The following is a 56075-nucleotide window of genomic DNA, read 5'->3' on the forward strand; positions in this document are numbered from 1 at the left end:
CGCTCCACCGCGGCATCCCGGAATGGGTGATTCTCCGGATGCCGCGGCGACGGCACCTTCGTACCGTCGGGTGCATGGACCTCGCCGTACTCGCCGGCATCCTCTCGACCGGCCTCTTCGCCATGAGCTACCTGCCCATGCTGATGAAGGCCGTGCGCACGCGGGACCTCTCGTCGTACAGCTTCGGCAACCTCGCGATCACGAACATCGGCAACGCCGTGCACTCCCTGTACGTCTTCAGCCTGCCGCTCGGCCCGATCTGGTTCCTGCACACCTTCTACCTGCTGGCTTCGGCGCTCATGCTGGCGTGGTTCCTGCGATATCGCGCCACGGGGCGGCACCCCGCTGCGACCACGGTCACTCCGCCTCCCGCCGTCATCGGATCGTAAGGAAAAGCCGCGCTGGCACGAACGGCACGGGGCAGGCTTGAAGGATGACGGACCTCATCGGCGTGATCGGCGGCACCGGGCTCTACGAACTCGTCGAAGGGGGCGTGCCGCGCGACATCGCGACGCCCTACGGGGCCGCGGCCGTGACCGTCGGAGAGCTCGACGGCCGCGGCGTCGCCTTCCTCGCCCGGCACGCTGCGGGTCACACGGTCGCGCCGCACCGCATCAACGCTCGGGCGAACGCGTGGGCCCTGGCGAGCCTCGGCGCTCGAGCGGTCGTCTCGACGGCGGCGGTCGGCTCGCTTCGCGCCGAGTATCCGCCGGGCACCCTCGCCATCGCCGACCAGCTCATCGACCGCACGGTCGCGCGGCGTGACACGTTCTTCGACGGGGACGGCGGCGTCGTTCGCCACCTGCCGTTCACGCAGCCGTTCTGCCCCGTGCTGCGCGCACTCGCCATCGGCGAACTGCCCGATGCCGTGCCGGCGGCGACCGTTGCCGTCATCCAGGGCCCACGATTCTCGACGGCCGCGGAGTCGGTGCTGCTGCGCCAGTCGGGTGCCGATCTCGTCAACATGACACTCTGCCCCGAGGTCGCCCTCGCCGCGGAGATCGGCATCGGCACGGTGTCGCTGTGCGTCGTGACCGACACCGACAGCGGCATCTCCGACGACGACCCCGATGCCGTCACCGCCGAACTCGTGTTCCGGCGCCTCGCCGAGGCGCGGCCCCGGCTCGTCGAGGCGATCTCCCGCGTCGTCGACGCCGTGCCGGCGGAGTACGCCCCACGTCAGCTCATCGACCAGGCCGCGATCGACGCACTCCTCGCACAGGCGCCGGTGACGTCGTGACACTGCTCGTCACCGGCGGCGCCGGATTCATCGGCGGTGAGGTCGTTCGACTGGCCGTCGCGGCGGGCCGCACGGTGCGGGTGCTCGACTCGCTGCGCGCCGACGTGCACGAGCGGCCACCGGCTCGGGTCGAGGGGGTCGAACTCGTGCGCGGAGACATCCGTGATCGCGATCTTCTCGATCGTGCGCTCGTCGGCGTCGACGTCGTCTGCCACCAGGCCGCGAAGGTGGGCCTCGGCGTCGACCTCGCGGACGCCCCCGACTACGCCTCGAGCAACGTCGCCGGCACGGCCGAGCTGATCGCCGCGATGGCGAGGGCGGGAACGGGCGGGCTCGTGCTCGCCTCGTCGATGGTCGTCTACGGCGAGGGCGCCTACCGGGATGCCTCGGGAGCGCGCCGCCGGCCGGCGCCGCGCGACGCAGCCGACCTGGACGCCGGCCGGTTCGACCCCCGCGACGACGTCACCGGCGAGCCGCTCGCGCCCGACCTCGTCGACGAGGACGACGCCCTCGACCCGCGCAACGCCTACGCCCTCACGAAGCTCGCGCAGGAGCACCTCGCCGCGACGTGGGCCCGAGCGACCGGTGGTACCGCAGCGATGCTGAGGTACCACAACGTGTACGGGCCACGGATGCCGCGGAACACCCCCTACGCGGGCGTCGCCGCGCTCTTCCGCTCGGCGCTCGAGCGCGGCGAGGCGCCTCGGGTGTTCGAAGACGGCGCCCAGCGACGCGACTTCGTGCACGTGTCGGATGTCGCCGCCGCGAACCTCGCCGCGATCGAGCGGCTGCCCGCGCTCGCCGCAGGCACGGCACGAGCGTTCAACGTGGGATCGGGCAGCGTCACCACGGTCGGCGAAGTGGCGATCGGCCTCGCGCACGTGATGGGCGGGCCGTCGCCGGTCGTCACCGGTGAGTACCGGCTCGGCGACGTGCGGCACATCACGGCGTCCTCCGCTCGCGCCGGGTCCGAGCTCGGCTGGGCGGCCGGCGTGACGCTCGATCAGGGGCTGCGCGACTTCGTCGCGGTCACGTGACGGCCGGCGTCTCCCTCGGCAACAGCAGGTCGAAGCGGCATCCGCCGGGCACGTTTCGTACCTCCACCTCGCCGCGGTGCGCCCGCATGATGCCCCGAACGATGGCGAGGCCGAGACCGGCGCCGCTCGAACGGCTGTCTTCGAGCGACGGCGTGCGCGCCGGCGATCCGCGCCACGCGGGCTCGAACACCCGGTCGAGGTCCTCCTCGGCGATGCCGCCGCCCGAGTCGATGACCGAGACGATCGCGTGTTCGTCGACGACGTCGACCGCGACCGTGATCGCCGAGCCCTCGGGCGTGTGCTGAATGGCGTTCATGAGCAGGTTGCCGATCGCGCGCGACAGCTCGCGGGGGTCGGCCATCACGACGAGACCCTGTGCGAGCGGCGCCTCCACGCGGATCTCGCGCCCTCGCGACACCGGGCGAAGGTCGGCGACGGTGTCGCTCACGACGTCGTAGAGCGAAACCTCCTTCAGCGACAGGCGGAGGGTGTCGGAATCGATCTTCGACAGCTCGAAGAGGTCGTCGACCATCGACGAGAGCTGTTCGACCTGAATGCGGATCTGCCGGTGGTACCGATCGACGTCGGGTGCCATGCCGTCTTCGAGGGCCTCGGCCATGGCCCGCATGCCGGCGAGCGGCGTACGGAGGTCGTGCGAGATCCAGGCCACGAGTTCGCGCCGGGACGCCTCGATGCGCTGTTCGCGCTCGTGCGCCTCGGTGAGCTTCGCGCTCGTCGCGACGAGTTCGGCGGCGAGCGCGTTGAGCTCGCTGTTCGTCGACCGTCCGGCCGTGTCGAGGCGTTCGCCGGCCCCGATGCGTCGCGCAGCGGCCGAGAGGGCGCGTGAATTGCGCGCGACGAGAAGACCGAGCACGGTGACCAGCACGAGCGAGACGACGCCCGAGACCGCGGCCACCGCGACGGCGACCGTCAAGTCGTGCTCGGAGAGGTACATCTCGTTGGCGACGCCGATCATGCTCGCCACGACAGCGCCGACCGCGGCGAGCACGAGCACGCACACCTGCAGGACGAGCGATGACCGCCGCAGTGCGAGCAGCACGAGGACACCCGCCCCGCCGACGATGGCACTCGCGGTCAGCGCGACCGTGGCGATCGCGACGAGATCAGACCATGGCATCGGATGCACCGCCCATCGTGAATCGGTAGCCGACGCCCCACACCGTGGTGAGCAGTGTCGGTGTGCGCGGGTCGCGCTCGATCTTCTCGCGAAGCCGCCGCACGTGCACGGTCACGGTCGAGAGATCGCCGTAGGTCCATCCCCACACCGTACGCAGCAGGTCTTCGCGGCTGAAGACCTGGTTGGGGTGCTTTGCCAGGAATTCGAAGAGGTCGAACTCGCGTGAGGTCAGCGGGATCTCGGTGCCGGCTCGAGTGGCGACCCTGGCCGAGGGATCGAGCCGGAACTCGCCGAATTCGAGCACCGATTCGGGCGTGAACTCGTCGATCGACCGCCGCAGCACCGATTGCACGCGCAGCACGAGCTCACGCGGTGAGAACGGCTTGGCGAGGTAGTCGTCGGCGCCGGCCTCGAGCCCGGCGATGCGGTCGTCCTCCGACCCGAGCGCGGTGAGCAGGATCACGGGCACCGCGCTGCGTTCGCGCAACCGGCGGCACACCTCGATGCCGTCGATTCCCGGCAGCATGCGATCGAGCACCACGAGGTCTGGGTCGATCCGCTCGGCGAGCTGCAGCGCCGCGAACCCGTCGCGGGCCTCGTCGATGATGAACCCTGCGGCGCGCAGGTAGCTCGACGCGACCTCGGCGACCGTGGGGTCGTCGTCGACGACGACCACCCGGCGACCCACGAGGTCCTCGTTGCCGACGGAGGAAGGTGCAGCGGGAGACACGTTGACAGCGTACGTCGCCGCCCCAGGGCACCAGGGAGGGATCGGGACATCCGTTCGCGTTCCGTAAGACTTGGACGGTGCCGCCAGGGTGACCCGTGGTTAGCGTCGAAGCATGGGTATGGTCCGGGTCGATGTCGTGCTCCCGTGCCTCGACGAGGAGCTGGCGCTCCCGTGGGTGCTCGAGCGCCTGCCCGAGGGGTACCGGGCGATCGTCGTCGACAACGGCTCGACCGACCGTTCGTCCGACGTGGCACGTCGCGCAGGGGCGACGGTCGTCGAGGAACCCCGACGCGGGTTCGGAGCAGCCGTGCACGCCGGCATCATGGCTGCGGATGCCCCGGTGCTCGCGATCTGCGACGCCGACGCCTCACTCGACCCGGCGCATTTGCCGCGGCTCGTCGAGCTGCTCACCCGGCACGAGGCCGACCTCGTGCTCGGGCGTCGCCGCCCGGTGACGTTCAGTGCCTGGCCGTTGCATGCCCGGCTCGCGAACGCGGTGCTCGCGCGCCGGCTCACCCGCCGGACCGGCGCCCTCCTGCACGACCTCGGACCGATGCGGGTCGCCCGCACCGCCGAGCTGCGTTCGCTCGATCTTCGTGATCGTCGCAGCGGCTTCCCGCTCGAGATGGTGCTGCGCGCCTCGGAGGCGGGCTGGCGCATTCGCGAACTCGATGTGCCGTACACCCCGCGCGAAGGCCGATCGAAGGTCACGGGCACGGTGCGCGGAACGCTGACGGCCATCTCCGACATGTCGCGTGTGTTCGCCGAGGTTCCCGGATGACCACCCTGGTGGTGATCGCGAAGGAATGCCGCCCGGGGCGAGTGAAGACGCGGCTCAGCCCGCCGTTCACCCTCGAGGAGGCTGCGGCCCTCGCCGCGGCCAGCCTCGACGACACGCTCGCCGGTGTCGCGATGCTGCCGGTGGCCCGGCGAGTGCTCTACTTCGACGGCGCGACCCCGCCGGCGGCGGCCCGGGGATTCGACCTGGTGCAGCAGGTCGACGGCGGCCTCGACACGCGGCTCGGCCACGCGTTCGACCTGTTCGACGGGCCGGTGCTGCTGCTCGGCATGGACACGCCCCAGTTCGAGGTGCGGCACGTCGCCGCCGCACTCGAGGACTTCGATCGCGACGACGGGTTCGACTGCTGGTTCGGTCCTGCAGCCGACGGCGGTTTCTGGGCGCTCGGCATGCGCGCACCGAGCGGCGAGCTCATCAGGGGCGTGCCGATGTCGCTCCCCGACACGGGCGATCTCCAGCTGCGCCGCCTGATCGCCGCAGGTCGTTCGGTGGGCCGACTCCCGACGTTGGTCGATGTCGACACTGCGATCGAGGCCGAGCTGGTTGCCGCTGCGGCACCCGGGACCCGGTTCGCGGCCGAGTATCGCAGGCTCGGACGCCGGGTATTCGCATGACGGTCTCGATGCCGAGTCGCGGTGTCTTCGGCGCCGGCAGGGGAGAACCGTACCGACGCCTGTTCGTCGACGGACGGCACGGTGTCCTCTCGTTGCGCAGCGTCGACGGAGCATCCACGGTGCATCGCCTCGACGCCGGTGGATGGGTGCGATCGGCGACGCCGGCGGATCTCACCGCGCTCGCCGGCGCCTCCGGGCCGGTGCTCGACGTCGGCTGCGGCCCCGGACGGATGGTTCGCGCTGCCGCCGCACGGTCGCTGCCGGTGCTCGGCATCGACATCGCACCGCATGCGGTGGCGCACACCCGGCTCGACGGAAGCCTGGCGCTCACCCGTTCGATCTTCGAGCGGCTGCCGCTCGAAGGACGGTGGCAGACCGTGCTGCTCATGGACGGCAACGTCGGAATCGGCGGCGATCCCCGTGCGCTGCTCGAACGATGCCGTTCGCTCCTCGGCGACGGCGGGTCGATCGTGATCGAGGCGGAGCCCGAGCCGGAACTGGTCGCGGTCGCGATGTTCACCGTCGTCGACGACGACGGCAACGAGAGCGAACCCTTCCCGTGGGCGAGAGTCGGCTGGGCGGCACTGCGGCCGTTCGCCGAGGGCGCCGGACTCACGCTCATCGAACACTGGGTGGCCGACGGCCGTCACTTCGTGCGTGCGGAGTCCGAGGGTTCGCGCGCGGCCTGAGCGAGACGCGAGCTCCCGAGCGCCGCGACGGCGATGGTGAGCAGCACAGCCCAGGCGATGATGAGGGACGGCACGTACGCACCCACGAGGATCGTCGGGTTCGGGTTGCCGAGGGTCGAGGCCACGATCGCCGGCACGGCCACCACCGTGAGCACGGCGCCGACCAGCAACGCGCCCTGTGCGACGGCGATGCCTCGCCCTCCGAACCGTGCCCCAGCATGGTGCGCGCCGAGCCCGATCGCGACGGCGACCGGTGCCACGATCCCGTCGTGCACGACGATCGCGGCCCCGAGCCAGACGCCGACGCCGAGCCACTGCGTCGGCGTCGACATCAGCAGCAGCGAGCCGCCCCAGCCGGCAGCGGCGAGACCCGCCGCGATCAGCAGCACCCGGGCGAGTCTCACGAGCGCACCTCGATCGAGTGCAGCCACTTGGTCTGCAGCACGCCCGGTCGTCCCGGGGCGATGATCCGGGCCGGATAGCCGTGGTCGAGGTGCAGCGCGCTGCCGTTCAACTCGAGCGCGACGAGGGTCAGGGGGTCGAGCGCGAACTCGGGCGGCATCTCGGTGACCCGGAACGCGCCGCGTTGCTGCAGGCTCGTGATGACGAGCGGATGCCGCGGCCGCACGCCGAGTTCGTCGAGCAGGTCGGCCAGACGCACGCCGCGCCAGGACGCCGACTGGCTCCAGCCCTCGACGCACGCGATCGGCAGCACCGCCTCGGTCTGCGGCATCCCGAGCAGTTGCTCCCGGGTGAAGGAACGGATGCCCGACGGACCGATGAGCTGCAGCGACCAGTCGGGCGCGGTCGTCTTCGCCATCACGCCGGCCTGCACGGCGGTGCGATTGACCGGCAGCCCCTGCGGGCCGACGCCCATGCGCCGGGGTGCGAAGACGTTCAGCGGGGCCAGCACTTCGACCGACTGCCCCGCCGTGAGCACGACCGTCGATGCGGTGGCCGCACCCACGGCGCCGAGGAACCCTCGTCGCGAGACGAACCGCCCGCCCGTCGGGCGCTCGCCGCGAACCCGCCGCCAGTGCCGCACGATCACGGGCAGCTTCACGCCGACGTGGATCGCGAGGGTGCCGATGAGCACCCAGGCGAGCGCGAAATGGGTGGAGCGGAACGAGAACGGGAACGGATACCACTGCACGATGTTGAGCAGTCCGATCGTGACCTCCGCCAGCGCGACTCCGACGAGCAGTGCGATCGCCGCGCGTTCGAGCAGGTGTCCCATCGAGCGCACCGGCGGCCAGCTGAACAGCCGCGGGTACACCGTCCAGAGCTTGGCGAGTAGCAGCGGCACCGTGGCGATGCCCGAGATCACGTGCAACCCCTGGGTCCAACGGTAGAGCTCGACGGGCCGGGTCGGAGGGGTGAACCACGGCAGCGGGCTCTGCAGCACGTGGCTGTAGAGCCCGGTCGCGAAGCAGAGGAGGAAGGCGATCGCGAGGACACGGCCGACGACGACCGCCGTGCGGGGTGACTTCACCGGGTCGGCGGCAGCGTCACCGGCGCGAGCGGCGAGTCCCTCCACCGCTGCGCTGACACGGGCGGCGGCGCGGGTCGTGAGATCGGCCATGGCGCCAGTCGAACACGCACGGGTTCCCACCGCTGCCGACAAGTCTTACGGTTCGCGGACGCCGGTGTCCGGCTTCGTCTCGCGAGGCCGTTCGCGTTCCGTAATGATTGCGTCATGCCCCGTGGCATCCGTTCTGCCTAGGGTCGAGACGTGCCCGATCGTCGACGTGACACCGCTCGCCCGCTCGGTCTCGATACGCCGCGCCCGGCGTCGTCGAGCGGCTGGGTGCCGTGGGTCGGCATCGGCGTCGCGGTCGCGCTGATCGTGCTCGCGATGCTCGTGCCGGTGATCCTCGGCCAGAGCGTGCACGTGCGCTCCTTCCCGCCCCTGCACGCCGAGTGGCTGCCGCGCTTCGGGCCGGGCACCGTGCCCGCGGTCGTGCTCGCCGTCTTCGCCGCGGTGTACGGCGTCGGGATGGCGGAACGCCTGCGGTGGCGGTGGCTCCTCGTCGTCGCCGTCGTCGCCGGCGCGGCCTGGATGGCGGCGCTCGCGACGGTCGATGGTCTCGACGGCATCGGGCACATCCTCGAGACGCCCTACGAGTACCTCGAGACGGCCCGATCGGTGACCGACTTCCCGGCCACCCTGCGCGAGTACGTCTCCCGCATCCCGCTCGATGCGCCCGACAACTGGCCGGTCCACCTCGCCGGGCACCCGCCGGGGGCACTGCTCTTCTTCGTGGTGCTCGTGCAGCTCGGGCTCGGCAGCGGTCTCGCTGCGGGCACCGTCGTACTGCTCGCCGCGGCGACCGCCCCCGTCGCCGTGCTGATCGCCCTGCGACGTCTCGGCGCCGAAGCGGGTGCCCGCCGGGCCGCCCCGTTCCTCGTGATGGGATCGGCGGCGATCTGGATGGCCGTCTCGGCCGACGGCATGTTCACCGCCGTCGCCGCGTGGGGGCTCTGCCTGCTCGCCTTCGGCGTCACGGCGGAGTCGCGGCGCGCACTCGCCGGGTGGTCGGTCGCCGCCGGCCTCGTGCTCGGATACTGCGTCATGCTCTCGTACGGGTTTCCCCTCCTCGGCATCCTCGCCGTCGCGGTGCTGCTCATCGGTCGCGACTGGCGCCCCCTGCCGTGGGCTGCCGGCGCCGCGCTCGCCGTGGTGCTCGCGTTCGCGGCGTTCGGCTTCGAGTGGTGGGACGCGTACCCGGTGCTCGTCGAGCGGTACTGGGACGGCGTCGCGAGCCGTCGCCAACCGACGTACTGGATGTGGGGAAACCTCGCGGCGCTCGCCGTGAGTGCGGGCCCGATGGTCGGCGCCGCCGTCGCGGTCACGGTGCAGCGGGGCATCCGACTGCGTGCGCTGGCGACCTCCGAACGCGTGCTCGCCGCACTCGCCATCGCCGCGTTGCTCAGCGTGGCCGCGGCCGACCTCTCGCAGATGAGCCGAGCGGAGGTGGAGCGGATCTGGCTTCCGTTCGTGCCCTGGTTGCTGCTCGGCACCGCATTGCTGAGCGAACGGTGGCGGCGCGCGGGATTCGCCGGGCAACTCGCCTTCGCCCTCGTCGTGCAGCACCTGCTCTTCACGGGCTGGTGATCGACGGCGTCACCGGCTCGTAAGGTCTTGCGACGTGCGCTGCCCGACGACACGGTTACGGTGGAACCGGTCGCGCCATCGGGCGAGTCCGACGCGTGCGAACGAAAGGCCTGAGATGCGGGTTGCGGTCACCCTCCTCGCGTTCGCCGCCGCGCTCGCGCTCGCGGGCTGCGCCGCAGCCGGGCCGACGCCGGTCGACGAATCGGCACGGGCGTCCGTGTCGGCGACGCCGTCAGCGACCGCCTCTGCGTCTGCGCCGGCATCGAATGCACCGCAGACCGGGTCGGATGTCGCACCCGGCGCGTACCTCGACTACGCCGACGGTCTCATCGAGGCCACCGCCGGTGCGAAGGTGCTCTTCTTCCACGCGAGCTGGTGCCCGAACTGCCGCGCGCTCGACGAGGAGTTGCGCGCGGACGGCGCGCCCGACGGCCTCACCGTCTTCAAGGTCGACTACGACGGCCGAACCGATCTGCGCCAGAAGTACGAGGTGACCCTGCAGACGACCGTCGTGTTCGTCGACGACGCGGGGGAGAAGATCTCGAGCTCGGTGCTCTACGAAGACCCCTCGATCGCGGCCCTCGTCGCCGCGATGCCCTGAGCGATGACCGCTTCGCTGCTGCTCAGCCTCGCCGCGGGCGTGCTCACCGTGGCGGCGCCGTGCGTGCTGCCGCTGCTGCCCGTCATCGTCGGTGGTTCGGTGATACGCGGCGGCGATGCCGACCCCCGTGCCCGCTGGCGGCCGTATGTCATCGCCGTGTCGCTCGCGGTGAGCGTCGTCGCCTTCACGCTGCTGCTCAAGGCCACGACGACGCTGCTCGGCGTGCCGCCGCAGGTCTGGCAGATCGTCTCGGGGGTGATCGTCATCGCGCTCGGCATCGACCTGCTCGTGCCCGCGGTGTGGACCCGGGTCTCGATGCTGCTCGGCCTGCAGGCCCGCAGCGGCGCGATGCTCGACCGCTCGGTGTCTCGGCGCAGTTTCGCCGGCGACATCCTGACCGGTGCGGCACTCGGGCCGGTGTTCTCGAGTTGCAGCCCCACCTATGCGCTGATCGTCGCCGCGGTGCTGCCGGTCTCCTTCGCCGAGGGCCTCGGGTACGTGCTCGCCTACGCCGCGGGGCTCGCCGGCATGCTGCTGCTGATCGCGTTGCTCGGCCGGGGACTCGTGCGGCGTCTCGGGTGGCTCGCGAACCCCGACGGATGGTTCCGACGCACGATCGGCGTCGTCTTCATCCTCGTCGGCCTCGCGGTGCTGACCGGTTTCGACAAGACCGTGCAGACGGCGATCCTCGATCTCGGCTGGTACGACCCGATCGCTCGTCTCGAGGAGCTGATCGGCGCCGGGTGAGGGGTGTCCGAAGCGCGTGCCACACTCGAACCCAAACGACATCGGGAGGTTCGACATGCACGCAGCCGCGGCATCCGCTGCTGTTCCGTCCACCGCAGCCATCGCCGATGCCGCGCTACGGCTCGGCATCGATGCGCGACTCGGCCCGGTCGCGCTGCGCCCCGTCGTGCCCGGCCCGCTGGTGGCGGGCCGGGCGAGACCCGTCACGCATCTCGGCAGCGTCGATGTGCTGCTCGAGACGATCGACGACGCCTCGCCGGGCGACGTCATGGTCATCGACAACGGCGGGCGCCTCGACGAGGCCTGCGTCGGCGACCTGATGGTGCTCGAAGCCGAGCGCGCCGGCCTGGCCGCACTGGTCGTCTGGGGACTGCATCGCGACAGCTCCCAGCTGCGCGAGATCGGCCTGCCCGTGTTCAGCCTCGGCGCCTGTCCGTACGGTCCCCGCCGCGTGCCGCCCGCCGGCCGCCGCATGCCGAGTGCCGTGCTCGACGGCGTCACCGTCAGCGAGGCCGATCACGTCCTCGCCGACGATGACGGCGTGCTCGTGGTTCCGGCCGATCGGGCCGACGAGCTCGCCGAGCTGGCACGTGCCATCCAGCTCACCGAGACGGCACAGGCCGATCGCATGCGCGGCGGCGAAAGCCTGCGCGAGCAACTCGACTTCACGCGCTACCGCGAGCGCCAGGCGTCCGACCCCGACCTCACGCTCCGGCGCTACCTGCAGGAGCGCGGCGGCGCCATCGAGGTGTAGCCGAGAGGCGGAGTCGGCGGTGGGGTCGTTGACTGCCGCCGTCGACGACAGTTCGTGCGGGTTGTGCGACCGGCACACCCGCATGAACTGCCGTCATCGCGGGCTCGTGCGCTACTTCTTGATGGCGGTGCGCGCGGATGCGGCCGTCTTCGTCACTGAGGCAGACGTCTTCGCGGTCGCAGTCTTCGTGGCTGACGTCGTCTTCGCGGTCGAACCCGCCGCACGCGGAGCCCGAACCGTCTTCGGCTTCGCCTCGACCGCCTGCGCTGCGGCATCCGTCACCGGCTTCGGCAGCGCCGTGAAGCGCGAGAGCTGCGTGACGTGCTGCGGACCGAGCTCGTCGAGCGTCGCGACCTCGAGCAGTTTCATCGTGCGCTCGATCTCGCCGCGGAGGATCGAGATGGTCTTGTCGACGCCGCGACGCCCGCCGGCCATGAGGCCGTAGAGGTACGCGCGACCGATCAGCGTGAATCGGGCCCCGAGTGCGACAGAGGCGACGATATCGGCGCCGTTCATGATGCCCGTGTCGACATGCACCTCGAGGTCGGAGCCGACCTCGCGCACGACGTGCGGCAGCAGGTGGAACGGGATCGGCGCCCGGTCGAGCTGTCGACCGCCGTGATTCGAGAGCACGATGCCGTCGACGCCGCGGTCGGCGAGGAGCTTCGCATCGGCGACGGTCTGTACGCCCTTGACGACGATCTTGCCGGGCCACATGCCGCGGATGATGTCGAGGTCGTCGAACGAGATCGTCGGGTCCATCGCGTGATCGAGCAGTTCAGCGACCGTGCCGCCGGTCGTCGAGAGTGACGCGAACTCGAGCGAGGGCGTCGTGAGGAAGTTGATCCACCACGCCGGGCGGGGCAGCGCGTTGATCACCGTCGCGGGCGTGAGTTGGGGCGGGATCGAGAAGCCGTTGCGCTTGTCGCGCAGGCGCGCGCCGGCGACCGGAGTGTCGACGGTGAAGAACAGGGTGTCGTAGCCGGCAGCGGCGGCACGGCGCACGAGCGCGTACGAGATCTCGCGGTCGCGCATGACGTAGAGCTGGAACCAGTTTCGGCCGTTCGGGTTCTCGGCCTTCACGTTCTCGATCGAGGTCGTGCCGAGCGTCGAGAGCGTGAACGGGATGCCCGCGGCGGCGGCGGCGCCGGCGCCGGCGATCTCGCCCTCGGTCTGCATGAGCCGGGTGAAACCGGTGGGGGCGATGCCGAACGGCAGGGCACTCGGGCCGCCGAGCACGTCGCGGGTCATGTCGACCACCGGCACGCTGCGCAGGATCGACGGGTGGAACTCGATGTCCTGGAACGCCTGTCGCGCACGCGCCAGCGAGATCTCGCCCTCGGCGGCGCCCTCGGTGTAGTCGAACGGCGCCTTCGGCGTACGCCGCTTCGCGATGTCGCGGAGATCGGCGATGGTCACCGCCCGATCGAGTCGGCGGTCGGTCGGGTTGAGCGTCGGCTTCTTGAACTTCATGAGCTCGGCGAGCTCCTTGGGGTTCGGGAACTGGCGCTGGACCATGGTGCGACTCTGCTTTCTCATCGGGGTGCTCATCGTGCGGGCGACTGGACGGTGGACACCGGCGGTCGGGTGGACTGGGCGGGCGCGGCGGGTGGGAACGTCTCGGCGTAGTAGCCCGAGATGTGGGCGTGGGTGCGGGCGCGTGCGGCCGGGGCATCCGCCGCCCTGATCGCCTCGACGATGCTGCGGTGCTCGGTGCGCAGGCGGGTCGAGGTGGCCGACCAGTCGGCGATGGCGGCGACGCCCTCGAGCGCGTACCCCTCGATGCCGCTGCGGAGGCCCGCCATCGTGGCGGTGATGACCTGGTTGCCGGAGGCCTCGGCGAGGGAGAGGTGGAAGGCCGCATCGAGTGCGAGGAACTCGGTCGGGGCGAGGCCGGGGGAGTCCATCGCGTCGAGCAGCACCTCGGCCGCCGAGAGGTCGGGAGCGGCGGTGGCTGCGGAAGGGGAGACGGCGGAGGCCGAGGCGTCGGCGAGATCGCCCGCGACGGAGGTCTCGAGGATGAGCCTCGTGCGCACGATGTCGGCGACCGGGAACCCGCTCGCGGCGACCTGCAGCCGCATGAGTGCGCTCATGCCGCCGCCGGGAGTGGCGATGATGATCGCGCCCGAACTCGGGCCGGAGCCGGCGGCGGTGCGGATGAGCCCGAGCACCTCGAGCACGCGCAGGGCCTCGCGCACGCTCGAGCGGCCGACGCCGAGCTCGGCCGAGAGAGCTCGCTCGCCGGGCAGTCGGTCGCCCGGGCGCAGCGCGCCGTCGAGCAGCTGTCGCTCGATGTGCTCGAGCACGTTGCGCCAGGCGCGCGGGGTGTCGGATGTCTCAGCGCCCATGCCGATCGCCCCTCCTTGTGTGGTCAGACCACAATAGCAGATGTGGTCAGACCACAGTCGGTGCGATCAAGCGCCCGCCCGCACGCCCGCCCGTGACGACCTTTTGCGCGCTCACGACCCCTGCAACACCGCCCGGATGGCGCAAACGGTCGTGGGAGGGAGGCGCAACGGCGCAGAGAAGTGGAGAGAGGGCGGCGCGGAGCGTGCTCGGAGGGGCGGGAGGGGAAGCGCCGCGGGGCGCGGCTCAGTCCTTCTTCGGGCGGATGCGCACGCGGCCCCGGCCGGCCTCATCGAGCTCGACGACTCCGCCGCGAGACTTGAGGAAGTCGGTGAACGACGCGAAGCCGAGTCTGCGCTCCTGGAACGTCGGATCCATGCGCATCATCTGGTTCTTGACCGCGCTCGACGACTGCCACTCCTCGTCGTTCTTCGCGCGCATCAGCTCGAGCGCCTTCAGCAGCAGTCGGCCCGGGTTGCGCGGGCTGCCGGCCGAGACGTCGTCGTCGATCGGGCCCGGGTCCGTCGGCGCGACGAACTGCAGTGCCCGTGCCGACGGACGCTGCACTTCGGCCTCGGGCACGGCCGACTCGATCGCGGCCTCCGTGCCGGCCTCGGTCGCCTTCTTCGTCGACGCACGACGACGGCGGGCGGGAGCCTTGGCCGTCTCGGCCGTGGGTTCGGCGGCAGCCGTTGCAGCCTCTTCAGCAGGTTCGGTCTCGGTCACCGCTGCACCCCCGCGGCCGCGTGAGCCGCCTCGAGTGGCTGGCGCAGGGACCTCCGTCACCTCGTCGTCGCTCACGGCGACGTCGGTGGCGAGCAGCGTGTCGTAGTCGGCGTACTCGTCGCACGATGCCGTGAGCGCTCGGCTCGTGCCGCCCGCGACGCCGATGCCGACGACGTAGCGGCCGAGCCGCTTGGCCTTCTGCGCGAGCGCGACGTAATCGGAGTCGCCGGCGACGATGACGATGTGCGAGAGGTCGTCGATGCGGAACATGTCTTCGACCGCGTCGACCGCGAGTCGGATGTCGGCGCCGTTCTTCGTCGCCGACAGCGGGAAGAGCTGCACGAGGTCGACGGCCCGGTCGATGAGCTGCCCGCGGTAGCTCGCGTTGATGGGCGTCGACCAGTCGGCGTAGGCCCGCGCGATCGCGATCGTGCCGAAGGTGGCGGCGAAGTCGAGCACGGCGTCGATGTCGACGGTCGCCTCGGCGAGCTTCTTCGCCGTCTGCGTTCCCGCGGCGGGCGCCTTGCCGCGCGAGGTGTCCTTGCGGTACGCGCTGTCACCGTGCAGCTGGTCGTATCGCGAGATCACGATGTTGTCGAAATCGAAGTACAGGGCGACGCGAGGTTCTGCCGAAATGGCCATGCCTCGACCCTATGCCTCTCGGGTCGGCGGTGCCTGAGTGCCGGTGGGAATGCCGTTGCTACGCACCCGCGACCACCGCGTTGTGCAGCTCGTCGCCGTCGACGCCGAGCCGGCCGAAGCCGCCGGCGATGTTCGTGAGCAGCACGAAGCAGACATCCTGCGACGGCGTGATCCAGAACTCGCACCCGGCCCAGCCGCCGTGGCCGTAGCTGTCGCGCGCGAGCAGGCCTGGAGCGTTGTTGCGCAGGTTCCACGTGAAGCCCCACTCCTGACCGCGCTCGGCCCGGTAGGGCTCGAGCTTCGTCATGTCCGTGGTCAGTGGGCGCAGCATCGCCTCGACGGTGATGGGTGCGACGAGCGAGCCGTCGTTGCGCAGCAGGGCGCTGCCGACGGCGAGCAGGTCGGCGGCCCGCGCGAACAGTCCGGCCCCGGGGTGGCCGAGCGCCGCGAATCGCGGGTAGTCGAGACCCTGAGCGGATGCCTCGATGACTTCGTGCGGCGTCGAGTCGACGTCGAGCGTGAAGCCGTCGGCGCCGGCTCGTGCCGCGACGGCGGCGACCGCGTCGAACCACGGCTCGTCGCCGGCATGCTCGATCAGGGCGGCGACCCCCTCGAAGCCGATGGTCGAGTATCGCGTGACCGTGCCGGCCGTGAAGTCGCGCCCGGGTGCGAGCAGCAACGAGCGCAATCCGGGAGTGTCCATCGGGGGTTCGACGATGCCCGAACTGTGGCTGACGAGGTGTCGAAGCCGCACGACGTCGTCGCGGTCGGCACCGAACTCGGGTACGGCGTCGGCGAGGGGCGTGTCGGGTGTGAGCCGCCCCTGCTCGACGAGTCGCAGGGCGGCGAGACCGACGAGCGGCTTCGTCACCGAGAAGAGGGGATAGTGATCGTCGACGGATGTCTCGCGCCCGCGCTCGGTGCCGAACGCGTCGAGTGCGACGATGCCGGCGCTCGTTGCGATGCCGAGCACGGCCGTCGGCAGCGCGCCGCTGGCGGTGTTCCGTCGTGCCCAATCGAAGGCGTGGTCGAAGTGGGGCATGGGGTCCTCTCGAAGATGTGCCGGTCGAGCCTGTCGAAGCCCAGGTCCGTCAGCTGCGGTACACGACGTTCAGGGGTTCGTCGCCGCGGAGCATCCGCTCGATCTGCTCACGCAGCAGCCGTGCCATGCGCGGCATCATCGCGGTCGACGCGCCGCCCACGTGCGGGCTCACGAGCACGTTCGGCAGAGCGAACAGCGGATGCCCCGTCGGCAGCGGTTCGGGATCGGTGACGTCGAGCGCGAACCGCAGGCGACCGCGCTCGGCCTCGGCGAGGATCGCCGCGGTGTCGGCGACCTTGCCGCGGGCGATGTTCACGACGAGGGCACCGTCGGGCAGCGCGGCGAGGAACGCTGCGTCGACGAGCCCGGTCGTCGACTCGGTGAGCGGAACGCCGACGATGACGATGTCGGCGTTCGGCAGCAGCGCCGGCAGCTCGTCGATGCCCCGGATGAACCCCTGCTCGTCGGAGCGTGCGCGGCTGGCGACGCGGGTGACCTCGACCTCGAACGGGGCGAGTCGGGCCTCGATCGCACGGCCGACGCCGCCGTACCCGATGAGCAGCACGCGTCGGTCGGCGAGGCTCTCATGCCGGGCCGGCGCCCATCGGCCCTCGCCCGCGGCGCGCACGAAGTCGGGGATGCCGCGCTGCGACGCAAGGATGAGTGCGAGCGTGAGCTCGGCGGTGGAGGTCTCGTGCACGCTCGCTGCATTGGCGTACACGTGGCCCGGCGGCAGTGCGGCCGGGACGCCGTCGAAGCCGATCGACTGCGACTGCACGAGCCGCGTGCTGACGCCGTCGAGCGCACCGAGCACGGCCGTCGTCCCCATGTACGGCGGCACGACGAGGTCGATGCGGTCCGCCGGCGCGGGGGCTTCGAGATCCCAGATGACGACGTCGACGCGCGGCGGCGGTGTGCCCAGGGCATCGAGCAGTGTGGTTCCGGGCACGCTCACGAGCAGTTCGGCTTGCGTCATGCGTCAATCCTTCCAGAGGGGGCGCGCACGATGTCCGACGACGGCGCCTCCTCGCCCGCGTGGCCCTGCTGTCACAACACCTTCGACAGGAACTGGCGTGTGCGCTCGTGCTGCGGCGCGGTGAAGACCTGGTGCGGGTCGCCCGACTCGATGATCCTGCCCCCGTCCATGACGACGACGCGATCGGCCACTTCTCGAGTGAACCCCATCTCGTGGCTGACGACGATCATCGTCATGCCGGCGGCGGCCAGGTCGCGCATCACCGCGAGGACCTCACCGACCATCTCAGGGTCGAGGGCGCTCGTCGGTTCGTCGAAGAGCATCAACGCGGGGCGCATGGCGAGCGCCCGCGCGATCGCCACGCGCTGCTGCTGTCCTCCCGACAGGGAGCGGGGGCGCACGTCCGCCTTCTCCGCGAGGCCGACACGACCGAGCAGTTCGTTGGCGTAGGCGACGGCGGCGGCCTTCCCCTCGCGCTTCACGTGGACCGGCGCATGCCAGATGTTCTCGAGCACGGTCATGTTCGGGAACAGGTTGAAGTGCTGGAACACGAACCCGATCTCGGCTCGCTGCTGCGCCAGTTCGCGGACGGATCGCTCGACGAGCCGCCCGCGCGGGTTCGTGCGCTGGCCGATGCGTTCGCCGCGCACGGCGATCTCGCCCGCATCGATCGCCTCGAGTCGATTGAGGGTTCGCAGGAACGTCGTCTTGCCTGCGCCGGATGGGCCGACGAGCACGACCACTTCGCCGCGAGCGACCTCGAGGTCGACGCCGGTCAGGATGTGCTTGTCACCGAAGGACTTGTGCACGCCGACGGCACGCACGATTGGCTCGACGTCGATCGTGTTCGGGGCGGTGTACAGGGTCATTGCTCGCTCCTCACGCGGCATCGACGGGCTGGAGGGCCGGCGCGGCCACGGCGGTGGCCTTCCGGCTGCGGAGACCGAAGAGCCGCTTGAGCACGGGCTCGGCTCGCGGAAGACCGGCTTGGGCGTTGAGCATGTTCTCGATCCCGGTCTGGATCAATGTCCAGACGGTCGTGAGGAGCAGGTAGTAGAGCGCGACCACGATGTAGATCTCGAACACCTTGAACGTCGAAGCGCTCATGGTGCTCCCGATCTGGAACATCTCGGCGACGCCGATGATCGACAGGATCGAGGTGCTCTTCATGAGGCCGTTGAAGGAGTTGCCGAGCGGCGGCACCATCACCCGAATCGCCTGCGGCACGATGATGCGGCGCATCGCACCCAGCGGGGTCATTCCGAGTGAGAGCGCTGCTTCGTTCTGTCCGCGGTCGACCGATTCGAGGCCCGAGCGGACGATCTCGGAGATGTACGCGCTCTCGTTCAGCATGAGGCCGACGATCGCCGCCTGCACGGCGCCCTTGATGAGAGCGCCGAACAGGTCGACATCCTCGAAGCGGAACAGCCCTGCGGCGGCGAATCCGGTGTAGATGATCACGAGCTGCACGAGCAACGGAGTGCCGCGGACCACCCAGATGTAGAGGCTCGCGAAGATGCGCAACGGCAGGAATCGACTGCGGCCCATCAGCGCGATGAGGAGTCCGAGCACGAGGGCGAGCGCCATCGCCACCACGGAGATGATGACGGTCAGCGCGAGTCCATTGAGGAACTGCGGGCTCGGCGTGAGCAGGCTCTGCCAGAAGTAGGTCCAGTCGAACGCCATGGGGGGCTCCTTCGGAGGTCGGTATGCGGGGGTGCCCGACAGCGGCTACGCGCTCGCGGTGATGTCGGCGCTCTGCACGCCCCACTGCTCGAGGATCTCGTGGTAACGACCGTCGTCGAGCAGTGTCTGGAATGCCTCGTCGAGAGCCTCGTTGAGGGCGGCGTTGTTCTTGAGGGTCGCCGCGCCGATCTCGATCTTGCCGAACGGCTCCCCGGTCATCACGAAGTCTCCGTCGGACTCTCGATGGTAGAAGTCGACGATCTCCGAGGTGTCGATGAAGGCGTCGGCTTGGCCGGCGAGCACCTGTTGGATCGCGTTCGTGCCTTCGTCCACGAGCGTGAGCTCGATCGGCGCCTCGCCGGAGTCGGCGCACTCCTTCGACCGGTTCTCGGCCTCGACGGCGCCCGTGGCCCCGGTGATGGCGACGACCTTCGTGCCGCAGAGGGATTCGTCGAACCCGCTGACGTCCTTCGGGTTGGCCTTCGCCACGCCGACGGCCGTTCCGGAGTAGAGGTAGGGGACGAAGTTCGCGATCTCCTCGCGTTCCGGCTTGATGTAGAGCGAGCCCATGATCACGTCGCACTGCTGCGCCTGGAGCGCCGGGATGAGGCCGGCGAATGCGTACTCGGAGAGCTTCAGCTCCAGGTCCAGCTCGGTTGCGAGGGCGCCGGCGATGTCGATCTCGACGCCCGTCAGCTCGTTGTTCTCGTCGTAGAAGATGTTCGGCGGGGAATCACCGGTGCAGATCGTCAGGGCGCTGGGGGAGACCAGCTTGATCGAATCTCCCGCCGAATCGGGCGACCCTGTGTCCGAAGCGCCGGTTCCCGCGCACGCGGCGAGGGAAAAGGCGACGGCAAGGGTCGCGGTCATGCCGGCGGATCGGCGGAGAAAGAACGAATCGGCCACGATCACTCCTAGATTTTCGGGGGGTCACTACGCTGTGTTCGGAGAGTTTGACAGCTGGTAGGACCAACTGTCAATCTGTTCAGTGGGAGGATGTCGTTCGCTCGACACTTCCCGCTCGGCATCCAACGAAGGAGCGCGATATGGAATGGACATCGCTGCGGAGATCGGAATCGCTCTCTCTGCCCGATCGACTCTCCGTCGACCTCGAACGACTCATCATCGACGGGCAACTGAAGCCCGGCGATCGACTGCCTCCCGAGCGGGAGCTCGGTGAGCTCCTCGGCGTCTCCCGGGTGTCGATCCGACAGGCGCTCCACGAACTCGAGAGCAGGGGCCTCATCGACCGTCGACCGGGACGGGGCACGATCGTCGTCTCCGCTGCGTCCCGCGGTGGTCACGCCGGTGACGCGCTCTCAGTCCTCCTCGACGCCACGGCCGCCGGGAACACCGAGCTCTCCCGCATCATGGAACTGCGTGCAGTGATCGAGCCGCCGATCGCGGCGCTGGCCGCGACCCGGGTCACGTCCCGCGACATCGCGCAGCTCCGCGCGCTCGTCGAGGAGATGGAGGTCGAGACCGACCTCGAGCACTATGCCGTGCTCGATCGCGCGTTCCACCAATCGATCTCCCAGTACACGCACAACCCGCTGCTCGCCCAGCTCACCGAACTCATCGCGTCAGAGATCGCTCCGAGCCGGCGGCGCGCGCTGCAGACGCCCGAGCGCCGGATCGCGTCGAGCGCGGCGCACCGCCGCATCTTCGAAGCGATCGCAGCGCACGATGGGCCCCAGGCGGAGTCGGAGGCACGAGCGCACGTCGAGTCCGTGCTCTTGTCGGCTCTGCGCGCCTCCTCGGCAGATTCCGACGCGGCCGACGCGGCCGTCTCGTCCGCGGCGACCGAGTCGACACCCGCATGACGCCGGTGAATGCCACGCCTGGTGCGGTGGCCACGTCTCACTACCTCGCCACCGAGGCCGGCGCCGACGCATTGCACAGCGGCGGCAACGCGATCGATGCAGCGATCGCCGCCGCCGCCATGCTCTGCGTCGTCTACCCGAACAACGTGGCCCTCGGCGGTGACCTCGTCGCGCTCGTGCGCAGCCCCGACGGGGTCGTGCGCTTCGTGAACGCGACCGGCCGTGCGCCTTCGGCGATGGGTCTCGCCGAGCTCCGCGAGCGTCACGGTTCCGCGCTGCCTGCACGTGGCATCGACACGGTCACGGTGCCGGGTGGCGTCCGTGGCTGGCACGCGCTCGCCGATCTCGGTGGTCGACTCACCTGGGAACAGCGCCTCGGTCGAGCCGCAGCCGCCGCGCACGATGGTGTGCCGGTCGCGCGATCGGTGGCGCGAGCGGCGCGCATCGACCGTCGCGACCTGGCGGCGGACGCCGGCTGCCGCGACCTCTTCCTCCCCGACGGGTCGCCGATCGAGGAGGGGGCTGCGTTGCTCCAGCCCGCCCTCGGCGACACGATCGGACGGCTCGCCGAGCACGGACCCGACGAGTTCTACATCGGACGCATCGCGTCGCGTTGGATCGCCGGCCTCTGTGCGCTCGGCAGCCGAATCAGCGAGACGGATGTCGCCGGATATCGTGCAGGTATCGAACGGCCCATCTCGATCGAGACGCTCGGCATCGAGGTGCTCACCAGCCCTCCGAACACCCAGGGGTTCTCGCTGCTCCGCACATTGCGGGCGCTCGAACAGGATGGAATCACCGACCCTCTCGGTGCCGACGCCGGCCGGCTCGCGGCCGTCTTCGCCGGCAACAACCGGGTGCGCGCACGCTGGCTCGCCGACCCCGATACCTCGGAGGTCGGCGCGGACGAACTCGTCGGCATGGACGCCCCGGAACTCATCAGCGCCGACGCGCGAGCGGCATCCGGGGACACCGTCGGCCTCACCGCCGTGAGCGCCGACGGATGGGCGGTCTCGCTCGTGCAGTCGGTGTACTGGGCGTTCGGAGCCTGCGTGCTCGAGCCCGATACCGGCATTCTCTTCCAGAATCGCGGGACCTCGTTCTCACTCGACGCCGCGCATCCCGCCGCCTACGCGCCCGGCCGTCGCCCGCCCCACACGCTCATGCCCGTGCTCGCCCAACGCGACGGCGAGCTCGCGTTCGCGGCGGCGACCATGGGCGGACAGGCACAGCCGCAGATCCACGCCCACCTGCTGCTCAACTCCCTCGCGGGGGCGTCCGCGATCGAGGCGACGAGCGCAGCCCGCTGGGTCGTCGGCGTGCAGGACGACGGCGACACCGCTCGCACGGTCACGGTCGAAGCGGATGTGCCCGGCCGAGCGCAGGAGGCGCTCCGGGCGAGCGGGCTCCAGGTGAAGACCGTGCAGCCCCGTGACGAGGGGCTCGGTCACTCCAACCTGATCCGCATCCTGCCGTCGGGCTACGACGCCGCCAGCGATCCGCGCTCCGACGGGTCTGCGGCCATCGTCGGCGAGTGACCGCGCCCGTACCGAACACACCTGAAACGACGAACCGAGATCTGAAGATGACGCGCCACCTCGAATCCAACGCCACCCCCGCCGACGCCACCCGGTATTCGGCGGTGGCGCTGATCGCGCTCGGCCTGGCAGCGGGCTACCTCTCCGGCCTGTTCGGCGTCGGCGGCGGTATCGTCGTCGTCCCCGCGCTCATGCTGCTCGGCTTCTCTCAACGCCTCGCCGCCGGCACCTCGGTCGCGGCCATCCTGCCGACGGCAGTGGTCGGTGCGATCAGCTATGCCCTGTCGGGAAATGTCGACTGGATCGCCGGCGCGTTGCTCGCCGTCGGAGTCGTCGGCGGGGCGCAGATCGGAACCTACCTGCTCGCCAGGATCCCGAAGGCGCCGCTTTTCTGGTCGTTCATCGGGTTCCTGGCCATCACGGTCGTGAGCCTGTGGATCGTGGTGCCGCAACGCGACGACGTGATCGCGCTCGACCCCTTGACCGCCATCGCGCTCTGCGTCGTCGGCGTGATCACCGGTGTGCTCTCCGGCCTCCTCGGTGTCGGCGGCGGCATCGTGGTCGTCCCGGTGCTGATGTTCTTCTTCGGTGCGAGCGACCTCGTCGCGAAGGGCACCTCCTTGCTCATGATGGTGCCGGGCTCGGTGTCGGCGACGTTCGGAAACGCCCGACGTCGCAACATCGACGTGCGCGCCGCGGCGTTCGTCGGGATCACGGCGTGCGCGGCATCCCCGCTCGGACTGCTGACCGCGACCGCCATCACGCCGTTCTGGTCGAACGTCGCGTTCTCGGTGCTCATCACGGGCGTGGCCGTTCAGCTGCTCCTGAAGCACCGCAAGAACCGTCGGGCGTCGGCCTGAGCGGAAACGTCCTTCAGCGCCCGACGGGCTGGTACCGCCGTGGCGGAAAGGCGGCACCGACGAGCACGCGCAGCGACTCGAGGTCGCCGCTCGCGAACCCCTGCGTCCGCGCCTGCACGAGCACGTTGCCGATGGCCGTCGCCTCGACCGGACCGGCGAGCACGAGGATGCCCGAGCGGTCGGCCGTGCGCTGGCAGAGCAACTCGTTCAGTGCACCGCCGCCCACGACGTGGATCGTCTCGACGTCGACGCCCGAGAGGATCGACGCCGTGCGCACGGCGCCGGCGAACGCCTCGGCGAGACTCTCGATGATCGATCGCGCGAACTCTGCGCGCGTCGCCGGTGCGGCGACCCCCCGCTCGCCGCACCACTCGGCGATGCGTCCCGGCATGTCACCCGGGGCCAGGAACCGCGGGTCGTTCGCGTCGAACACCGCAACGGGCGAGGTGACGGATGCCGCAGCTCCGAGCAGCGCCGCAAGGTCGATGCTCGCCCCGTCGCGCTCCCACCAGCGCACCGACTCGGAGAGCAGCCAGAGTCCCATGACGTTGTGCAGGAAGCGCACACGCCCGTCGACGCCGCCCTCGTTCGTGAAGTTCGCCTCGCGCGCGGCATCCGTCAGTACGGGGCGCTCGAGCTCGACGCCGACGAGGCCCCAGGTGCCGCACGAGATGTAGGCGGCCGACTCGGCTCGCATGGGCACCGCGACCACCGCGGAGGCGGTGTCGTGCGACCCCACCGCAACGACCTCGACGCGCGTCGGGGCGCCGAGGTCGGCTGAGACTCCGGCCCGCAGACCGCCGAGCGAGTCGCCGGGCGCGACGAGCGGTGCGAAGACGGATGCCGGAAACCCGAGCTGTTCGATGAGCTCGTCGTCCCATTCGCCCGACTCCACGCCGACGAGCCCGGTCGTCGACGCGTTCGTGCGCTCGGCCACCCTCGCGCCCGTGAGCTGGAATCCGATGAAGTCGGGCACGAGCAGGAGCGAATCGGCGAGGTCGAGCCATCCGCTCGTCCCGTCGCGCTCGGCGGCGAGCTGGTACACCGTGTTGAACGGCAGGAACTGCAGCCCGTTGCGGCGGTAGAGCTCGTCGAAGGGCACGGTCGCGTGCACGGCGTCGACGCCGGCCGCGGTGCGCTCGTCGCGGTAGTGGAACGGCTCGCCCAGCACCCGGCCGCCGCGCAGCAGTGCGTAGTCGACCGCCCACGAGTCGACGCCGATCGAGGCGACCGCCGGGTCGCGCCGGAACGCATCGGCGAGCCCGCGGGAGAGCGCGCCGTAGAGGCCGGTGAGATCCCAGTGCAGGCCCGATGCGAGGTGCACCGGGCCGTTCGTGAATCGCGCGACGTGATCGAGCTCGAGCGTGCCGGCGCGCTGGTCGATCCGGCCGAGGATGACTCGCCCGCTCGTCGCCCCGAGGTCGACCGCCGCGACGGTGCCCGCGGTCATCGCGCGACCTCGTCGGTCGAGTAGGCGCGCAGCGCCGTATCGAGACCCGAAGCGCGAGCGCTCCTGATCTCGATACGCTCGCCGGCGCTCGCCATTCGATCGACGGGTGTGGCGATCATCGCAGGAACGCCGCGGCGACGCCCGCGTCGACCGGGATGTGCAGGCCGGTCGTGTGCGAGAGTTCGGGGCCGGTGAGCACGATCACGGCGTTCGCGACGTGCTCGGGGAGCACCTCGCGCTTCAGAATCGTGCGCTGGGCGTAGAACTTGCCGAGGTCCTCCTCCTCGATGCCGTAGGTCTTGGCACGGTTCGCGCCCCAGCCCGAGGCGAAGATGCCCGAGCCGCGCACGACGCCGTCGGGGTTGATGCCGTTGACCTTGATGCCGTACTCGCCGAGCTCGACCGCGAGCAGCCGCACCTGGTGGGCCTGGTCGGCCTTCGTCGCCGAGTAGGCGATGTTGTTCGGCCCCGCGAACACCGAGTTCTTCGACGAGATGTAGATGATGTCTCCGCCGAGGCCCTGGTCGATGAGCACGCGGGCGGCGGCCTTCGACACGAGGAAGGAGCCCTTCGCCATGACGTCGTGCTGCAGGTCCCAGTCGGCTTCGGTCGTTTCGAGCAGTGGCTTCGAGAGTGAGAGCCCCGCGTTGTTCACGACGAGGTCCAGGCCCCCGAAGGCGAGCACGGCGTCGTCGATCGCATGCTGCACCGCCGCGGCATCCGTCACGTTCGCCTGCACGCCGATCGCGACGTCCGCGTTGCCGAGTTCGGCGGCAGCGGCCTGCGCCTTCTCGAGGTCGAGGTCGGCGATGACGACGCACGCGCCCTCGGCCGCGAGGCGGGTGGCGATGGCCTTGCCGATGCCGGATGCCGCGCCGGTGACGAGCGCGATGCGGCCGGCGTGCGGTTTCGGCTTCGGCATGCGCTGGAGCTTCGCCTCCTCGAGCGCCCAGTACTCGATCGCGAACTTCTCGGCATCGCTGATGGGGGCGTAGGTCGAGAGCGCCTCGGCGCCGCGCATCACGTTGATGGCGTTGATGTAGAACTCACCGGCAACGCGAGCGGTCTGCTTGTTCGCGCCGTAGCTGAACATGCCGACGCCCGGGATGAGCACGATGAGCGGGTCTGCGCCGCGGATCGCGGGGCTCGAGGCATCCGCGTGGGCGTCGTAGTACGCCTGGTAGTCGGCGCGGTACGCCTCGTGCAGCTCCCGCAGGCGGGCGACGGATGCCTCGACGTCGGCGTCGGCCGGCAAGTCGAGCATCAGTGGCTTCACCTTGGTGCGCAGGAAGTGGTCGGGGCAGCTCGTGCCGAGCGCGGCGAGCCGCGGGTGCTCGGCGCGGGCGAGGAAGTCGAGCACCTCGGGGGCATCCGTGAAGTGGCCCACCATGGGCTTGTCGTGCGAGGCGATGCCGCGGATCGTGGCCGCCAGCGCGGCGGCCTTGGCACGGCGTTCGGATGCCTCGAGCGGTGCGTGGCCCTCGAGCTCGGCGCCGAACGGGTCGGCCGTGCCGTGCTCGGCGATGTACGCCGCGGCCGTGTCGATGATCCACAGCGAGTTGCGCTCGGACTCCTCGGAGGTGTCGCCCCACGCGGTGATGCCGTGCCCGCCGAGGATGCAGCCGATGGCCTGCGGGTTCTTCGCCTTGATCTCGGCGATGTCGAGGCCGAGCTGGAAGCCGGGGCGGCGCCACGGCACCCACACGACACGCTGCTGGCCGGTACCGTCGCTGAAGATCTTCGCGGTGAGCTCTTCGCCGTCGGCCGCGGTCGCGATCGCGATGCCCGAGTCGGGGTGCAGGTGGTCGACGTGCGCCGCGTCGACGAGGCCGTGCATGGCGGTGTCGATCGACGGTGCCGCGCCGCCCTTGCCGTGCAGCGTGTAGTCGAACGCCGCGACCATCTCGTCTTCACGGTCGACGCCGGGGTAGACGTCGACGAGCGCGCGCAGCCGGTCGAGGCGCAGCACCGCAAGACCCTGCTCGGTCAGCGTGCCGAGGTCGCCGCCCGAGCCCTTCACCCACATCAGCTCGACGGGCTCGCCAGTGACCGGGTCGGTCTCGGTGCCCTTGGCCGACGTGTTGCCGCCCGCGTAGTTCGTGTTCTTGGGGTCGGCGCCGAGGCGGTTCGACCGTGCGATGAGGTCGGCTGCTGCCTGGTTCGTCATGAGGAGATTCCTTCGGTGGTGCGGAGGGCGGTCAGGTGTTCGGTGGTCGCCCGTCGGGTGGGGCGACCTGCGCCCGTATCGAGACCCGCGAGGGTGCCGATCCAGCGCACGACGCGCTCGATCGAGTCGGATGCCGCGGGCTCGCCGGGCCGGTTCAGGTGGCCGTGCTCGGTGCCGGGCTCGACGATGAGCTCGAGCGGCACACCCGCCTCGGCGAGCGTCGCGGCGAACACCTCGCCCGAGACGCGGAGCTCGTCGGCCTCGCCGTTGATCATGAGCACGGGCGGAAAACCCGCGAGGTCGGATGCAGCGGCGCGCCCGGGCACGGCCGGCAGCGGCACCTCGTCGACGGGGCCGCCGAGGTAGGCCTCGTACATGGCGCGCACGCTCGCCGGGCCGAAGCGGTCGGCGCCGGGGTTCGCGTCGAGGAGCGCACGGAGCGCGGCATCCGGTGCCGGCTGCACGGCGAGGAGGGTGGGATAGGCGAGGAACACGCCGGCCGGGAGTGCCGGTCGAGAGGTCTCGATACGCTCGCTTCGCTCGCTACTCGACCGGCGGTCGTCGGCGAGTAGGCGCAGCACGGCGCCCGTCACGAGGTTGGCGCCCGCGCTCGCGCCGCCCATCGAGAGCCGCGCCGGGTCGATGCCGAGCCCATCGGCATGATCGAGCGTCCAGCTCCACGCGGCGAGCACGTCGTCGGATGCCGCGGGATAGTGGTTGCCCTGCTCCGCGCTCGCCAGCCGATAGTCGATCGACACGACGGAGATGCCGCGTGCCGCGAGCGAGCGCGCGACCCAGTCGGCCTCGGGCATGTCGAGGTCGCCCGCGACGAAGCCGCCGCCGTGCGCCCAGACGAGACCCGGCGCGCTGCCGTGCGCCGAGGCATCCGTCGCGTCGTCGCCCGCGCTCGCCGGGTACACCCGCACGAGCCCGTCTGCTGCGGCGTACGGCTCGCTCGTCTCAGGCATCCGCTCGTCTCCGTCTCTCATTTCTTCTGCTTCGGTCTCGAGTGGGCGATGTTGGCGCTCATCGGGGCGGGTGCTCGACCAACTTCGCCCACTCGCGAGCATGGTGGGCTCTCGATCAGGCGCCCCAGCCGGCCTGCACGCCGCCGACGCGGTCGGCGGCGATCTTCGCAAGGTAGCCGGATGCCGCGAACGCCGCCATGGGGTCGGCGGGGAGGCCGCGCGACTCGCGCCACTCGGCGAGGGCGGGGCGCACGTCGGTGGAGAAGGCGTCCATGAAAGCGCGGTTGGCCTCGAGCACGTCGCCCGCGAGTTGCGCTGCACGCAGCGCTGCAGTGTCGACGAGCAGGGCCCGGGCGGTCATCTCCTGCACGTTCAGCACGGAGCGGATCTGACCGGGCACCTTGTCTTCGATGTTGTGGCACTGGTCGAGCATGAACGCCACGTCGGGGTTGTTCAGGCCGCCGCCGCGGATCACCTCGAAGATGATGCGGAACAGCTGGAAGGGATCGGCCGCTCCCACGATGAGGTCGTCGTCGGCGTAGAAGCGCGAGTTGAAGTCGAAGGAGCCGAGCTTGCCGAGGCGCAGCAACTGCATGACGATGAACTCGATGTTCGTGCCGGGCGCGTGGTGGCCGGTGTCGAGGCAGACCATCGCCTTGTCGCCGAGGGCTGCCACCTGCACGTACGAGGTTCCCCAGTCGGGAACGTCGGTGTGGTAGAACGCCGGCTCGAAGAACTTGTACTCGAGCACGAGGCGGTGTTCGTCGCCGAGGCGCGCGTAGATCTGCTGCAGCGACTCGTGCAGGCGATCCTGACGGCCGCGAAGGTCGGCCTGGCCCGGATAGTTCGAGCCCTCGGCGAGCCAGATCTTGAGGTCGCGCGAGCCGGTCGCGTGCATGATGTCGATGCACTCGAGGTGGTGGTCGATCGCCTTACGGCGCACGGCGGCGTCTTCGTGGGTGAGTGCGCCGAACTTGTAGTCGTCGTCTTGGAACGTGTTCGAGTTGATCGTGCCGAGGGCGACGCCGTGGTCTTCGGCGTGCTTGCGCAGCACGTCGTAGTCGTCGACCTTGTCCCACGGGATGTGCAGTGCCACGGTGGGCGCGAGGGCGGTGAAGCGGTGCACCTGAGCGGCATCCGCGATCTTCTCGAACGGGTCTCGGGGCGTGCCGGGCGTCGCGAACACCTTGAATCGGGTGCCCGAGTTGCCGAACGCCCACGAGGGCAGCTCGATGGCCTGTTGCTCGAGCTGGCCGAGGATGTCGCTGGAGAGGATGCTCACGATGGCTCTTTCTTGTTTCTGGTGCATGTTCTGTCGTGCGTCGAGGAGTGCTCGGAGCCGAGCGCGGCGAGCTGGTCTTCGAGGTGGAACACCTCGGAAAGTCGTGGGGCGGACTGGTCGGGGCGACCGCCGAGTGAGACGAAGAACTGGGCCATGTCGGCCTCCCACGCTGCAGTGCGGGGGTCGACCTCGAGCGCGGCCTGAGACGCGTCGTCGTCGTCGGTCTCGTAGTAGCCGATGAGCAGTCCGTCGGCGTGGAGGAAGAGGGAGTAGTTGCGTCGACCGGATGCCTCGATCGCGCGGAGCATCTCGGGCCAGACGGCCGCGTGGCGGGAACGGTACTCGTCGAGCCGAGCGGGGTCGACCTGCAGTTGGAAGCAGACCCGCTCCACGTGCCGGTCTGGGGCGGCAGCGCTGCCTTGGCTCATCGTCGAGCTCTCCGTCCTGTTATGAATCGTTTCAAGAGTAGGCGACCAGTGATGCATTCCGCAAGATGGAATGCGTTTTCCGTGATTCTGCCATGGAAGAGCGGGTCTGTGCAGTGCGGGCGATTTCTGCCGCTCCCGTACCGATGCCGGGTCGGTTGCGGAGGCGATGGTACGTTTCACAGCAGAGTTCGCCACAGTGGGCGAGAACGGGGCGGGCGAGCATGACGGTGAGTGTGCGGGATGTCGCGGCCGCGGCATCCGTGTCGGTGGGAACGGTCTCGAACGTGCTGAACCGCCCCGACAAGGTCGCCCCGGCGACCGTCGCCCGAGTCACCGCGGCCATCACTGCCCTCGGCTTCGTTCGGAACGACGCTGCACGCCAGCTGCGCGCCGGGCACAGCCGATCCATCGGCCTCGTCGTGCTCGACGTGCGCAACCCCTTCTTCACCGACGTGGCTCGAGGCGCCGAGGATCGCGCGGCCGAGGCGGGCATGACGGTGTTACTCGGCAACAGCGACGAGAACACCGATCGTGAAGGCGCCTATCTCGATCTCTTCGAGGAGCAGCGAGTCGCCGGCGTGCTCATCTCCCCGCTGGCAGATGACCTGCCGCGGTTGCAGCGCATCAGGGACCGCGGCACGGCGGTCGTGCTCGTCGACCGCGAGGTGCCCGACCAGAGCTTCTCCTCGGTGGCGGTCGACGACGTCGTCGGCGGCCGTCTCGCCGTGCGCCACCTCATCGACACCGGCCGGCGCCGCATCGCGTTCCTCGGCGGGTCGATGGGGATCCGACAGGTCGCCGACCGTCTCGACGGGGCCAGGAGCGCCATCGCCGAGGCCGAGGGGGTCACCCTCGAGGTCATCGAGACCGAGTCGCTCACGGTGCTCGCGGGCCGCGCCGCCGGTGAGCGCATTCGCGAGCGCGCGGCATCCGATCGCCCCGATGCGATCTTCGCTGCGAACGACCTTCTCGCCATGGGCGTGCTGCAGGCGCTCATGATGCAAGGCAGCATCGACGTGCCCGGCGAGATCGCCTTGATCGGGTACGACGACATCGACTTCGCCTCGGCGGCGGTCGTGCCGCTCTCGTCGATCCGGCAGCCGGCGGCGCTGATCGGGTACACCGCCGTCGACCTGATGCTGAAGGAGGCCGGGGGTGAGACCGCGCACGAGCGCGTGGTGTTCCAGCCCGAACTCGTGGTGCGCGAATCGACGTCGGGCGCGGCCTGAGCCGGAGGAGCCGTATCTGAGATCCGGATTTCCCGGATCCGCCGCCGCGCGAGGAGTGGGCTACGCCCGCCCGTGGCGCGGCAACTTCGGCAGCCGGATCGGCGAGGTGAGTGCCACCTGCTCCGAGAAGTCGGCCGGCACGAGCCGGTCGCTCGGGACCACCGGCACCAGCTCGCGTTCGACCTCGCGCGGGCGGTCGCGCCCGGCGGTGCGGTCAGCGCTGCGTTCCCCGCGGAGCTCCCGATCGAGCTCGTGCGTGAGTTGATCGACTCGAAGGGTCGGCACGGCCTGCGTCGCTATCACGGCGATCGCCGCGGTCGGGGCATCCGAGAAGCGCACGACCGGGCGCCAGGCGAACTCGGGATGCCGAGCGAGCCGCATTCCCCGTGAGACCACGAGCCAGCCAAGGCCGATGAGGGCGGCGACGGCTGCCGCGACGGCGGCGAGTCCGAGCGCCCAGCGCGGGCCCATGCCGTCGGCGACGGCGCCTACGATCGGCGCCCCGATCGGCGTGCCGCCCGCGAGCACCGCCATGTAGAGCGCCATGACCCGCCCGCGCAGCGCGGGCTCGGTCGTGGTCTGCACGTAGCCGTTCGCGGTCGTGAGGATCGTCACCGCGCCGAGGCCGATGAGGATCGTCGAGGCGGCGAAGGTCCAGTACGTGGGCATCAGCGCGGCGGCGAGCGTCGCGAATCCGAGGAAGGCGCACGCGAGGATGATCACCCGGATGCGGGCACGCTCGCGTCGCGCGGCGAGGAGCGCCCCGGTCAGCGAGCCGATCGCGAGGATCGACGACAACAGGCCGTACTCTCCGGCGCCGCGGCCGAACTCCACCGCCATCGTCGAGGAGAAGATCGGGAAGTTCATGCCGAACGCACCGATGAGGAACACCATGACGAAGACGACGACGAGATCGGGTCGCCCTGCCACATAGCGGAAGCCGGCGACGAACTGCCCACGGGCGCGTGGGGCCCGCGGCATCCGCTTCAATTGCCTGCCGCGAAGCATCGCGAGCGCCCCCAGCACCGCCAGGAAGGTGAACGCGTTGATGACGAAGACCCAGCCCGAGCCGACGAGCACGATCAGGAAGCCCGCGACCGCCGGGCCGATCATGCGGGCCGTGTTGAACGACGCCGAGTTCAGGGCGACCGCGTTCGACATGTTGGAGCTCGACACGAGGTCGGAGACGAAGGTCTGCCGCGCAGGGTTGTCGACGGCGTTCACGAGGCCGAGCGCGAGCGCGAAGAGGTAGAGGTGCCAGAGCTCGGCGTGGCCGAACACGAGCAGCAGGCCGAGCGCGAGCCCGAGCAGCATGAGGGCGGTCTGCGTGACCATGAGGATCTTGCGGCGGTCGAATCGATCGGCGATGAGGCCGGTGACCGGCACGAGCAGCAGCTGCGGCGCGAACTGCAGCGCCATCGTGATGCCGACGGCGAACGCGTCGTTGTCGGTGAGTTCGGTGAGGACCACCCAGTTCTGGGCGGTGGCCTGCATCCAGGCGCCGATGTTCGAGACGAGGGCGCCGATGAACCAGATTCGGTAGTTGCGGTGGACGAGGGAGCGGAACATGGCACTCACTGGGTGGCGAGTCCTCCCATCAGTTCTGCGGCACGGGCGAGGGTGGCGCGATCGTCTTTCGACAGCTCGCGCAGGCGGTTGGTGAGCCAGACATCCCGCTTGGAGATGGTGGCCTTGACGACGTCGCGACCGGCGTCGTTGAGGGTGATGTTGGTCTTGCGTCGGTCGACCTCGTCGAGCGTGCGAACGAGATATCCCGCCTCTTCGAGGCAGTTGACCGTGCGGTTCATCGACGGCGCCGAGACCTTCTCGCGCTCGGCGAGCTGCGTGAGGGTCAGGCTGTCGTGGCGGAAGAGCTCGCCGAGCACGGCGAACTGGGCATCGGAGAGAGCCTGGTCGGCCTTCTGCGCGCGAAGGCGCCGTGCCAGCCGGAACGTCGCCAAACGGAGGTCGGTGCTCTGCTCGGTGATCGTCGCCATAGATTAGTTAGCATAGCTCATTAGCCTTGCTAAGTAAAATTCGAGCGAGTGGATGTCGCGTGGCTCCGGTGCACGAACGAGCCGGGGCCCGCGCTTGAATCGCGCGGGCCCCGGCCGTCGGGCGTGAGGAGCACGCCCTCACCCGTGGAGGATCACTCGCAGGTGAACCGCGCATCACCCCAGATGCCGTGCGCACCATTGATGCTGCCCGGCGCGTCGACGATCAGGTCGATGTACTGCGCACCGGTCAGGTCGACGTTCACCGACTCCGGGGCGAAGCCCGGGGTGAACGTGCGCGACTGGTACCGGTTCACTCCGTCGGTGTCGACCTTGAAGATCACATTGCCGGCGAAGCCCGCCTCGAGCCCGACCTCGGCGGTGAACGCCGAGCACGCGCCGCCCAGGTAGTAGGTGATCTTCGACGCGGCGTGCACGCCGAGCCCCTTCGCATACACCGGCGACTGCCCGGTGGCCGGATCCGTGTAATTGATCTTCAGGGGCAGGTCGGGCGAGTTCGCGGCGTCCTTGTTGGCCACGTCCTTGCCGATGACACCCCAACCGTTCGTCGCGCTGAGCCACGGCAGCTCCGATGCCCACGCCGACCCCGTCGGCCCCGGCGGCAGCGGCTGCGAGACGACCTGCCAGTCGAAGATCTTCAGCCGGCTCTCGGTCGGGAGCAGCACCGAGGCGAGCTCCTTGCCCGGGTTCAGGCGCAGCAGGTTCGAATACACCTGGTAGCCGTACGTCGGGTACTCGTAGACGTCGGGGTTCGTCGCGCTGTTGCGCCCGAGCGACTTCACTGCGACGGTCGCGCCGCCGAGTCCGGATGCCTGCGGCAGCCAGTTCGGGAAGAACACGCGCTGCTTCTCGACGGTGCCGTCGGTGTAGGTGAGCGTCAGCTCGGGGTTCACTCCACCGCCCGAAGCAGCGGAGGCGAGGATCGCGAGGTGCGTTCCCTGCCCGCCCAGCGCGATCGTCTGCCCGGCAGGCGCCACCGAGTTCGGAGTGCCGACCGGTTCCGGCCATCGGTACTCGATCGCTGCGTCGCCGGTGCCGACCGTCACGGTGCCACCCGGCGTCGCTCCGGCCGCAGCCAGCGCGTCCTTCGAGAACGATGCACCGCCGCCGTCGAAGTTGCCGGCCGTCGCCGTCGCGAGATCGGTGATCGACACCGCGTTGAACGCCCCGGCGAGCGAGCCGTAGGCGACGTACAGCTGGTTCGCTCCCGAGACGGTCCGTGCCTGCTTCGCAGACTCGTAGGCCGCGGTGACGCTCACGGTCTGCGGGCCGGCTGCCGCGGCATCCGTCACCTCGAACACGAACTCGGCGCTCGCCGATTCCCCCTTCCCGACACTGCCCGGCACGTCGCCCGTCGACGAGACGAGCGTCCAGCCCGCGGGCGCCGTCGCGGTGAGCACGACGTCGTCCTTCGTCTTCGTGCCGGTGTTCCGGAACGTGGCGGTGACGCTCGTCTGCTCACCCTGGAAGACCCGCTCGGTCAGGTCGACGGCGACGGATGCCGCGGCGACATCCGCGTCCTGACCGCCCACGCCGCTTGTGTCCGTGAGGGTGAGTCGTACCGATTCATCGGCGGCGATCTCGCCCGTTGCGATCACGACCACTCCGCCCGCCCGTTCGGGGAGGTAGGTCCACCCCGCGGCGGTCTCGAGATCGGCGACGTCGTCGACGCGCGGCAGCGTGGTGCTGCCGAGCTTCACGTGCTTCGGCTCCGAGCCCGTGTGCGCCTCGATCCGGTAGGGGCGCGCGTCGGCCTTACCGTCGTAGTCGCCCGCGCGCTCGCCGATCTCGATGCGCACCGTGCCCTTCTTGCCGGCCTTCGGTGCGTCGATCGAGAACGACTGGGTGCTGTGCTCGCCGTCCGCGTACGCGCGGGTGACCTTGTCGTCCTCGTAGAGCTCGAAGCTCGACTCGCCCTGCGGGTACACCGAGAGCGTGATCGGGGAGTCCTCGGGCACGAGCGAGGCGTTGCGGGCGACGATGCCCTGCGGCACGACGGCGCCGGCGCGCACGAAGATCGGCAGCCGGTCGAGCGGTGCGGGGTGCCCGTTCAGCACCTGCCCGCCCTCGTGGAGTGCGCCCGTCCAGTAGTCGACCCACTGGGTGCCCGCCGGCAGGTAGATGCCGTTGCGCACCTCGGTCGAGGTGAACACCGGCGCGACGAGGTAGTCGGTGCCGAGCAGGAACTCGTTGTTCGCCTCGACGCTGTACGCGCCCGGGTCGCCCGGGTACTCGAGCGCGATCGAGCGCATCATCGGCACGCCGCTGGCGTGGGAATCGGCGGCCAGCGAGTAGATGTACGGCATCAGCTGCTGGCGCAGCTGCAGGTAGTCGCGATTGATCTCCGTCGCCTCCTCGCCGTAGAGCCACGGACGCTTGTCGGTCGCGGCCCAGCCGCTCATCGAGTACAGCGCGGGTGCGAACGCCTTCCACTGCAGGTCGCGCACATAGCTCTCGGCGGAGCCGCCGAAGATGCCGTCGACGTCGCCGGTCGTGAAGGCGAGGCCCGAGTTGCCCGCGCCGGTGAGCGCGGAGACCTGCCAGCGCACCGCGTCGAGGTCGCCCGAGTGGTCACCCGTCCACTGCATGCCGCAGCGTTGGGAACCGGCCCAGCCCTCGACCATGAGGGAGGTGCCGCGAGCGTCGGAGTACTGCTCGATGCCGCCGTGGGCGGCCTCGCAGCCGGTCAGTGCCTGGCGGTAGCCCGATCCGACCCACGCGACGTCGAGCTTGCGCAGTCGAACGCCGGCGTCGCCGACCTCGAACTCCTGGTTGGTGAGCGAACGCTGCGTCCACAAGCCCGTCTTCAGATCGGTCTGCTCTTCGATCGCATCGACCGTCTGCGGCAGGTCGACGTACTCGCAGCCGTAGCCGTCATTGACGAGCATCCAGCCCGCGGGCATGTCGTGCTCGACGAACTCCTTCGCGAAGTCGAGCGCCTGGGGCGTGGTCAGCTTGGCGGGGTCCTTGAATGCCGTGTACGTGGCGCTCCCGCGGTTGTAGCAATCGGCGTCGCCGTACTCGAGTGCGTAGACCGGCGGCATCATGGGACGCCCGGTGAGCTGGGTGTACGACTCGAGCGATTCCTTGTAGTCGCCGACGAAGTAGTAGGCGTCGAACCGCTTCTCCTCGTGGGTCGTCGTGTGTGCGGCGAAGTCGTAGCTGCCGCGGGCGAAGGTGTTGCGGAGCACTCCGTAGCCGTTCGACGACATGTAGTACGGCACGGCGTTGGGGTAGCCGTCGTCGTCCCAGTCGAAGTTCTTCGCGATGTTGACGGTCGCTCCCGTGTGCACCGAGCGGCCGTTCTGCATGCCGCCGCCGATGAACTGCTCGCCCTCGATACCCGCGAGGTGCTGCGTCGCCGATGACGCGCCGAAGGTGATGGGTGCCGACTCTGACCAGATGACGGAGCCGTCGACGCGGGTCGCGGCCGATCGGCCGGTGGCGCGATCGATGACCACCGAGACGGCGGCGGTCGCGATGGTGATCGTGTCGCCGTCGGTGACCGTCACGCCGGGGGCGTCGAAGCTGTCGGCGCCGACGACGATGTTCGCCGTGCGGGCCGGGTCGTCTTGGGGGGTGTTGGCCGGGTCGGTGAAGCTGCCGCTCGGGTCGGCCTCGAGCCGGAAGGTGCGGTCGTCGAGGAAGGACACCCGCATCGCTCCGGCGGCCGCGGTGAGCGTGACGCTCGCGCCGTCCTGCTTCACACCGCTGATCGCGCCGAGGGGAGTGCCGGCTGCGTCGACGGCGACCTCGGGGGTGACGGACTTCGGGGTGATCGGCGTGGTCGACGCGGTCACTCCGGTCGCGGCGGCCGTGGCTGCGGCCGGTGGCTCAGGTGCGGCGAACGCGGGCGACACGCCCGTCGTCGCCAGCACGGCGATGGCTGCTGCCGCGACGATCGCCGAGGCGCGTCGGCCTCGTCGTGCGCGGCTCGTGCGTTCGGGGGTCATCAGTGCTCGCTTTCATCATTGATTGCAATTGACGTGAAGAAGGGCCAAACGCTCATATCAGATCACTTCGACGTCACTCGGGTCAAGTGATTCAGGACATCGAACTTCATTTCGCCCTGCCGCCACTCCGCGGCGTCTACGCGGGTCCGGGGCTTCGGAACTCTTCGTCACCGTGGAGATCACGCGCGAGAGTTGAGTGAGGGTGCAGGGCGCGAACGGATGCCGCGCCTGTCACAATGACGACATGCGCACGTTCACCGACGCACACGGGGTCCACATCCACTACGAATCGTGGCGGGTGCCCGACGCGACGGCGGTGATCCAGCTCGCGCACGGCGTCGGCGAGCACATCGGCCGGTACGGCGAGCTCGTCAGCGCGCTGAACGCGGCCGGCTATTCGGTCTGGGCCGATGACCACCGTGGGCACGGGCAGACCGGGTTCGAGCAGCACGGCGGTGACCTCACCCGAATGGGTCGACCCGGGCCGGGCGGGATGAGGGCGGCCATCGCCGGCGTCGAGCACTTCGGCGAGATCATCCGCGAGGCCGAGGGAGACGAGGTGCCGCTTGTGATCCTCGGGCACTCGTGGGGCTCCTTCATGACGCAGCACGTCGTCAATCGGCATCCCGACCGCTACGACGCAGTCGTGCTCACCGGTAGCGCCTGGCTGCAACTCGGATACACGAATCTCGGCGACCTCAACAAGCGCTTTGCCCGCTCCGGGGGAACCGACGTCGAGTGGCTGAGCCGCGATCCGGCCGTCGCCCAGTCCTTCGAGGACGACCCATACACGACGAGCCGCACCCTGCAGCAGCTGTTCGGATGGCCGCAGTCGTTGTCGCTCATCACCCGGCCGTCGAAGCAGATCCCGAGCGAGCTGCCACTGCTCATCCTGGTGGGCGGCGACGACCCGGTCGCCGGCGAGCGCAGTGCGCTCGCGTTGCTGCGTGATTATGTCCGGCGTGCGCATCTCGTCGACGCGCAGCTCATCGTCTACGAGGGCGCTCGCCACGAGGTCTTCAACGAGACGAATCGCGAAGAGGTGCGAGCCGATCTCGTGCGGTGGCTCGACGAGCACTTCGCGGTCGACTGAGGGCAGGGGCTACATGCCGGCGTGCCACGGCGGCACGTCGTACCCGAGCATGCGGATGCGCGGATGGTGCGCCGCTCGAGACTCGGTCGCCCACGGGTAGACGATCGTGGTGACGTTGCAGTTGCCGAGCACCGGCAGCAGGTCGCGGTAGCCGTCGGGATCCATGCCCGCCAGCTCGCAGAACAGCAGGCGGATGAGTGTCGCGTGCGCGACGACCAGCACCCGCCCGTCGGGGAACTCCTCGACCAGTTCGTCGAATGCAGGCAGGGCGCGCGCGATTCCTGCCCGGCCCGACTCCCCGCCGGGGAACGCATGGGTCGCGGGGGCCTCCTGAAACGCCGCCCAGTCGTCGGGGTATCGCTCGGTGAGTTCATCGGGCGTGAGGCCCTCGGCATCGCCGAAGTCGATCTCGACCAGCCGGTCGTCGAGACGCAACTCCAGGCCGGTGGTCTCGACCGAAGGCGCGGCCGATCGGCGCGCGCGGCTGAGCGGCGAGGCGACGATCGCGTCGAGGCGCGCGTCGACCGCCCAGGCGCCGAGCGCCGCCGCCTGGCCGAGTCCGTGACGCGTGAGCGGGACATCCGAGTTGCCCGCGTAGCGATGGTCGGCGTGCCAGATGGTCTCGCCGTGCCGCGCCAGGAAGAACGTCGTCATGCCGCCAGCGTACGCCCGGCATCCGTAGGCTGTACGGCATGCACGGTGAATACAAGGTGCCCGGTGGCAAGCTCGTGGTCGTCGATTTCGACGTGACCGATGGCGTGATCCGCAACCCCCGCATCGCGGGCGACTTCTTCCTCGAACCCGACGAGGCGCTGGGCGACCTCGATGCTGCGCTCGACGGGATCTCCGCGGCATCCGATGCCAAGCAGATCACCGCGGCGCTCACCGCGGGCCTTCGCCATGACGCGGTCCTGCTCGGCTTCTCGGCCGAGGCGATCGCCGTGGCGGTGCGCCGGGCGATGACGGATGCCACGGGCTGGGCCGACTACGAATGGGAGATCGTGCACGACGCGGCCGTGCCGCCGCGCACGCACCTCGCCCTCGACGAGGTGCTCGCGACCCGGGTCGGCGAGGGCCGGCGCAAGCCGACGCTGCGGTTCTGGGAGTGGGACGAGTCGGCGGTCGTCATCGGCAGCTTCCAGTCGGTGAAGAACGAGGTCGACCCCGAAGGTGCCGAGAAGTACGGCTTCGAGGTCGTGCGCCGCATCTCGGGCGGCGGCGCGATGATGATGGAGCGCGGCAACGTCGTGACGTACTCGCTCTACGTGCCGGGCGAGCTCGTGCAGGGCATGAGCTTCGCCGACTCCTACGCCTACCTCGACGACTGGGTGCTGCAGGGGCTGCGCGGCCTCGGCATCGAGGCGACGTACCAGCCGCTCAACGACATCGCGAGCCCGCTCGGCAAGATCGGCGGCGCGGCGCAGAAGCGCCTCGGCTCCGGCAGCGTGCTGCACCACGTCACGATGGCCTACGACCTCGACAACGAGAAGATGCTCGAGGTGCTGCGCATCGGCCGCGAGAAGATCAGCGACAAGGGCATCGCGAGCGCCGCGAAGCGCGTCGATCCGCTGCGCTCGCAGACCGGGCTGTCGCGGGCAGCGATCATCGAGAGTTTGAAGCAGACGTTCGCGTCGCTCTACGGCGCGACGCCCGGCACGGTGTCGGCCGACGAGCTCGCCGAGGCCGAAGCGCTCGTCGAGTCGAAATTCGCGGCCCGGGAGTGGCTCTACCGCGTCCCCTGACCCGCGCGCGAGGAAGGCTCAGCGATCCCCGTTAGAATCGCCGGATGGACTGGTGGATCTGGCTCGGCATCGCCGTGCTCGTCGCCGCCTTCGTGGCGGTCGCGGTGCGGCGTGGCTGGATCGACCTCTCCGACAAGACGCGCCGCGGTGGCGGTGGTGGCGGCGTCATGATGATCGGCGATGAGGTGTTCGCGCCGCGCAAGCACGAGGCGCAGGTCGAGCTCGATCGGCAGAGTCGCCTGCCGGCACCCGCGCCGGCACCGGGCGACGGCGACAAGGGCATCGCCTTCGCCGACGACGGTTCGGATGCCTCGAAGCCTGCGCCTGCGCGAGCCGATCGGTTCCGCGGCTCCATCCGCATCGACGTCGAGTAGCTCCTCGAGGAGGTCTGCCGGCGTCGAATCGAGACCTCTCAGCCGTGCTGCCAGACTGGACGCGTGACCGACGACGAACCCGACCGCATCATCCATGCGGACAACCTCGCCGTGCTGCCCACCCTGCCCGATGGCCGGTTCACGCTCATCTACCTCGACCCGCCGTTCAACACGGGTCGCGCCCAGTCGCGGCAGGCGACCCGCCACGTGCGCATCGCGACGACGGATGGCGGGGAGCCCGCGCCAGGTTCTGCGAGCGCTGCCGGAACCATCACCGGGTTCGCCGGCAAGCGCTACGAGCGCATCCGCGGCGACCTGCTGCGTTACGACGACCGTTTCGACGACTACTGGGGGTTCCTCGAGCCGCGGCTCGTCGAGGCGTGGCGGCTGCTCGCCGACGACGGCACCCTGTACCTGCACCTCGACTACCGGGAGGCCCACTACGCGAAGGTGCTGCTCGACGCGCTCTTCGGGCGGGAGTGCTTCCTCAACGAGCTGATCTGGGCGTACGACTACGGCGCGAAGGCGAAGCGCAAGTGGCCGACGAAGCACGACACGATCCTCGTCTACGTGAAGAACCCGGCGGCGTACTGGTTCGACTCGACCGCCGTCGACCGGGAGCCCTACATGGCGCCCGGGCTCGTGACCCCCGAGAAGGCAGAGCTCGGCAAGCTGCCGACCGACGTCTGGTGGCACACGATCGTCTCGCCGACCGGCCGCGAGAAGACCGGCTACCCGACGCAGAAGCCCGAGGGCATCCTGCGCCGCATCGTGCAGGCGTCGACGCGCGAGGGCGACTGGGTGCTCGACTTCTTCGCGGGGTCGGGCACGACCGGGGCAGTGGCCGCGACGCTCGGCCGGCGCTTCGTGCTCGTCGATGAGAACCCCGAGGCGATCGCCGTGATGAAGGGGCGGTTCACGGATGTCGCGGGCGTCGTGTTCGAGCAGGGAGTTCCGCCGCGCTGAGGCGTCGCGTCGAGCCGGTCGTCAGCTCGACTGGCGCACCACGAGACTCGTCGGAAGCAAGGTCGTCGGCGGCACGTCGTCGCCCTCGATGAGGCGCACGAGCGCGCGTGCCATCTCGGTGCCCATCTCGACCGATGGCTGGTGCACCGTGGTGAGCGGGGGCATCGCGGTCGCGGCGTAGCGGTCGTCGTCGAAGCCGACCACGGCGATGTCGCCGGGCACGGTCAGGCCGGCTTCGGCGATCGCCGAGTAGGCGCCGATCGCCATCTGGTCGTTCGCAGCGAAGACCGCGTCGATCGACGGATCGCGTTCGAGCAGGCGACGCATCGCCACGGCACCCGAAGCTGGACTGAAGTCGCCGTACTCGACCAGATCGATCGGCAGGCCCGCGCGCTCGAGCACCGAGCTGAATCCACGCAGCCGGTCGACGCCGGGGGGCATGTCCTGGGGGCCGGCGATCGTGGCGATGCGGGCGCGTCCGCGATCGACGAGGTGCTGCGCCGCGAGTTCGGCGCCGTGCGTGTTGTCGACGTCGACCGTGTAGTTGACACTCTCGGTGGCGTCGAGCGGCCGGCCGCCGAAGACCACGGGCAGCGAGAGGCTGACGTTCGCGTACGAGTGGTCGCCCGTGTGGTGCGAGGCGACGAGCGCCCCGTCGACGTTGCCGCCGAGCAGGTAGCGACGTGTCTTCTCGCTGCCGGTCTCGGATTCGATGAGCATCGAGAGCGTGTAGTCGGTGCTCGCGAGGGCGAGGCCGACGCCCTGCACGAGCGTCGCGAAGAACGGGTCGTTGAACACGCGCGAGGTGGACTCGGGAACGACGAGGGCGATCGCCTGCGTGCGCCGGCTCGCGAGTGAGCGGGCGGCCCGGTTCGGCACGTAATTCAGCGCCGCGATGGCCTCCTGCACCGCTTCGACGACGTCGGGGCTGACCTTCGGCGAACCGTTGACGACGCGCGAGACGGTCGCGCGCGAGACGCCGGCGCGCGCCGCGACCATCTCGAGGGTCGGCGCCTGGCCGGCCTGCATTCCCGTCATCGCGAACCCCCTCACAGTGTTGCGGCTCACCCCACGATAGTCGTCGCGGCAGTGAGCGTCGCGGGGGCGGTCTTGGTGTCCGAGATCAGCGCGGCGAAGGCACGGGCGCTGTCTTTCGGTGTTCGCTCGAAGGTGTCGTAGTCGACGCGCACGATGCCGAATCGCTTCTCGTAGCCCCACGCCCACTCGAAGTTGTCGAGCAGCGACCACACGAAGTAGCCGCGCACGTCGGCGCCCATCTCGATCGCGGCGCCGATGGCGTCGACGTGATCGAGGATGTACGCCGTGCGCTCAGTGTCGTGCACCGCGCCGTCATCGGTCACGGCGTCGTCGTATGCCGCGCCGTTCTCGGTCACGTACAGCGGGGGCAGGTTCGGGTACTCCGCGCCGAGACGCACGAGCAACCGGGTGAGTCCGGCGGGATTGACCTCCCATCCCATCGCCGTGCGCGGCAGCCCGCGCGACGGCATCGAGACGTACTCGCTGCCGGGGAACGGCGAGCGGCCGGGGCGATCGGTGGGGCGCAGCGAGGGCGGCGCGTCGGCTGGGAGCGGGTGCCCCGAGACGTTGTCGTCGTGATAGTGGTTCACGCCGAGGAAGTCGAGGGGCTGCGAGATCTGCTCGAGGTCGCCCGGATGGATGCGCTCGTCGAGGCCGAACTCGCGCACATCGTCGAGCAGGTCCGACGGATATGCCCCGAGCAGCATGGGCTCCAGGTACATCCGGTTCCAGAGCGCGTCGATGCGGCGTGCCGCCTCGAGGTCGACGGGATCGCGCGGATCGTTCGGCACCGCGTTGGTGAGGTTCAACGTGATGCCGAGACGGACGTCGCGCCCCGACGCATCCGCGAGGCCCCTGAGCCGCTCGACCGCGAGGCCGTGTCCGAGGTGCTGGTGATGCACCGCCGCGAGGCCGGCGACCGGGTCGTTGAGGCCCGGCGCGTGTTCGCCGCCGACGTAGCCGATGAGCGAGGAGCAGAGCGGCTCGTTGAACGTCGTCCAGTGCGTCACCCGGTCGCCGAGCGCCCCGTAGACGGCCTCGGCGTAGTCGGCGAAGCGATACGCCGTGTCGCGGTTCGCCCAGCCGCCGTGCTCCTGCAGTGCCTGCGGCAGGTCCCAGTGGTAGAGGGTCAGCCAGGGCAGGATGCCTGCGCCGAGCAGTTCGTCGACGAGCCGCGAGTAGAAGTCGAGGCCCTCGTGGTTGACGGCGCGCCCGCCGGGCACGATGCGCGCCCAGCTCGTCGAGAATCGGTAGGAGTCGAGGCCGAGCGATCGCATGATCGCGACGTCTTCGGGCATGCGGCGGTAGTGGTCGACGGCGCGGTCGGGGGTGTCGCCGCCTGCGATCGCCCCGGGTACCCGGGCGAACGCGTCCCAGATCGACTCCTCCTTGCCGCCGTCGTGTGCGGCGCCCTCGATCTGCGCCGCTGCGGTCGCCGATCCCCAGAGGAAGTTCTCGGGCCAGCTCCGGTCGAACGCGGGGTGGCGGTCGGCGGGGGTGCGGTTCTCGTTCAACCCTTCACAGCTCCTTGCATGATTCCCGAGATGAGTTGCTTGCCCGCGACGATGAAGAGCACGAGCAGCGGCACGGTGGCGAGGATCGCACCCGTGAGCACGACCGAGTAGTCGACGTAGTAACCCGACTGCAACTGGCTGAGCGCCGTCTGCAGGGTCGGGTTCGTCGGACTCAGCACGATGAGCGGCCAGAGGTAGTCGGTCCACGCCATCATGAAGGTGAAGAGGCCGAGGATCGCCATCGCCGGACGCGCTGCGGGCAACGCGACGTTGAAGAAGGTGCGGATCTGGTTCGCGCCGTCGACGCGGGCGGCCTCGATGAGCTCGTCGGGGATGACGTCGACGAGGTACTGGCGCATGAAGAAGACGCCGAACGCGGTCACGAGGGTCGGCACGATGACCGCGCCGATCGTGCCGGTCCAGCCGAGCTCGCGCATCACCATGAAGAGGGGGATGATGCCGAGCTGGGTCGGGATCGCCATCGTGGCGATGACGAACACCATGAGCCCGTCGCGTCCGCGGAAGCGGAGCTTCGCGAACGCGTACCCTGCGAGCGTCGAGAACGTCACGACTGAGATCGTGATGACCGCCGAGATCACGATCGAGTTGCCGAGCGCCAGCCAGAACGGGATGGCGTCGAGCACCTTCGCCGCGTTGGCGAAGAAGTTGCCGCCGGGGATGAGGGGGAGCGTCTCGCCACGGGTGGCGTTCGTCCCGCTGCCGACGACGACCGACCACCAGAGAGGGTAGGCGCCGCCGATGATGAACGCGGCGAGCAGTCCGTAGATGAGGAAGCCCGGGCGGCTGCCGATGCCGGCCGTGCCCATGGCTCGCCTCGGCCGACGGCCCGCGCCGCGACCGCCGCGATCGGCATCGCCGTCGCGACCGCCACCGCTGTCGCGCCTCGGTTCGATGTCGTCGACCATCACGGCGGGGATGGGTTCGGGGGTCAGGGTGCTCATGCCGCTCCTCCTCGGGTGGCGCGTTCGCGGGCCCGGCGGGTGCGGCGACTCGGCCGGTCTCCGCCGGTGGCGATGCGGCGGGAGATCAGGAAGTTGACGAGGCCGAACCCGACGATGAGCAGGAACAGCAGCCACGCGACCGCGGCGGCCTCGCCGAAGTCGCGCCGGAAGAACGCGAGCTCCCACATGAACAGCACCGTGGTCTGGAACTGCCGGTCGCTGCCGCCGATGCCGCCCGCGGTCGACACATCGAAGAGGCGCGGCTCGGCGAAGATCTGCAGGCCGCCGATCGTGGCGGTGATGATGACGAAGATGAGGGTCGGGCGGATCGACGGGATCGTGATCGAGAAGAACCGCCGCACGGCACCGGCGCCGTCGATCGCGGCGGATTCGTAGAGGTCGCGCGGCACCGACTGCATCGCGGCGAGCAGGATGAGGGCGTTGTAGCCCGTCCAGCGGAAGTTCACCATCGTGGCGATCGCGATGTGGCTGAGGAAGGTGTCGTGCTTCCAGTCCTGGTCGGCGATGCCGAAGACGTTCAGCAGGTTGTTCACGAGGCCGTCGGCCTCGTTGAACGCGCTCGAGAAGATGATGGCCACGGCGACGGGCGTCACGATGTAGGGCAGCAGCACGCTCATGCGCCAGAAGGTCGGCGCGCGCAGCCCCTGGTCGAGCAGGTAGGCGACGATGAGGGCGATGGTCAGCTGCGGGATCGACGACAGCAGGAAGATGCTGATCGTGTTGCCGATCGAGTTCCAGAACATGGCGTCGCCGAGGATCTCGACGAAGTTGTCGAGGCCGACGAACGGCCCTTGCCCCTTCAGCAGGTCCCACTCGTGCATCGACACGACGAGCGTGTAGATGAGCGGGAAGAGGCCGACGAGTGCGAAGAGGATGAAGAACGGCGAGACGTAGAAGTACGGGCTCGCCTTCACGTCGAAACGCGAGAGGCGCTGACGGAAGGTCAGTGGTTCGGATGCCGCGGCTCGGCGCTGCGGCGTGGGGGTCCCGCTCGCGGGAGGCCGAATGGTCGTGGTCATGCGAAGTCCAGTCGTGGGAGATGACGAGGAGGAGGGCCCCCGGGCGACGCGCCCGAGGGCCCTCCGTTCCTCAGGCGGGAACTACTCGCCGACGAGTTCGTGCAGCAGCTCGATCGCCTGGTCCCAGGCGGCGGCGCCATCGGCTTCGCCACGGTCCAGCGCCGAGAGCGCCGGGCCGAACACGTTCTCCTGGATCACGGAGTCGTCGGGACCCTTGAACTGGGCGACGACGCCTTCGGCGCGAGCGGCCAGGATCGCACCGGTGGGAGCGCCGTTGAAGAACTCGTTCGGCGTCGCCTCCTCGGCGAGCGTCTCCTGTGCGCCGACGGTGCTCGGGAAGTTGCCCGCTGCTGCAGACTGCTTCACCTGCTGCTCGGGCTGCGTGAGCCAGTCCGCGAGCTTGGCGGCCTCTTCCTTGTGCTCCGACGACTCGGGCACCGAGAGGAACGCGCCACCCCAGTTGGCTGCGCCACCGGGGAAGACATCGGCGAAGTCCCACCCGGTGGAGGCGTCGCCGCCGCCGGTCTCGACCTGGCCCTCGACCACGCCGAGCATCCAGCCCGGGCAGACGAAGGTCGCGAAGGTGCCGTCGACGAACGACTTGCCGCCGTTCCAGTCCCATGCCGCCTGCGCGGCCGAGAGGCCGTCGCCGACTGCAGCCGTGAGCAGGTCGAAGTTCGCCTTGAGGTCGGCGTTGTCTTCGACGTTCAGCTCGCCGTCGCTCGTGTAGTAGCCCTCGGGCATCTGGTTGACCATCGAGTTCCAGACGAAGCCAGAGTGGTCGAACCAGGCCTTGCCGGTCGCCTGCTGGTACTGGCGGCCCACATCGAAGTAGTGCGCCCAGTCGCCGTTGAGCAGCTCGGCGACGCTCTCGCGGTCGGAGGGGAGTCCGGCCGCCTCGAGCGCCGGACCGTTGTAGCAGATGCCGCTCGGCCCGATGTCGGTGCCGTAGCCGATGACCCGGTCCTCGGGGTCGGTCGCCTGCTCGTACTTCCAGTCGACCCAGTCGCCCTTGCGGTCGGCGATGCCGTAGTCGGTGAGGTCGACGAACTGGTCGGAGACCTCCATGATCGCGCCGAGCCAGCCCTCCTCGATCGCCACGACGTCGGAGAGGCCGGAGCCTGCGGCGAGCTTGGTGAACGCGTCGGTGCGGGCGTTGCCGCCCGTGTCGATGTTGGTCGCCTCGATCGTGATGCCCGGGTTGGCTTCCTCGTACTCCGTGTAGAGGTCGTCGTATCCGAACGTTCCGAACGTGGTGACGGTCAGTGTGATGTCGCCGTCGCCTTCTTCGCCGCCGCCGGTCGAGCAGGCGGTGGCGAGGAGGGCGATGGATGCCGCGCCGGCGATGGCAGCGGCAACCTTCGTGTGGCGTGAGAGCTTCACGGTCACTCCTTTGTGTGTGCGTGGACGGGAATGTGCGCAGCGTGAGAGCGCTCTCTTCGTCGAACGTGAGAGCGCTCTCACGGTTCGAGGTGCGACTCTATGCAGTGGAACCGCCCGCTGTCAAGAGAGCGCTCTCACGCGCCGGGTTCGTTACTGAGCCGTGATCTTCTCGCGCAGCCGATTCGAGGCATCCGGGGCGTCGAGCCACCCGCGCGTAGACTCGTCGGGTGTCAGTGAGTGAAGGTCGCGTTCCCTCCGATCAAGTGAGGCAACGCCGGCGTCTCGTCATCGCGGGCTCGCTGAGTCTCGCGCTCATCGCCGTCGCCGTGGTCGTCATCGGCGCCGTCTCGGGCTCGGCCGGCACCGGCCCCGGCGGATCCGCGACCGGCGAGGCATCCGCGCCACCCGACACCGAATCGCCCCGCCCGGCGCCCGGCGCGACTCCGCCGCCGGCGAGCGTCGACACCTTCGATCGCACTGCGCATTCCCTCGATGACGCCAACAGCATCTGGGTCGTCGTCAACAAGCTCCGGCCGCTGAACCCGCAGGACTTCGAACCCGACGATCTCGTCGACGTGCCCGTGCCGCACACCTGGGACCCGCTGCTGCGCCAAGAGCCGTCCGATGCGATCGTCGCGATGTTCCAGGCCGCGCTCGACGAGGCCGACCTCTCGCTCGCGTCGAACAGTGCCTTCCGATCGTTCTCCGCACAGGAGTCGATCTACGACGGCGACGACCTGTTGACCGCGCGACCGGGTTTCAGCGAGCACCAGACCGGCCTGGTGATGGACATCGGCGCCGAGAGCGGCGAGTGCTCGCTCGCCGCCTGCTTCGGCGACACCGCCGAGGGCATCTGGTTGCGCGACAACGCGTGGCGCTTCGGGTTCATCCTGCGCTACCCCGCCGACAAGACGCCGGTGACGGGCTACGAGTTCGAGCCCTGGCACTACCGCTACGTCGGGGTGCCGCTCGCGACCGAGATGCACGAGACGGGCATCACGACGCTCGAGGAGTTCTTCGGCCTCCCGGCAGCTCCCGAATATGAGTGAGCGGATGCCGCGGCGCGGCGTTTCCCTCGCGGTGCTGGTCGTCAATCAGCTGCTCGCCGGGGTCGGCGTCGCGTCGGGCATCGCCGTCGCCGCCCTGCTCGTCGAAGACCTGACCGGAGTCGTCGCGCTCGCCGGCCTCGCGCAGTCGTCGAGCGTGCTCGGCGCAGCCGTCGCCGCCATCCCACTCGCCCGCCTCGCAGTGCGCTCGGGCCGGCATGTCGCGCTCGCCGTCGGCTACGCGCTCGCCGCGGCGGGCGCCGTGCTCGTCATCGCCGCCGCCGCGAGCGGATGGGTGCCGCTCGTCTTCCTCGGCCTCGCGGCATTCGGGGCGGGTGCCGCCGCGGGCCTGCAGGCGCGGTTCGCGGCGACCGAGGTCGCGGCCGCCGGCTTCGAGGCGCGCTCCATGTCGCTCGTGCTGTGGGCGACGACGCTCGGCTCGGTGGCCGGCCCCCTGCTCTCCGCCACCGGCGATGCCGTGGGTCTCGCGCTCGGGCTGCCCCCGCTCGTCGGCCCGTTCCTGTTCTCCGGCGCCGCGTTCGCCCTGTCGACCCTGCTGGTGGCGACCGCGCTGCGGCTGCCGAAGCCGGGCACGATGGCGACGGATGCCGCGACGAGCGCGCCCGACGAGGGTCGTGACGTCGACCTCGCACCCGACCAGGTCGCCGATCCGGCCGGATCCGCACCGGCCGCCGAACCGATCGGCGCCTGGCGCGCGCTCCGCACGGCGGTTCGCGACCCACGCGCACTCTTCGCGATCCTCGCGATCGTGTGCTCGCACACCGTCATGATCGGCGTGATGGTGATGACGCCGGTGCACATGACCTCGCACGGCCTCTCGCTCTCGCTCGTGGGCGTCGTGCTCAGCATCCACATCATCGGCATGTACGGCGCGAGCCCGATCGTGGGCTGGCTCGTCGACCGTCTCGGACCGCCGCGCGTGATCGCCGTCGGCGCCGGAATCCTCATCGTCGCGGCGCTCATCGGCATCTTGGCGCCCGCCGACGACATGCTGCTCATCCCGCTCGCCCTCGGCCTGCTCGGCCTCGGCTGGTCGTGCGGGCTCATCGGCGGCTCCACCCTGCTGACGACCTCGGTCGAACCCGAGATGCGGGTGCCCTTGCAGGGTGCGACCGACGCGGCGATGAACCTCGCCGCCGCGGCATCCGCTGCCCTGTCGGGCGTCGTGCTCGGAGCCGCGGGTTTCGCCGGCGTGAACGTCGTCGCGCTGCTGGTGCTCGTGCCGCTCGGCGTTGCGGCGGTGCGCGCGGTGCGGGCGAATCGCGCCGTCGCGGCGTCCTAGTCGCGGCGGTTCGCCGAGAGCGCGCTCTCACCGGCTTCCCAGCCGTTCGGAGGGATCCTCACAAATTCGCGTGATGGGCTGTCACGTCCCCCCAAATGCCGACCCGGAATTCCCCCACCTGTGCGCCTCACCTTCTTCACCCCTGCCTCCAACTCCTCCGAACTCCCCGCGAGACGCCGCGCGACCTACCGAGAACCGGTCGTCGAGGGCGCCCTCGATTCCGTCGCGGCCGTCGACGCGCAAGTGATCGCCGCCCCCGCGTCGGCGCCCCTCGCCGAGTCGTCCGATGCCGTCGCGGGCCGCGAGGAACGCCGTGCTCGCCATCGAGCCGAGCGGGTGCGCAACCGGCGCCCGTCGAGCGGCGGAGCGCGACGCGTCGTGGCGCTCAGCTGCGCGAGCGCCATCCTGGGCGTCAGCGCGTTCGGCGCCGTCGCCGCGGCATCCGCCGATGAGAAGGCGATGCTCGCCGCCGCGAGCGAGACCGCCGCTTCGTCGCAGGCGGCAGCCGCCGCGGGAGACGAACTCACCTCGTCGATCGAGATCGCCGCACGACCTGCCGTCACGAGCGCGCTCTCGACGGCAGCAGCGCCCTTCACCGGCGGCACCCAGGTCACCGTGACCGGAGACGAGCTCGATCAGGTGGGCCAGGTCGTGGTGGGCGGCGTCGAAGCCCCGATCGTGGCTGCTGCACCCGAACAGCTCACGTTCCAGGTGCCGGCCGTCGCCGAGACCGCGCTCGGCGGGGTGCCGGTCGCATTCACCGATGTGATGGGGGAGCCCGTGGCCGTCACGGCGCCCGGCACGGCGACCGTGGCCGGTGCCGCTGCGCCCGCCTCGCTCGCCGCCCAGCTCACTGCGATCGACGAGGCCGCCGTGCATGCCGCGCCGCAGTCGCTCGTGCTGACCTACACCTCGAATCCGGCGATCGACGCGCAGCTGGGATACGTGCTCACCTACTGGAGCAGTTACAACACGGCCGAGTACACCGTCTTGAGCGGTGTCGACTGCGCGAACTTCGCGAGCCAGTCACTCGTCGCGCGAGGCTGGGCGATGGACGCCGGCTGGTACTACGACCGCGCGACCGGTGCGATGTCGCCGAGCTGGGCGAGCTCCACGGCGATGCGCGACTGGCTGTACACCCGGCCCGACCTCGCGACGCCCCTCGACGACTCGCAGCGCAGCCTCGTGAAGGTCGGCGACATCGCCCAGTTCGACTGGGACGGCTCGGGCGACCGTGACCACACCGCCGTCGTCACGCGCGTCGAGCACGGCGCGAACGGCACGACCGTCTGGGTCGGCGGCCACACGAAGGACGCGGACTACTGGAACGTCGACGAGGCCCTCGCCTCGGGCGGCGGGGCCGTCACCTACTTCTCGCTGAAGTAACCGGCTCAGCCGGCGAGTGCCGCGTCGACGATCTCTTTGGCCGCAGCCTGCACCTCTGCAAGATGCTCCGGCCCCTTGAATGACTCGGCGTAGATCTTGTACACGTCTTCGGTGCCGCTCGGCCGCGCCGCGAACCACGCATCGGCCGTCTCGACCTTCACGCCGCCGATCGCCGCGTCGTTGCCCGGCGCGTGCGAGAGCTTCGCCGTGATCGGCTCGCCCGCGAGCTCGGTCGCCGAGATCGCGTCGCCGTCGAGCTTGCCGAGCGCCGCCTTCTGGGCAGCGGATGCCGCGGCATCCGTGCGCTCGTAGGACGGGTCGCCGAAGCGCTCGACGAGCTCCGCGTAGAGGGCCGACGGCGACTTGCCGGTGACCGCGCGGATCTCGGACGCGAGGAGGCAGAGCAGGATGCCGTCCTTGTCGGTGGTCCAGACCGTGCCGTCGAAGCGCAGGAACGAGGCGCCGGCGCTCTCTTCGCCGCCGAAGCCGACGGAGCCGTCGACGAGGCCGGGCACGAACCACTTGAAGCCGACCGGCACCTCCCAGAGCCGGCGGCCGAGCGAGGCGGCGACCCGGTCGATCATCGAGCTCGAGACGAGGGTCTTGCCGATCGCGGCATCCGCTCGCCAGTTCGGCCGGTGCCCGAAGAGGTACTCGATCGCCACCGCGAGGTAGTGGTTGGGGTTCATGAGGCCGCCGTCGGGCGTGACGATGCCGTGCCGGTCGGCGTCGGCGTCGTTGCCCGTGAGGATGTCGAAGTCGCCCGCGTGCTCGAGCACCGACGCCATGGCGCTCGGCGACGACGGGTCCATGCGGATCTTGCCGTCCCAGTCGAGCGTCATGAACGACCACGCCGGGTCGACGCGCTCGTTCACGACGGTGAGGTCGAGGTCGTACGCGTCGCGGATCGCGCCCCAGTACGAGACGGATGCCCCGCCGAGCGGGTCGGCACCGATGCGGATGCCCGAGGTGCGGATTGCGTCGAAGTCGATGATGTTCGCGAGGTCGGCGACGTAGTTGCCGCGGAAGTCGTAGGTCTCGACACCGCTCGGCTCGGCCTGCTTGACGTCGCGGAGCCCGCCGGCGATGAGCTCGTTGGCGCGGTCGGCGATCCACTTCGTGGCATCCGAGTCGGCAGGGCCGCCGTGCGGCGGGTTGTACTTGAAGCCGCCGTCGTGAGGCGGGTTGTGCGACGGGGTGATGACGATGCCGTCGGCCTCGCCCTCGGCGCGCTTCGCCGGGTCGTTGTTCCACTTCAGGATCGCGTGCGAGAGCGCGGGCGTCGGCACGTAGTCGTCGAACTCGTCGACGAGCACGCGCACCCGGTTGGCGACGAGCACGTCGAGGGCCGTCGTCTGCGCGGGAGCGGACAGCGCGTGCGTGTCGGCGCCGATGAAGAGCGGGCCGGTGATGCCCTGCGCGGTGCGGTACTCGACGATCGCCTGCGTGATCGCGAGGATGTGGTCTTCGTTGAAGCTCGCCGTGAGCGCCGACCCGCGGTGCCCCGAGGTGCCGAACGCGACGCGCTGCGCCGGCTCCGAGGCATCCGGATGCTGCTCGTAGTACGCCCGGACGAGGGCCTCCACATCGATGAGGTCGGATGCGGTCGCCGGGGTGCCTGCTCGCTCGTGCATGCCACCCAGTCTGGCACCGCGGCGCGACTCACACGAGTGCGTGCACCGCCGTTGCGATCGTGAAGATGGCGAGGCCCGCGAGTGCGCCGACGACGGTGCCGTTGATGCGGATGAACTGCAGGTCGCGGCCCACCTGCAGCTCGATCTTCTCGGTCGTCTCCCGCGGATCCCACCGTTCGACGGTCTCGGTGATGACACCCGCGATCTCGTGCCGGTAGTTGCGCACGACGTAGGCCGCGGCATCCGTCACCCAGGTGTCGACCTTCGCGGCGAGGCCCTCGTCGGCCTCGAGCCGCGCGCCCACCTCGACGACGGCGGCAGTGAGACCTGCGCGGAGTTCGCTCGTCGGATCGGCGAGCGCCTCCTCGAGACTCGCCTTCACGGACGCCCACGCCTCTCCGGCGAACTCGCGCACACGCGGGCTCTCGAGCAGTTCGGCCTTGAGCGACTCGACCCGGGCGATCATCGTCGGATCGTGCTGCAGGCCCTCGGCGAGTTCGGCGAGATAGCGGTCGATCGCGATGCGCAGCGGATGCTCCGAATCGGTACGCACCGCGCGCACGAACGCGAGCACCTCGCGGTAGGCGCGGTCGTCGACGATGCGATCGACGAAGCCGGGCAGCCACCGCGGCAAGCGGTCGGAGACCATGTTGCCGAACGCCTCCGGATGCCCCTCGAGCCACGCCTCGGCCTTCTCGAGCACGACGTCGACGGCGGCGCGCTGCTGGTCGGCGGCCACGAGCCGGGCCCCGACCCGGCCGATCGCCGGTGCCCACTCGGGCTCGAACAGGTGACGCCGGGCGAGTCGCTCGATCACGTCCTCGACGTCGTCGTCGCCGAGCAGGGTGAGCACGCCGCGGGCGGCGACGGATGCCTCAGCGGTCAGTCGTTCTGCATTGGCCGGTGTCGCGAGCCAGCCGCCGAGCCGGCGGGAGATGCCGATCGAACGCAGCTTGCCGAGCACGACGTCGTCGGAGAGGAACTCGTGCTCGACGAACGCGCCCAGGCTCGCGCCGATCTCGTCCTTGCGGTTCGGGATGATCGCGGTGTGCGGGATCGGGATGCCGAGCGGGTGCCGGAACAGTGCCGTCACGGCGAACCAGTCCGCGATCGCGCCGACCATCGCGCCCTCGGCGGCAGCGCGCACGTAGCCGAGCCACGGCACCTGGTCCTGCAGCGCGAACGACACGGCGAACACGACCGCGGCGACGGCGAGCAACCCCGTGGCGACGCGCTTCATGCGCCGAAGCGCCACGAGCCGCTCGGCGTCGGTCGGCACGGCCCGGCGTTCGTCGATCGTGGTCATCGGCCCCTCCTCACGCTGCGGGGTTTCGCACGGTGTCGACGCTAGCCGCTCGGCCTGGGCGCGATGGCTAGGCTGGCCTGCATGACGGATGCCGCGCCCACACCGCCCGAGGAGACCTACTCCTACCTGGGGCCGGCCGGCACCTTCACCGAAGCGGCGCTGAAGCAGGTGCCCGCGGCATCCGGCAAGCACTGGCGGGCCGTGAACAACGTCGGCGAGGCGCTCGCGGATGTCACGAAGGGCCGTTCGATCGCCGCGATGATCGCGATCGAGAACTCGGTCGACGGCGGTGTTTCGGCGACGCAGGACGCGCTCGCCACCGTGCCCGGGCTCCGTATCCTCGGCGAGTACCTCGTGCCGGTGAACTTCGTGCTCGTCGCCCGGCCGGGCACCGTGCTCGCCGAGGTGCGGGTCGTCAACGCCCACCCCGTCGCGTACGCGCAGTCGCGCGGCTGGCTCGAACGCGAGCTGCCCGACCACGGGCACATCCCGGCGACGAGCAACGTCGCCGCCGCGGCATCCCTGTTCGAAGGCAGCCAGGCCGACGCAGCCGTCGCCCCTCCCGGCATCACCGACCACCTCGACGTCGACGTGCTCGCCCGCGACATCGGCGACAACGCCAACGCGGTCACCCGATTCGTGCTCGTCGGCCGCTCGCGGGTGCTTCCCGAGCCGACCGGCGCCGACAAGACGAGCATCATCGTCGAACTGCCCGACGATGAGCCGGGTGCGCTGCTCGCGATGCTCGAGCAGTTCTCGACCCGCGGCGTGAACCTCTCGCTCATCCAGTCCCGGCCGATCGGCGACGCCCTCGGGCGCTACCGATTCGTCGTCGACTTCGACGGACACGTCGCCGACGAGCGCGTCGCCGACGCCCTGCTCGGCCTGCGCCGCACGAGCCCGAAGGTGATCTTCCTCGGCTCGTATCCGCGTGCCGACCAGCGGGAGGTCTCGTACCACTCGAAGTACGATGACGGCATCTTCATCGAGGCCCGCGACTGGCTTCGCGGCCTGCTGAGCGGCGAGCCCGACGACGCCTGACGGGTCGCCCCGAACCGAGGAGCAGACGTGAGCGACGGCGCAACGGCAGGCATCGATCCGCGGTTCGACCCGCGCTTCCAGCGCGGGTACCCGGGCGACGCGTCGGGCGAGACGGATGCCGCGGCGGCGAGACCGCCGACGGTGGTCCGAGTTCCCGATCCGCCGACGGCGGTGCCCGAGACGATCGTCGCGCCGCGGATCGAGCCGATGCCGAGTGCGTCGCCCATCGCATCCGAGGACGGCGCCGGCGCCGCGGTCCAAGACGGCCGCCAACCCCGGTCGGCGGACTGGTTCGGCGACGTCGAGCCCGAGGCGGTGCCGCGAGCCGACCCGTACTTCCTGGCGGCGTGGGCGATCTCGGCGGCGGCCGTCGTCTTCGGCGCCGCCCTGTACTGGGCCGGCATCTCCGGCCAGAACTACTACGGTCCGAGCAACGAGGCCGACCTCCTGCTGCAGACCGCCGCATGGCTCATCGCGCCTCCCCTCATGCAGGTCGGGCTGCTCGGGCTCGTCGTCATGCTCGTGTGGAGCGGCCTCAGGCATGCACGTGTGCGCCGTCGGAGGGACGCGGGCGACGCGGTCGCGCGCGACGCCGAGGCGGGCGCATGATCCGGCGACTCGTGACGAACCCGGCCGCGATCGTGCTGGTGGTGCTCGCCATGCTCAGCATGCTCGCCATCCAGTGGGCGCTCGGGGTGACCATGCACGGCAACGAGGGGATGAACTGGTCGGGCGAGCCGTCCGAGGAACAGATCTCGCAGATGCGATTCATCGAGATCGCGCGCTCGGTGCCCGCGCTCGCCGTGGTCGCCGGCGTCTCGTCCGTGCTCGGCGTCCTCGTGATCGCGTCCGCGAGCCGCCGGGAACGCCCTTCGCGCTGAGGGGCGCGTCAGCGGGGCGTCAGCGCGGCACGCGCACGATCAGCGCGGCCGGATCGATCGTGAATCGTGCGGAGGTGACGAGGCCGAACTCGTCGCCGTCGATCTCGAACTCCTCGGCGGCTCCCTCGATCTGAAGCTCGACGGAGCGCCCACGAAGGTAGACGATCTCACGGCGCTTGTTGCCGCCGGTGAGATCGAGGAACTGTCGCCCGAGCGCCGACTTGCGCAGCACCCGGTTCTCCCAGGTGACCTTTCGCCAGATCAACAGCCAGCCGAGCAGGTTGCGCGGCTGCAGCACCGCCACGTCGAGTCGGCCGTCGTCGATCTCGGCGTCGGGGATCAGCTCGATGTTGCCGGGCAGGTAGCCGAGGTTCGCGACGAGGATGCTCGACACCTTCGACCGGTGGTGGCGCCCCAGGTCGACCCGATGGGTCACCCGGTAGGGCTTCGAGGCGGGGATCGCCCGGAGGCCGGCATCGACGTAGGCCAGCCAGCCGACCCGCTTCTTCAGGTCGTCGTTCGTATTGGAGATCATCGCCGCGTCGATGCCGATGCCGCTCATCACGAGCGACACGTGGGTCTCGTCGCTGCCGTCTTCGCGGGTGATGTCGGCCACGATGACGTCGACGGCACGGTCCATGCCGGAGAACGCGACCACGACGGCGTCGGCCTGATCGTTCACCGGGATGTCGAGGTTGCGTGCGAACAGGTTGCCCGTGCCGAGCGGCACGAGCCCGAGCGGCATGCCGCTGTCGCGCAACGATGCCGCGA

Annotated in this window: 54 protein-coding genes (1 of these 54 only partly in view); 24 read left to right on the plus strand and 30 right to left on the minus strand. The window is 70.1% G+C overall.

From position 1 onward, the window contains the following. Positions 1-74: 74 nt before the first annotated feature. The 3 genes from AC6CH0_RS06080 to AC6CH0_RS06090 are packed head-to-tail and all read left to right on the plus strand — an operon-like array spanning position 75 to position 2277. Entirely contained in the window at positions 75-389 is a 315-nt protein-coding gene (locus AC6CH0_RS06080; protein ID WP_498098911.1) for a hypothetical protein, read from the plus strand. 44 nt (positions 390-433) lie between these two features. Beyond that, entirely contained in the window at positions 434-1240 is an 807-nt protein-coding gene (locus AC6CH0_RS06085) for an MTAP family purine nucleoside phosphorylase (protein ID WP_498098912.1), read from the plus strand. Continuing rightward, positions 1237-2277, plus strand: coding sequence for an NAD-dependent epimerase/dehydratase family protein (locus AC6CH0_RS06090; protein WP_498098913.1), 1041 nt, complete (start codon positions 1237-1239; stop codon positions 2275-2277). Before AC6CH0_RS06085 ends, AC6CH0_RS06090 begins: the two co-directional genes overlap by 4 nt. Here the strand turns inward: AC6CH0_RS06090 and AC6CH0_RS06095 are convergent. Together AC6CH0_RS06095 and AC6CH0_RS06100 are read right to left on the minus strand one after the other, a co-directional pair. After that, positions 2270-3415 carry a sensor histidine kinase gene (locus AC6CH0_RS06095; RefSeq protein WP_498098914.1) on the minus strand — a complete coding sequence of 382 codons (1146 nt, stop codon included), beginning with the start codon at positions 3413-3415 and terminating at the stop codon, positions 2270-2272. The two genes, AC6CH0_RS06090 and AC6CH0_RS06095, sit on opposite strands and share 8 nt — an antisense overlap. Further along, a complete protein-coding gene (locus AC6CH0_RS06100; RefSeq protein WP_498098915.1) occupies positions 3402-4145 on the minus strand; it encodes a response regulator in 744 nt (247 codons plus the stop codon). The genes AC6CH0_RS06095 and AC6CH0_RS06100 overlap by 14 nt, the downstream gene beginning before the upstream one ends. 112 nt (positions 4146-4257) lie before the next feature. Here AC6CH0_RS06100 and AC6CH0_RS06105 point away from each other — a divergent pair, with 112 nt between their 5' ends. Genes AC6CH0_RS06105 through AC6CH0_RS06115 form a run of 3 tightly spaced genes read left to right on the plus strand, consistent with a single transcriptional unit; the run spans position 4258 to position 6247 of the window. Further along, positions 4258-4926, plus strand: coding sequence for a glycosyltransferase family 2 protein (locus AC6CH0_RS06105; protein WP_498098916.1), 669 nt, complete (start codon positions 4258-4260; stop codon positions 4924-4926). Next, positions 4923-5558 carry a TIGR04282 family arsenosugar biosynthesis glycosyltransferase gene (locus AC6CH0_RS06110; protein WP_498098917.1) on the plus strand — a complete coding sequence of 212 codons (636 nt, stop codon included), beginning with the start codon at positions 4923-4925 and terminating at the stop codon, positions 5556-5558. The genes AC6CH0_RS06105 and AC6CH0_RS06110 overlap by 4 nt, the downstream gene beginning before the upstream one ends. Then, on the plus strand, positions 5555-6247 hold the full coding sequence (locus AC6CH0_RS06115) for a class I SAM-dependent methyltransferase (RefSeq protein WP_498098918.1): 693 nt from the start codon (positions 5555-5557) through the stop codon (positions 6245-6247). The genes AC6CH0_RS06110 and AC6CH0_RS06115 overlap by 4 nt, the downstream gene beginning before the upstream one ends. Here the strand turns inward: AC6CH0_RS06115 and AC6CH0_RS06120 are convergent. Together AC6CH0_RS06120 and AC6CH0_RS06125 are read right to left on the minus strand one after the other, a co-directional pair. Next, positions 6205-6651: a hypothetical protein gene (locus AC6CH0_RS06120; RefSeq protein WP_498098919.1), complete on the minus strand. Its 447-nt coding sequence runs from the start codon at positions 6649-6651 to the stop codon at positions 6205-6207. The two genes, AC6CH0_RS06115 and AC6CH0_RS06120, sit on opposite strands and share 43 nt — an antisense overlap. Further along, positions 6648-7829 (minus strand): molybdopterin-dependent oxidoreductase, encoded by a 1182-nt coding sequence (locus AC6CH0_RS06125; RefSeq protein ID WP_498098920.1) that lies wholly within the window; start codon positions 7827-7829, stop codon positions 6648-6650. The genes AC6CH0_RS06120 and AC6CH0_RS06125 overlap by 4 nt, the downstream gene beginning before the upstream one ends. A gap of 150 nt (positions 7830-7979) precedes the next feature. Between AC6CH0_RS06125 and AC6CH0_RS06130 the strand changes: the two genes are divergently transcribed. The 4 genes from AC6CH0_RS06130 (at position 7980) to AC6CH0_RS06145 (ending at position 11464) form a co-directional block, all read left to right on the plus strand. Further along, on the plus strand, positions 7980-9362 hold the full coding sequence (locus tag AC6CH0_RS06130) for a hypothetical protein (protein WP_498098921.1): 1383 nt from the start codon (positions 7980-7982) through the stop codon (positions 9360-9362). Positions 9363-9477: 115 nt separating this feature from the next. Then, positions 9478-9963, plus strand: coding sequence for a thioredoxin family protein (locus tag AC6CH0_RS06135; protein WP_498098922.1), 486 nt, complete (start codon positions 9478-9480; stop codon positions 9961-9963). A 3-nt stretch (positions 9964-9966) separates the two neighbouring features. Beyond that, positions 9967-10710 (plus strand): cytochrome c biogenesis CcdA family protein, encoded by a 744-nt coding sequence (locus AC6CH0_RS06140; RefSeq protein WP_498098923.1) that lies wholly within the window; start codon positions 9967-9969, stop codon positions 10708-10710. Between the two features lie 55 nt (positions 10711-10765). Further along, a complete protein-coding gene (locus AC6CH0_RS06145) occupies positions 10766-11464 on the plus strand; it encodes an RraA family protein (RefSeq protein WP_498098924.1) in 699 nt (232 codons plus the stop codon). 111 nt (positions 11465-11575) lie between these two features. On the opposite strand, the gene AC6CH0_RS06150 is transcribed toward AC6CH0_RS06145, so the two are convergent. From AC6CH0_RS06150 to AC6CH0_RS06185, 8 genes are all read right to left on the minus strand, one after another. Beyond that, positions 11576-12982 (minus strand): alpha-hydroxy acid oxidase, encoded by a 1407-nt coding sequence (locus tag AC6CH0_RS06150; RefSeq protein ID WP_498098925.1) that lies wholly within the window; start codon positions 12980-12982, stop codon positions 11576-11578. 29 nt (positions 12983-13011) lie between these two features. Further along, positions 13012-13812 carry a FadR/GntR family transcriptional regulator gene (locus tag AC6CH0_RS06155; protein ID WP_498098926.1) on the minus strand — a complete coding sequence of 267 codons (801 nt, stop codon included), beginning with the start codon at positions 13810-13812 and terminating at the stop codon, positions 13012-13014. A 244-nt stretch (positions 13813-14056) separates the two neighbouring features. Then, entirely contained in the window at positions 14057-15178 is a 1122-nt protein-coding gene (locus AC6CH0_RS06160; protein ID WP_498098927.1) for an NYN domain-containing protein, read from the minus strand. Between the two features lie 58 nt (positions 15179-15236). Further along, a complete protein-coding gene (locus tag AC6CH0_RS06165) occupies positions 15237-16220 on the minus strand; it encodes a serine hydrolase domain-containing protein (protein WP_498098928.1) in 984 nt (327 codons plus the stop codon). A gap of 49 nt (positions 16221-16269) precedes the next feature. Next, positions 16270-17196 carry a 2-hydroxyacid dehydrogenase gene (locus AC6CH0_RS06170; RefSeq protein ID WP_498098929.1) on the minus strand — a complete coding sequence of 309 codons (927 nt, stop codon included), beginning with the start codon at positions 17194-17196 and terminating at the stop codon, positions 16270-16272. A 71-nt stretch (positions 17197-17267) separates the two neighbouring features. Beyond that, on the minus strand, positions 17268-18065 hold the full coding sequence (locus AC6CH0_RS06175) for an amino acid ABC transporter ATP-binding protein (protein ID WP_498098930.1): 798 nt from the start codon (positions 18063-18065) through the stop codon (positions 17268-17270). A 10-nt stretch (positions 18066-18075) separates the two neighbouring features. Continuing rightward, positions 18076-18882, minus strand: coding sequence for an amino acid ABC transporter permease (locus AC6CH0_RS06180; protein ID WP_498098931.1), 807 nt, complete (start codon positions 18880-18882; stop codon positions 18076-18078). 45 nt (positions 18883-18927) lie between these two features. Further along, entirely contained in the window at positions 18928-19788 is an 861-nt protein-coding gene (locus tag AC6CH0_RS06185) for an ABC transporter substrate-binding protein (RefSeq protein ID WP_498098932.1), read from the minus strand. Between the two features lie 140 nt (positions 19789-19928). Between AC6CH0_RS06185 and AC6CH0_RS06190 the strand changes: the two genes are divergently transcribed. The 3 genes from AC6CH0_RS06190 to AC6CH0_RS06200 are packed head-to-tail and all read left to right on the plus strand — an operon-like array spanning position 19929 to position 23103. Beyond that, positions 19929-20705 (plus strand): FadR/GntR family transcriptional regulator, encoded by a 777-nt coding sequence (locus AC6CH0_RS06190; protein WP_498098933.1) that lies wholly within the window; start codon positions 19929-19931, stop codon positions 20703-20705. A 26-nt stretch (positions 20706-20731) separates the two neighbouring features. Then, positions 20732-22243: a gamma-glutamyltransferase family protein gene (locus AC6CH0_RS06195; RefSeq protein ID WP_498098934.1), complete on the plus strand. Its 1512-nt coding sequence runs from the start codon at positions 20732-20734 to the stop codon at positions 22241-22243. Between the two features lie 47 nt (positions 22244-22290). Further along, the gene (locus AC6CH0_RS06200) at positions 22291-23103 is read left to right on the plus strand and encodes a sulfite exporter TauE/SafE family protein (protein WP_498098935.1); all 813 of its coding nucleotides are present in this window, start codon (positions 22291-22293) and stop codon (positions 23101-23103) included. A gap of 13 nt (positions 23104-23116) precedes the next feature. Here AC6CH0_RS06200 and AC6CH0_RS06205 read toward each other — a convergent pair whose 3' ends face one another. The 6 genes from AC6CH0_RS06205 to AC6CH0_RS06230 form a co-directional block, all read right to left on the minus strand. Beyond that, entirely contained in the window at positions 23117-24553 is a 1437-nt protein-coding gene (locus AC6CH0_RS06205) for a rhamnulokinase (RefSeq protein WP_498098936.1), read from the minus strand. Continuing rightward, positions 24550-24672, minus strand: a complete 123-nt coding sequence (locus AC6CH0_RS06210) for a hypothetical protein (protein WP_498098937.1) — start codon at positions 24670-24672, stop codon at positions 24550-24552. The genes AC6CH0_RS06205 and AC6CH0_RS06210 overlap by 4 nt, the downstream gene beginning before the upstream one ends. Next, a complete protein-coding gene (locus AC6CH0_RS06215) occupies positions 24669-26720 on the minus strand; it encodes a bifunctional aldolase/short-chain dehydrogenase (RefSeq protein ID WP_498098938.1) in 2052 nt (683 codons plus the stop codon). The genes AC6CH0_RS06210 and AC6CH0_RS06215 overlap by 4 nt, the downstream gene beginning before the upstream one ends. Next, a complete protein-coding gene (locus AC6CH0_RS06220; protein ID WP_498098939.1) occupies positions 26717-27688 on the minus strand; it encodes an alpha/beta hydrolase in 972 nt (323 codons plus the stop codon). The genes AC6CH0_RS06215 and AC6CH0_RS06220 overlap by 4 nt, the downstream gene beginning before the upstream one ends. Before the next feature lie 115 nt (positions 27689-27803). Next, the gene (gene rhaI / locus AC6CH0_RS06225; protein WP_498098940.1) at positions 27804-28970 is read right to left on the minus strand and encodes an L-rhamnose isomerase; all 1167 of its coding nucleotides are present in this window, start codon (positions 28968-28970) and stop codon (positions 27804-27806) included. Beyond that, positions 28967-29398 (minus strand): L-rhamnose mutarotase, encoded by a 432-nt coding sequence (locus AC6CH0_RS06230; RefSeq protein ID WP_498098941.1) that lies wholly within the window; start codon positions 29396-29398, stop codon positions 28967-28969. Before AC6CH0_RS06230 ends, rhaI begins: the two co-directional genes overlap by 4 nt. Before the next feature lie 221 nt (positions 29399-29619). Here AC6CH0_RS06230 and AC6CH0_RS06235 point away from each other — a divergent pair, with 221 nt between their 5' ends. After that, positions 29620-30627 carry a LacI family DNA-binding transcriptional regulator gene (locus AC6CH0_RS06235; protein ID WP_498098942.1) on the plus strand — a complete coding sequence of 336 codons (1008 nt, stop codon included), beginning with the start codon at positions 29620-29622 and terminating at the stop codon, positions 30625-30627. Positions 30628-30687: 60 nt separating this feature from the next. On the opposite strand, the gene AC6CH0_RS06240 is transcribed toward AC6CH0_RS06235, so the two are convergent. From AC6CH0_RS06240 to AC6CH0_RS06250, 3 genes are all read right to left on the minus strand, one after another. After that, entirely contained in the window at positions 30688-32196 is a 1509-nt protein-coding gene (locus AC6CH0_RS06240) for an MFS transporter (protein ID WP_498098943.1), read from the minus strand. 5 nt (positions 32197-32201) lie between these two features. Continuing rightward, the gene (locus AC6CH0_RS06245) at positions 32202-32624 is read right to left on the minus strand and encodes a MarR family winged helix-turn-helix transcriptional regulator (protein ID WP_498098944.1); all 423 of its coding nucleotides are present in this window, start codon (positions 32622-32624) and stop codon (positions 32202-32204) included. A 152-nt stretch (positions 32625-32776) separates the two neighbouring features. After that, complete coding sequence (locus AC6CH0_RS06250) at positions 32777-36595, minus strand: NPCBM/NEW2 domain-containing protein (protein WP_498098945.1); 3819 nt, start codon at positions 36593-36595, stop codon at positions 32777-32779. A gap of 244 nt (positions 36596-36839) precedes the next feature. On the opposite strand from AC6CH0_RS06250, the gene AC6CH0_RS06255 reads away from it, so the two are divergent. Beyond that, complete coding sequence (locus AC6CH0_RS06255) at positions 36840-37688, plus strand: alpha/beta fold hydrolase (protein ID WP_498098946.1); 849 nt, start codon at positions 36840-36842, stop codon at positions 37686-37688. Between the two features lie 9 nt (positions 37689-37697). On the opposite strand, the gene AC6CH0_RS06260 is transcribed toward AC6CH0_RS06255, so the two are convergent. Further along, a complete protein-coding gene (locus AC6CH0_RS06260) occupies positions 37698-38342 on the minus strand; it encodes a histidine phosphatase family protein (RefSeq protein ID WP_498098947.1) in 645 nt (214 codons plus the stop codon). A 38-nt stretch (positions 38343-38380) separates the two neighbouring features. On the opposite strand from AC6CH0_RS06260, the gene lplAB reads away from it, so the two are divergent. The 3 genes from lplAB to AC6CH0_RS06275 all read left to right on the plus strand — a co-directional run bounded on the left by lplAB (position 38381) and on the right by AC6CH0_RS06275 (position 40770). Further along, entirely contained in the window at positions 38381-39430 is a 1050-nt protein-coding gene (lplAB, locus tag AC6CH0_RS06265) for a lipoate-protein ligase LplAB (protein ID WP_498098948.1), read from the plus strand. Positions 39431-39474: 44 nt separating this feature from the next. Continuing rightward, positions 39475-39804, plus strand: coding sequence for a hypothetical protein (locus tag AC6CH0_RS06270; protein ID WP_498098949.1), 330 nt, complete (start codon positions 39475-39477; stop codon positions 39802-39804). 63 nt (positions 39805-39867) lie between these two features. Next, positions 39868-40770: a DNA-methyltransferase gene (locus tag AC6CH0_RS06275; protein ID WP_498098950.1), complete on the plus strand. Its 903-nt coding sequence runs from the start codon at positions 39868-39870 to the stop codon at positions 40768-40770. A gap of 21 nt (positions 40771-40791) precedes the next feature. Here the strand turns inward: AC6CH0_RS06275 and AC6CH0_RS06280 are convergent, their stop codons facing one another. The 5 genes from AC6CH0_RS06280 to AC6CH0_RS06300 form a co-directional block, all read right to left on the minus strand. Then, entirely contained in the window at positions 40792-41808 is a 1017-nt protein-coding gene (locus tag AC6CH0_RS06280; protein WP_498098951.1) for a LacI family DNA-binding transcriptional regulator, read from the minus strand. A gap of 26 nt (positions 41809-41834) precedes the next feature. After that, a complete protein-coding gene (locus AC6CH0_RS06285; protein ID WP_498098952.1) occupies positions 41835-43322 on the minus strand; it encodes a glycoside hydrolase family 1 protein in 1488 nt (495 codons plus the stop codon). Further along, positions 43319-44149 carry a carbohydrate ABC transporter permease gene (locus tag AC6CH0_RS06290; RefSeq protein WP_498101054.1) on the minus strand — a complete coding sequence of 277 codons (831 nt, stop codon included), beginning with the start codon at positions 44147-44149 and terminating at the stop codon, positions 43319-43321. The genes AC6CH0_RS06285 and AC6CH0_RS06290 overlap by 4 nt, the downstream gene beginning before the upstream one ends. Before the next feature lie 131 nt (positions 44150-44280). After that, positions 44281-45324: a carbohydrate ABC transporter permease gene (locus AC6CH0_RS06295; protein WP_498098953.1), complete on the minus strand. Its 1044-nt coding sequence runs from the start codon at positions 45322-45324 to the stop codon at positions 44281-44283. A gap of 81 nt (positions 45325-45405) precedes the next feature. Next, a complete protein-coding gene (locus AC6CH0_RS06300; RefSeq protein WP_498098954.1) occupies positions 45406-46707 on the minus strand; it encodes an ABC transporter substrate-binding protein in 1302 nt (433 codons plus the stop codon). A gap of 227 nt (positions 46708-46934) precedes the next feature. Here AC6CH0_RS06300 and AC6CH0_RS06305 point away from each other — a divergent pair, with 227 nt between their 5' ends. From AC6CH0_RS06305 to AC6CH0_RS06315, 3 genes are all read left to right on the plus strand, one after another. Further along, positions 46935-47756: a M15 family metallopeptidase gene (locus AC6CH0_RS06305; protein WP_498098955.1), complete on the plus strand. Its 822-nt coding sequence runs from the start codon at positions 46935-46937 to the stop codon at positions 47754-47756. A 4-nt stretch (positions 47757-47760) separates the two neighbouring features. Next, positions 47761-49056, plus strand: coding sequence for an MFS transporter (locus tag AC6CH0_RS06310; RefSeq protein WP_498098956.1), 1296 nt, complete (start codon positions 47761-47763; stop codon positions 49054-49056). 120 nt (positions 49057-49176) lie between these two features. After that, entirely contained in the window at positions 49177-50442 is a 1266-nt protein-coding gene (locus tag AC6CH0_RS06315; protein ID WP_498098957.1) for an amidase domain-containing protein, read from the plus strand. Between the two features lie 5 nt (positions 50443-50447). On the opposite strand, the gene pgm is transcribed toward AC6CH0_RS06315, so the two are convergent. Next, a complete protein-coding gene (gene pgm, locus AC6CH0_RS06320; RefSeq protein ID WP_498098958.1) occupies positions 50448-52076 on the minus strand; it encodes a phosphoglucomutase (alpha-D-glucose-1,6-bisphosphate-dependent) in 1629 nt (542 codons plus the stop codon). Between the two features lie 28 nt (positions 52077-52104). Continuing rightward, positions 52105-53382, minus strand: a complete 1278-nt coding sequence (locus AC6CH0_RS06325; RefSeq protein WP_498098959.1) for a DUF445 domain-containing protein — start codon at positions 53380-53382, stop codon at positions 52105-52107. Between the two features lie 81 nt (positions 53383-53463). On the opposite strand from AC6CH0_RS06325, the gene pheA reads away from it, so the two are divergent. From pheA to AC6CH0_RS06340, 3 genes are read left to right on the plus strand one after another with little or no spacing between them, the layout of a single operon-like run. Next, positions 53464-54423 carry a prephenate dehydratase gene (gene pheA / locus AC6CH0_RS06330; RefSeq protein ID WP_498098960.1) on the plus strand — a complete coding sequence of 320 codons (960 nt, stop codon included), beginning with the start codon at positions 53464-53466 and terminating at the stop codon, positions 54421-54423. A 27-nt stretch (positions 54424-54450) separates the two neighbouring features. Next, entirely contained in the window at positions 54451-55032 is a 582-nt protein-coding gene (locus AC6CH0_RS06335) for a hypothetical protein (protein ID WP_498098961.1), read from the plus strand. After that, the gene (locus AC6CH0_RS06340) at positions 55029-55304 is read left to right on the plus strand and encodes a hypothetical protein (RefSeq protein WP_498098962.1); all 276 of its coding nucleotides are present in this window, start codon (positions 55029-55031) and stop codon (positions 55302-55304) included. The genes AC6CH0_RS06335 and AC6CH0_RS06340 overlap by 4 nt, the downstream gene beginning before the upstream one ends. A 19-nt stretch (positions 55305-55323) precedes the next feature. Here the strand turns inward: AC6CH0_RS06340 and AC6CH0_RS06345 are convergent, their stop codons facing one another. Then, positions 55324-56075: the 3' portion of a diacylglycerol/lipid kinase family protein gene (locus tag AC6CH0_RS06345; RefSeq protein WP_498098963.1), read on the minus strand. Its footprint extends 256 nt past the window's final position; the window shows 752 of its 1008 coding nt (coding positions 257-1008); the start codon falls outside the window, past its right edge; its stop codon occupies positions 55324-55326.

Source organism: Agromyces sp. GQ35 (assembly GCF_059758475.1).

Coding starts and splice junctions, on each gene's coding strand:
- AC6CH0_RS06080 (WP_498098911.1), top strand. CDS start 75: ATGGACCTCGCCGTACTCGCCGGCATCCTCTCGACCGGCCTCTTCGCC.
- AC6CH0_RS06085 (WP_498098912.1), top strand. CDS start 434: ATGACGGACCTCATCGGCGTGATCGGCGGCACCGGGCTCTACGAACTC.
- AC6CH0_RS06095 (WP_498098914.1), bottom strand. CDS start 3,415: ATGCCATGGTCTGATCTCGTCGCGATCGCCACGGTCGCGCTGACCGCG.
- AC6CH0_RS06105 (WP_498098916.1), top strand. CDS start 4,258: ATGGGTATGGTCCGGGTCGATGTCGTGCTCCCGTGCCTCGACGAGGAG.
- AC6CH0_RS06110 (WP_498098917.1), top strand. CDS start 4,923: ATGACCACCCTGGTGGTGATCGCGAAGGAATGCCGCCCGGGGCGAGTG.
- AC6CH0_RS06115 (WP_498098918.1), top strand. CDS start 5,555: ATGACGGTCTCGATGCCGAGTCGCGGTGTCTTCGGCGCCGGCAGGGGA.
- AC6CH0_RS06125 (WP_498098920.1), bottom strand. CDS start 7,829: ATGGCCGATCTCACGACCCGCGCCGCCGCCCGTGTCAGCGCAGCGGTG.
- AC6CH0_RS06135 (WP_498098922.1), top strand. CDS start 9,478: ATGCGGGTTGCGGTCACCCTCCTCGCGTTCGCCGCCGCGCTCGCGCTC.
- AC6CH0_RS06140 (WP_498098923.1), top strand. CDS start 9,967: ATGACCGCTTCGCTGCTGCTCAGCCTCGCCGCGGGCGTGCTCACCGTG.
- AC6CH0_RS06145 (WP_498098924.1), top strand. CDS start 10,766: ATGCACGCAGCCGCGGCATCCGCTGCTGTTCCGTCCACCGCAGCCATC.
- AC6CH0_RS06150 (WP_498098925.1), bottom strand. CDS start 12,982: ATGGTCCAGCGCCAGTTCCCGAACCCCAAGGAGCTCGCCGAGCTCATG.
- AC6CH0_RS06155 (WP_498098926.1), bottom strand. CDS start 13,812: ATGGGCGCTGAGACATCCGACACCCCGCGCGCCTGGCGCAACGTGCTC.
- AC6CH0_RS06160 (WP_498098927.1), bottom strand. CDS start 15,178: ATGGCCATTTCGGCAGAACCTCGCGTCGCCCTGTACTTCGATTTCGAC.
- AC6CH0_RS06165 (WP_498098928.1), bottom strand. CDS start 16,220: ATGCCCCACTTCGACCACGCCTTCGATTGGGCACGACGGAACACCGCC.
- AC6CH0_RS06170 (WP_498098929.1), bottom strand. CDS start 17,196: ATGACGCAAGCCGAACTGCTCGTGAGCGTGCCCGGAACCACACTGCTC.
- AC6CH0_RS06175 (WP_498098930.1), bottom strand. CDS start 18,065: ATGACCCTGTACACCGCCCCGAACACGATCGACGTCGAGCCAATCGTG.
- AC6CH0_RS06180 (WP_498098931.1), bottom strand. CDS start 18,882: ATGGCGTTCGACTGGACCTACTTCTGGCAGAGCCTGCTCACGCCGAGC.
- AC6CH0_RS06190 (WP_498098933.1), top strand. CDS start 19,929: ATGGAATGGACATCGCTGCGGAGATCGGAATCGCTCTCTCTGCCCGAT.
- AC6CH0_RS06200 (WP_498098935.1), top strand. CDS start 22,291: ATGACGCGCCACCTCGAATCCAACGCCACCCCCGCCGACGCCACCCGG.
- AC6CH0_RS06205 (WP_498098936.1), bottom strand. CDS start 24,553: ATGACCGCGGGCACCGTCGCGGCGGTCGACCTCGGGGCGACGAGCGGG.
- AC6CH0_RS06210 (WP_498098937.1), bottom strand. CDS start 24,672: ATGATCGCCACACCCGTCGATCGAATGGCGAGCGCCGGCGAGCGTATC.
- AC6CH0_RS06215 (WP_498098938.1), bottom strand. CDS start 26,720: ATGACGAACCAGGCAGCAGCCGACCTCATCGCACGGTCGAACCGCCTC.
- AC6CH0_RS06220 (WP_498098939.1), bottom strand. CDS start 27,688: ATGCCTGAGACGAGCGAGCCGTACGCCGCAGCAGACGGGCTCGTGCGG.
- AC6CH0_RS06230 (WP_498098941.1), bottom strand. CDS start 29,398: ATGAGCCAAGGCAGCGCTGCCGCCCCAGACCGGCACGTGGAGCGGGTC.
- AC6CH0_RS06235 (WP_498098942.1), top strand. CDS start 29,620: ATGACGGTGAGTGTGCGGGATGTCGCGGCCGCGGCATCCGTGTCGGTG.
- AC6CH0_RS06240 (WP_498098943.1), bottom strand. CDS start 32,196: ATGTTCCGCTCCCTCGTCCACCGCAACTACCGAATCTGGTTCATCGGC.
- AC6CH0_RS06245 (WP_498098944.1), bottom strand. CDS start 32,624: ATGGCGACGATCACCGAGCAGAGCACCGACCTCCGTTTGGCGACGTTC.
- AC6CH0_RS06250 (WP_498098945.1), bottom strand. CDS start 36,595: ATGACCCCCGAACGCACGAGCCGCGCACGACGAGGCCGACGCGCCTCG.
- AC6CH0_RS06255 (WP_498098946.1), top strand. CDS start 36,840: ATGCGCACGTTCACCGACGCACACGGGGTCCACATCCACTACGAATCG.
- AC6CH0_RS06260 (WP_498098947.1), bottom strand. CDS start 38,342: ATGACGACGTTCTTCCTGGCGCGGCACGGCGAGACCATCTGGCACGCC.
- lplAB (WP_498098948.1), top strand. CDS start 38,381: ATGCACGGTGAATACAAGGTGCCCGGTGGCAAGCTCGTGGTCGTCGAT.
- AC6CH0_RS06270 (WP_498098949.1), top strand. CDS start 39,475: ATGGACTGGTGGATCTGGCTCGGCATCGCCGTGCTCGTCGCCGCCTTC.
- AC6CH0_RS06280 (WP_498098951.1), bottom strand. CDS start 41,808: ATGACGGGAATGCAGGCCGGCCAGGCGCCGACCCTCGAGATGGTCGCG.
- AC6CH0_RS06290 (WP_498101054.1), bottom strand. CDS start 44,149: ATGGGCACGGCCGGCATCGGCAGCCGCCCGGGCTTCCTCATCTACGGA.
- AC6CH0_RS06295 (WP_498098953.1), bottom strand. CDS start 45,324: ATGACCACGACCATTCGGCCTCCCGCGAGCGGGACCCCCACGCCGCAG.
- AC6CH0_RS06310 (WP_498098956.1), top strand. CDS start 47,761: ATGCCGCGGCGCGGCGTTTCCCTCGCGGTGCTGGTCGTCAATCAGCTG.
- pgm (WP_498098958.1), bottom strand. CDS start 52,076: ATGCACGAGCGAGCAGGCACCCCGGCGACCGCATCCGACCTCATCGAT.
- AC6CH0_RS06325 (WP_498098959.1), bottom strand. CDS start 53,382: ATGACCACGATCGACGAACGCCGGGCCGTGCCGACCGACGCCGAGCGG.
- pheA (WP_498098960.1), top strand. CDS start 53,464: ATGACGGATGCCGCGCCCACACCGCCCGAGGAGACCTACTCCTACCTG.
- AC6CH0_RS06340 (WP_498098962.1), top strand. CDS start 55,029: ATGATCCGGCGACTCGTGACGAACCCGGCCGCGATCGTGCTGGTGGTG.